The following is a 57,481-nucleotide window of genomic DNA, read 5'->3' as shown; positions in this document are numbered from 1 at the left end:
AAGCGGACGTAATCGGGGGATATTTCCGGACGCGTTGCCGCGCGTCGCGCCGGCCGGTCGTCATGGATGCTGCGCCGCACTGGCGTTTCGCGGACATTCCGGCTATGTTCTACGCGAACCCGTCGCCCCGTCAGCCCCATGGATAGCAGGTCTCATCGAAACCAGAGCAGGGCCGAGCGCAGCCTGCGTTCGTCGCTCGGCCTCGCGCGTCCGGCCGGACGCCAGGAGGACATTCCCGCCACCGTCCACGCGATCGCGGTCGCGCTGGACGAGTGCCGCGTGCGGCACATCGACAGCGCCGCGCTGCTCGAAGGCACGGGGCTCGGCGCGGACGAAGTCGCATCGCCGAACCTGCACGTGAATCGCGGCCAGGAACAGCGCTGTTTCAGCAACCTGCTGCGCTGCAGCGGCGTGCCGTCGATCGGGTTGTCGATCGGCGCGCGGCTGCATGTGTCGACGCTCGGCCTCGCCGGTTACGCGATGCTGATCAGCGGCTCCGTGATGCAGGCGTTCCGCTGCATGAGCCAGTTTCCGTTGTTCATGGGGCTGTATTTCGACGTGCGTATCGACGCGCACGCGGACGGCATGAGCGTGACGATCGGCCGCTACAACGGCGAGCCCGATCTCGAGGTGTTTCAGGTCGACATGTGCCTGTCGAGCCTGCGCCTGATCGTGTCCGATCTGGTCGGCAAGCCGGTCTGGCCCGAACAGCTGCAGCTCGCGCGCCGCACGTCGCGCAACGCGGCCGATTACGCGCGCCACTTCGGCTGCAAGGTCGCATTCAATGCAGGCGACAACCGTCTCATGTTCACGTCCGTGAACGGCACGGAAGCGCCGCGTCTCGCGAACGAAGTCAGCTTCAATGCACTGCACGGCCAGTGCGAGGCGCTCGAACGGCAGTGGGCCGCGTCGGTGGGCACGCGCTTCGCCGATCGCGCGAAGGAGTTGATGGCGCGCGACCTCGCGCGCTTCAAGTCGATGACGGCGCTCGCGGACGCACTGCACCTGACGGAGCGCACGCTGCGCAGGCGGCTCGACAAGGACGGCATCACGTTTCAGTCGCTGCTCGATGAAGTGCGTCACGACGAAGCGGTGCGGATGCTCGACGATCACACATTGACGGTTGCGGCGATTGCCGAACGTCTCGGCTACAGCGAGCCACGCAGCTTCCGTCATGCGTATCGGCGCTGGACGGGCAAGACGCCGCGTGCCGACGCGGACGTCGACGCGTGAGGCGAACCGGTTACGGCTGCATAACCGGCATCACGACTTCTTGCACACGTAATCCATCACGAGTTTCTGCATGGAATCGGGCACGACATTGTCGTAATCGTCCGGGTATTCCGGAGACACGCTCACCTCGCCGGGCGCTGTTCCAACCATCGTCGTCTCGCCCATGGCCCAGGTCTTGTCGAGGCAATTGAACGACCACAGGGACACCATGCTCTTCGTCGGAAACGGCGCCGAGTAGGGCTGGGGATCGCCGAAGACCACCCTGACCCGGGTCCGGGTCAGGTTCTTGTCGTGAACGATGGAAGACGTGTCGACATAGACGGCTGTGGCCGACCCTTCGATGAGCGTGGTCCAGTTCGCGGCACACGCCCCGTTGATCGTGAATGCAAGCACGGCACCCGCGAGCGCGCTTCTTTTCATTTGCGTTCCTTGAATCTTGCCGGGGAATTCCGATGGCGTGATTCTACGTTCTTCGCTCACGCGTCATGCAGGCGAATCGACTCGCGTAGAATGCGCGCATCAAATCAACCAGAACGGGGCCGCGGCCGCTTGCCGATTCCACCCGAGACGCGTCTGCCGATGCAGTCGATACGACTCGCAACGACGCAGCGCAATCATCGGTAACCGCGGCGGCGATCGACGTCGTCGCCTGCCCGGGCGAACGTCGCCGCGACGCTCGTCGACCGACGAAGCATCCATGAGCAAACCGATCCTGTACCTCCTCGCCGGCAACGGCAGCGCGGCCGACTGGTGGGACGATGCGCTGCCCCACTTCCGGCACTACCGGCCCGTGCCGCTGGAACTGCCGGGTTTCGGCGACCATCCCGCGCCGCCCTGCGAAGACCTCGCCGCCTACGCGCAAGCGCTGCTGGAGGCGACCGAGCCGGGCCACGCGATCATGGCGGTCGGCGTGAATGCGCTGCTGGTGCTGCACGCGTCGCAGCGGCGCCCCGGCCACTTCAGCCGCAGCGTGCTGCTCGCGCCCGTCGGTGCGTTTCTGTGGGAGCGACGCCTGCCGAAGCTGATGGCGCCGAAGCCGCTGCGCAAGACCATCCACTGGCTGCTCGCGCACTACCCGACGCTGTTCGCCCGCAAGTTCTCGAACCAGACGTGGACACCCGCGCAGTATCGCCGCATGGGCGCAGGCTATGCACGCTGCCGCGCGTTCCTGCCGCACTGGGATCTCGTGCGCTCCGATACCGCGCTGCCACTGCTCGAATGGGTCACCGATCGCATCGAACTCGTGTGGGGCGACCAGGACAACGTGCTCGGCGTGCGCCAGGCCGCCGCGTGGTCGGCCATCCTCGCGCGCGCCGACCTCACCGTCACGCTGCAGGCGGGCTGGGGACACTATCCGTGGATCGACGCGCCGGCGGCGTTCGCGCAGTGGCTCGAAGCAGGCGATGCCGGCTTCGTCGCGCACACGAAAGGCGGGCGCCTCGCGCTGGCCACGATGGCCGGGCTGCCCGTGCCGCCCGCGCTGTCGCTGACCCGCGCCGACGACCCGCGCCTGCCCGGCTTTCTCGCGAGCCAGCCCGACGCCGTGTGGGCGATCCGCTCGTCGAGTCATGGCGAAGACCAGGCCGATGCGGCCAATGCCGGCCTGCACACCACGTTCCTGCGCGAGCCGGCGTCGCAGGCGGCCGCGCGCGTGGCCGAACTGCTCGACGGCGGCCTCGAGGAAGCGGTCGTGCAGCGCTTCATCACGCCGGTGCTGTCCGGCATCGCGTTCGTGCGCCATCTCGCGGTCGAAGTGGAATGGGTGCAAGGCCACCTCGAAACGCTCGCCGACGGGCAGGCGAGCCCGCAGCGCGCGATCCTGTCGCGGCTCGGCGAGCCCTGGCAGAGCGGCACGTTCGCTACCGCGCACGGCCTCACCGCACAGCAGCTGTGGGCCTTCCTGCAACGCGTGCTGCGCGCGTTCCATTACGTGCCGGGCGATGTCGAATGGGCGTGGGACGGCACGCAACTGTGGCTGCTGCAGTACCGCCCGATCAGCAGCTACGGCTGGCACCGGCACCTGACCTCGGCCAACATCGCCGAGATCCTGCCGCCGCAGCCGAGCCGGCTGGTCGAGTATGCGCAACGGCGCGCGGCCGGCAGCATCCCGGCCATCATGGCGCGCTGGGATGCGCGCGTGCTGCGCGACAACGAACCGTTCACCGCGCTCTATGGCGGCGCGTCGTACATCAACAACGACCTGTTCCTCGCGCGCCTGGCCGACTGGGGCGTATCGGCCGGCAACTACAGCGGCGAGATCGGCGGCGCGACGCCGCCGCTACGCTGGCGCCCGCTGCGCCTGCTGCGTTCGCTGCCGGTGTTCTGGCGCATGCTGCGCGTCGCGCGCGGGCACCTGCCGACGCTCGAGCGCGGCTTGCAGCGCTTCGACCGGGAACTCGCGACGCTCGTCGAACAGCGCGCCGACGGCCAGCAGCTGGCCGACTGGTTCACACGCTTCTACGTATTCGTCGTGCAGGGCAACCTGTGCATCACGGCATCGCTGGCCAGCAGCGGCGGCGCCCTGTGGGGACGCCCGCCCACCGTCTACGGCCAGCTCGACGACAGCCCGCACCGGCTGCCGTGGGAAACCGATCCGGGCACCGCGCGGCCCGCGGCCACGGACCTGCCGCTGCAGGCGTTTCCCGACTGGCCGCTGCCGGTCCGCATGCTCCACACGCTCGGCGCGCCCGGCATGCGCGGCTGGTATCTGCAGGTGCGCGAGTGGTATCGCGACAACCTGATGCGCGTGTTCTTCCGCCTGCATCATGCGATGCCGGCCGCCGACCGCGATGCGTGGTTCGCCCCCCATCCCGAGCGCCGCGAACGCAACGGCAGCTTCTGGCAGGACGGTGGCGAAGGCACCGACGAGGCAACCGGCTTCATGATCTATCCGGGCCACACGCAGGGCGTGCTCGGCCACGACATCCTGCTGGAAGACACGCTCGACCCGGGCCGGCACGCGCAATACCAGGCCGCGCGCGCCGTGATCGCCCGCATGGGCGGCCGGCTGTCGCATGGCGCGACGCTGCTGCGCGAACTGCGCAAGCCGTCAGCGGTGCTGCCGCGCGTCGATGCGGCCTGGATCGGGCGCGAAGTGCGGCTCAGCGACGGCCGGCTGACGCTGGTCGAGTAAGCACCCGCCGTCGTGTTGAACGGCACGGCGGCGGTCGCTACACTGGTCCGGCGAATTCCGGAGACCCCACATGAAAGAAGCGCTCGCAAAACTGTCGGCGGACCTCGAACGGCTGCTCAAGCTGCGCAGCATCCCGTTCGGGATGAAGCTGTTCGAACGGCGCGAGGACATGGAAGCCGTGCCGCGCATTCGCCGCCCGAAAGCGATCCATTCGCTGGACCAGATCGTCGGGCAAACGGCGCGGCTCGGCTTCACGCTCGGCATCACCGCCGACGATCTGGTCGGCGCGCAATGCCGGTCGGTCATCGGGCTCGGTCACGCGAAGGATGCCGAGTGGACCTCCGGCCAGCAGATGGCAGGCGTCTGGTATGCGACGCAGGAGGATTCGCGCGCCCATCAGGCCGCGATGCACTGCGTGCCGGACGGCAAGTACGAAGCGCTCGTCGTGTCGCCGCTCGCGGCCGGCCGCATCGAGCCCGACATCGCGCTGTTCTATGCAACGCCCGGCGCGATGATGTATTTCATCAACGGGCTGCAATGGTCGGGGTACAAGCGTTTCGACTGGAGCGTGGTCGGCGAATCGGCCTGCGCGGATTCGTGGGGGCGCGCGCTGGCGACCGGGCAGCCGAGCCTGTCGATCCCGTGTTACGCGGAGCGCCGCTACGGCGGCGTGCTCGACGACGAGATGCTGATGGCCTTGGCGCCCGATGCACTGGAACAAGCGATTACCGGGATGGACGCGCTGGCGCGGAACGGGCTGCGCTACCCGTTCGCGCAGTACGGCATCCAGCAGGACGTTCGCGCGGGGATGGAAGTCAGCTACCCGAAAACGACATGACGCGTCGCGAATGACCGGAGCCGAAGTCGGATCTCAGCGCAGCGGCGTGCGGATCTTGCCATCCACCTTCAGCGTGCGCCTGTCGTGCGCGGCCTCGTATTCGACCGTCTGCGCGGGCGTGACCGCACCGTACGACCGGCCGTTCACATAGACGATACCGTCCCGCAGTTCGACCTTGTCGCCGTTGACCATCGCGGTGGCCCGCTCGCCCTGCAACACCGCGCCCGAACACCCGGCGGTCGAAAAGCTGCGGACCGACGTGCCCGGCATCGCGGCGTTGCCGCCCGGGTCCGCCGCGTTCGCCGCGCTGCAGGGCGGCGCATCCATGCTGCCGGCCGCGCGGAGCGTTCCCGCGCTGATGCCGCATCCGGCCAGCAACGCAATCGTCATCGGCAACAGCTTGTTCATGGTGATCTCCGTGGTCCGTGGCCGCGGATCGAGACCGCGGCATCACGTCGGCTGATGGCCCTTGCCTGCAGGTCGGCCAGATGCACCCAGTATGCGACCACTACACGGCGCTCGGCCATCCGCTTCACTACCATTCACCACCGATCCCTGCCAGCTGGTCCCGACCCCTGAATCCGCTTCAACGCTTCCGCCGGAAACAACCGGTTCACGTGAAAATCCGCCTTGATCAAGTTGCGACCCGCAACTATTATTGATTGCGATACGCAACCATTCCGGGCAAACCATGGATCTCATCGACGCTCCCGCCAAGCCTCGCGAGGCGACCATCCTCGAGCTTCGCGACTTCTCCCGCAAACTGGTCCGCGAGCTTGGCTTCATGCGCGCCACGCTGGCCGACAGCGACTGGGCGCCGTCGGCCGTCCACGCGATCCTCGAGATCGGGATGACGCCCGGCATCAACGCCAGGGATCTGGGCCATGTCCTGCGGCTGGACAAATCGAACACGAGCAGGCAACTCGCCCGGCTCGAGGCAGCCGGTGTCGTGGAGCGGCGCGTGTCGAGCGACGACGCACGTGCGACCGAGTTGACCCTGACTGCGGACGGGAAAAAGCTCCAGAAAAGAATCGACAAGTTCGCGACGGATCAGGTGTCGAATGCGTTGCGTCGCATGATTCCCGCCGACCAGCAGGCGCTGCTGCGTTCCCTCGCGCTGTATGCCGATGCGCTCGCGCAGGACAACGCGGCCAGGACGCCCGCCGCGACACCCGAGGCGCCGCCGATTCGCGAAGGCTATCAACCGGGCTGCATCGGCGACATCGCGAGCCTGCACGCACGCTTTTATTCGGAGCACTGGGGATTCGGCGCCTTTTTCGAAAAGCGGGTGGCGACCGAGCTTGCCGAGTTCGCGGGCACGTTGCCGGCCGACGGCAAGGCGCTTTGGCTCTGCCAGGAAGACGGACGCACGCTCGCGTCGCTCGCGATCGACGGAGACCCGGCAACCGGCGTCGCGCACCTGCGATGGTTCATCGTCAACGATGCGTTGCGCGGATCGGGCGTCGGGCGCCAGCTCATGACGCAAGCGATGCGCTTCGTCGACGCACAGCGGTTTCGCGAGACCTACCTGTGGACGTTCAAGGGCCTGGATTCAGCGCGCCATCTGTACGAGTCGTTCGGCTTTACGCTGACCAGCGAATCCGCGGGCACGCATTGGGGAACCGAGGTGGTCGAACAGCGCTTCAGCCGGCCGGGGCCGGGCCGCTGATGGTCAACGGGCAGCGTCCGTTCCGAATGCCGCTATAGTCTCTCGACGAACCATTTCCGACTCGCCGACACGAGGACGCAACGCATGTTCGAACGTCTCGCGGCCCTCGCGCTCTGCGCGGCGATCACCGCACCAGCCGCCGCAGCCGACATCGACCCGATCGATCAGCAGATGACGCAGTGCCTGAACGACCCCGAGCACGCATCGACGGGCGGCCAGGACGAATGCATCGGCGACGCGGGCCACGCATGGGACGCGCGGCTCAATGCCAGCTATCGCGCGCTGCAGGCATCGCTGCCGGCCGCGGACCGGCCGGCACTGCTGCACGCGCAGCGCGCCTGGCTCGCACGCCGCGATGCCGACCTGAAGCTGATCGATGCCGTCTACGCGACGACGCACGGCACCGTCTATGCGCCGATGAATGCAAACGATGTGATGAGGCTGACGCAGCAACGCGCGCAGACGCTGCAGCGTTTCGAATCGGATCGCGCCGCACACCGCTTCAGCATGACCGGGCGTCTGCCGCCGGCAACCGAAACAAAGCCCGAACGTGTCGCAACCGTCCCGCAACGCGGCGCACGCTTCGAACGCGCGCACTGCGCGGCGCTCGTCGATCTCGACGCAATGGGCTGCTGCGCGGCGCAGGCCACGCCGCTGTATCTGCAAGACATCGACGACGCGACGAAGGCGATCGAGCGTCGCCTGCCGCGCGCGTCGCGCGATGCCATGCGGATGTCGTCGCAGAAATGGCAGGCGTTTGTCGCCGCCCAGCCGCCGCTGATCAGTGCGCTCTACCCGGCTGCAAATTCCGCCGGCGTGAAGCCGCAGGTCGCGATCGAAATGCGCGACGAAGCCGCCGCGCGCCTGCAGCAGCTCGTGTACGCCGAAGACAAGATCGGCGCCGATTGATGCGGTGGCATGCTCACGACAACCTTCTCTCCATCTTCACGATTTCCAGTTGAATCGGGCTGTTCCCGTGGGAAAAGTGCCCTCGTCCGATCACGTCGAAACCATGCCGACCGTAGAACGGCACTGCGTTGGTCGTCGCCTCGAGATACACGCGGGCATACCCGGCTCGCACGATACCGGACACGGCGGTCTCCAGTAGCGCCTTCCCCGTGCCACGCCGCGCGCGATCGCCGCGAATGAACAGCTTGGTCAGCTCTTCGCCGGCCGTTTCCGCGAATCCGAGCAGGTCGCCGTCTTCGGCAACCCACAGCGCGTGACGCCGGATCGCATCGAGATACATCGCCGGCGTGCGTCCGTCCAGCCAGCTGGCGATCTGCTCGCGCGAGTAATCCCCGGCACACAATCGCGTGACGGAATCCAGATGGACATCGAAGATCCGCTGAATGTCGGCTTCGTTCGCGGATCGGATTTCAAAGGCGGACACGTTCGCTCCCGGTTAATCGCCGCACGGCGGCGCAAGCGTCAGACCGTCGAATATTCTCATCGCCTCCGACGCATCAAGACCCGGGAAAACCCTCGCCTACACGCCATTTCGCGGAGCGTGGTTTCTCGCACCGAACGCACTCATCGGTATTCGAATCACTAGGGAAAATCCGGAGACATCCTTACAGCGATTTACCTGATGATTCACAGGAGCGTCATGTTTCGGCGATTCCGCGGCATGCCAAGCTTTCAGTCTGCGTCACGAAGCCGATGCCACCGCGTGGCAATCGCAATGACTGAAGACCGAAGCGGCAGTCGTTGGCATATCGTCAGGTGTTCAATACTTTCAACAACCCGGTCGAGAGCAATCGTGAGAATCCGTGGCCCGCTGGTGCGGTGGAGACGAGGCGATGCGCGCAACCTGCGCGCCGCGATCGCGTCCGCCGACGACAGTGACGGCCGGCAAAGTCCTCGCCTGCCTCTGTCGATCTACACCATCCTGTCCCGCCGTTCCGTGCGCCGTCACAACGCCGTCGCCGCGCGCGCCTCCGTCGCGATCCATACCGACGACGTGGCGTCGCTGCTGCCGTAGCGCCCCGCCTCCTTTCCCGTGTTCCGTTCGACCTGACCGCCGTATCGCCTGACCGGTGAAGGGATCAACTCGCGCTTCTTTTTCTCGCGAGCCGGCGCAAGGTCGAATGGACTCCTGATCGTTGTGCCCAGCCAGCGCTCGCGCGAGCGGCGGTCGTGCACGCCCGCTCCATCCGAAGAACCGTCGCGCAACGACCCGCGAATCGCGGATCGACACGCGCACCGCCATGGAAAACCTTGTCATGCAAATCCGAACGCTTCGCCGCGCCATTGCAACTGCCGCCGTCATGTCGGTTGCCGCCTACGCCAGCACAAACGCCCATGCGGCCGGCGAACTGAACATCTACAACTGGTCCGACTACATCGCACCGGACACGATCCCGACCTTCCAGAAGCAGACGGGCCTGCACGTCCGCTACGACAACTACGACAGCGACGACACGCTGCAGGCGAAACTGCTGTCGGGAAATTCCGGCTACGACATCGTCGTGCCGACGTCGAACTACATGGCCAAGCAGATCCAGGCGAGCGTCTACCAGCCGCTCGACAAGTCGAAGCTGCCGAACCTGTCGAACCTCGATCCGCTGCTGATGAAGATGGTCGCCGACGCCGATCCCGGCAACCAGTACGGCGTGCCGTGGGCGTACGGCACCGACGGCATCGGCTACAACGTGCAGGCGGTGAAGAAGGCGCTCGGCGACAAGGCGCCCACCGACAGCTGGGCGCTGGTGTTCGATCCGGCCAACATGGCGAAGCTGAAGAGCTGCGGCGTATCGTTCCTCGACCAGGCCGTCGACGTGTTCGCCGCAACGCTGCAGTACATGGGCAAGGATCCGAACAGCACGAACCCGGCGGACTACCGCGCCGCGTACGAGGTGCTCAAGAAGGTGCGCCCGTACATCACGCAGTTCAACTCGTCGGGCTACATCAACGATCTCGCGAACAACGACCTGTGTGTCTCGCTCGGCTACTCGGGCGACGTCGGCATCGCGCACCGCCGCGCGGCCGAAGCGAAGCGTCCGTACGAGATCCGCTTCGCGAATCCGAAGGAAGGCGGCCTGCTGTGGTTCGACATGATGGTGATCCCGAAGGACGCGCCGAACTGGGATGCCGCGCTGAAGTGGATCAACTACCTGCAGGACCCGAAGGTCAACGCGGGCATCACCAACGCGGTGTTCTATCCGACCGCGAACAAGGCCGCGCGCCAGTACGTGAAGCCCGCGATCGCGCGCGACCCGTCGGTGTACCCGGCCGACGAAGTGTTGAGCAAGATGACGCTGCTCAAGCCGATGCCGCCCGAGATTCGCCGGCTGCAGAACCGGCTGTGGGCGCAGTTGAAGACCGGGCGCTGAGCAAGCCGCCGCGATACCGGACCGTGCCTGCGGCGGACAGCGCCGCAGGCACGCGTCGCAACGAACACGGCCGACGTCGATCGCGCGAACTATCGCAACGCCTGCGCCGGCTCCACCGCAAACGCGTCTTCCACGAACCGGATCACGTCATCGAGCGACGACGTGCACACCGCACCGGCGGCAAGCTCCCGAAACGCGCCGTCCGGGCCGAAGCAGACGAGCGGCTTGCGCCAGCGCTGCGCGAGCGAAATCTCCTCGGCCGTGCCGGGCCCGCCCGGCAGCGCGACGATCAGGTCGCTGCTCAGCACGTTCACGTAGTTGCGGTTGATCGTCTGCGGATCGGCGCCCGGTTCGCGGCGCGGCAGCGGCGTGAGGACCGGGATGTCGACGAACGGATGCGGGTAGCCGTCGAGCGGCACGAAGCCCGCGAGCGGATCGGCCTGCGTCGGCAGGATGCCGATCGATCGGCCCGCCCGCCCGGGCACACCGACGAACGCGCGCGCGACCGCCAGCATCACACCCTGCCCGCCGCCCGTCAGCAGGTTGAACCCGGCCTGCGCGAGCCACGCACCCAGCGGTTCCGAAAACGCGAGCCACGGTTCCTTGCCCGAGCCCATCACGCCGATCGTCTTGTTCTTCTGTTGCATCGTGTATTCCGGTGAAGTCGTTGCGGCGCGCCGCACTCATTCGAGCTCGATGCCCTTGAGCTCGGGAATCAGGAACAGCGTCGCGACCATGTCGAGCACGTAGAGGCCGGCGAGCAGCGCGATGGCCGTCTGGAACGAATAGTGCGCGGCGAGCGCGCCGACCGCGACCGGACCGAAGCCGCCGACCGCACGGCCGATGTTCCACAGCACGTTCTGCGCGGTCGCGCGCGCGGCCGTCGGATAACCTTCGGACATCAGCGTCCCGTAGCCGCCGACCATCCCGTTGACGAACATGCCCATCAGCGCGCCGGCCCACAGCATCGCCGTCGGGTCCGACAGCCGCGCATACGCGATGACCGTCACGACCGAGCCGAGCTGGTACAGCAGGAACGTCGGCTTGCGCCCGATGCGGTCGGCCAGTTGCCCGAACACCCACACGCCGATCATCATCCCGACGACCGTCGCCGCCGTCCACAGCCCCGACTTCGTCAGCGAGAAGCCCATCTGCTTCGACAGGAAGGTCGGCAGCCAGATCATGATCCCGTAGTAGCCGAAGTTCTGGACCGAACACAGGATCACGATGCCGAGGCTCGTGCGCGCGGTGCGGCCGTCCGCGACCAGCATGCGGAACGCGTTGGACTTCGGCTGCGTCGCGCGCTGCACGAACGCTTCCGGCTCGTGCAGCTTGTTGCGCATCGCCCACGCGAGCAGCGCGGGCAGCACGCCGACCAGGAACATGCCGCGCCAGCCGATGTGGAGCAGCAGGAACGGCGTCAGCAGCGCGGCCAGCAGCACGCCGGCCTGCCAGCCGAGCGCGACGTAGCACGACACGCGTGCGCGCTTGCTGGCCGGCCACGCTTCCGCCGCGAGCGCCATGCCGATCCCGAACTCGCCGCCCAGCCCGATGCCGGCGATGGTGCGGTAGACCAGCAGATCCCAGAAACCGCGCGCGAACGCGCACAGGCCAGTGAAGATCGCGAACAGCAGGATCGTCCAGGTCAGCACGCGCACGCGCCCGTAGCGGTCGCTCAGCGCGCCGAACACGATCCCGCCCACGACGGCGCCGATCAGCGTCCACGTGACCAGCGCGCCGCCCTGCCCGGGCGTCAGGTGCAGCGCCGCCGTGATCGCCGGCAGCATGAAGCCGAGGATCAGCAGGTCGAAGCCGTCCATCGCATAGCCGATCGCCGAACCGGCCAGCGCTTTCCACGCGTACGGCCCGACCTGCTCCACGCGCGGGGCCGACGGGCCGCCGAGCGACGAAGATTTCAAGTTTGCTGCCATGGTGTCCTGCCACGAATGTCCGGCGACATTCTAAGGCCTGTGCCCGCGCACGACGGGCCGGCGAACGCGCCGGCGGCCACCACCCGGGCGCGCGTCGGCGCCCGCTTGCGGGACGGCAAGCGGGAATCTGCGGGCAATGAACGGGAAAGCGGCGATCCGGTGTCGGCGGTGAAGCCGGCGATGTCGCGGTCAGGCCGGACACCGGATGAAAGACAGCGTGCCGGCGAGGTATTGCCGGCGGGCCCGCCTGCGCGGCCCGGACAACGCCGGGCGGCCTGGCGGCGCGGCCGGCTTCAGCCCTGATCGTCCCCGGGCCACCAGGCCTTGGCCTCGCGGTCGACGACGAGCATGTCGAGATCCTTGCCTTCGAGCCATTTCGGGCGCGGGCCGCGGCCCGACCACGAGCGGCCCGTCGTCGGATCGTAGTACTTGGCAGGCGCCTTGCGTTTTCGCTGGACGATGTAGCCGAGCGCGCTCAGCACTTCCTGCTGCGAAATTCCCAACAACTCGACCTGTTCCTTGAATGCCGCGAGCGCGGCCTGCTTCTCCTTCTGCTTCGCATCCGACAGCTTGATATTCAGGTCCCGAAGTTGTGCTTCGAGTTCCTGCAGGGCCTGGGTCATGTATTCATCCTCTCTGGGCATGTTTTTGCAAAAAGCTCCGATGGGCGAACCTACCACGAAGTTCCGCGGATCGGTGCTGTCATATGTGTGAATCGTTTGCCAGATCCGGCATGGTTTGCGCAACGCGCAAAAAACGACGTCGTGCGTCAATGACGGACAGGGCTGGGCCGGCAACGCGCGGCACGCCGCATGCGGATGCACGGCGAACCGCTGCGGCAAGTGTTGCGCCGCACCTGGCACGGGCGCGGCATGGCGCGAATGATAGCAGGCGTATTGCGGGAGTCGCGATCCGGAGTCGATGCGGGCCGGCGGTTTACCGGTCGACGCCGTGGGCATCCCACGCGATCCGGTCGAACAGCGCGCGCAGCTTTGCGCCGCGCGCCGCGTTCAGCGCGGCCGCATGCGCGACGCGTCCGGCGAGATGCGCGCGGAAATCCGGATGCGCGTCGCGATTCTGCGAAGCCGGGCCGCGCCGGATGCAATTGGTCAGGATGGCCTTCAGGAGATCGAACTCATCGCGCGCCAGGTTCGGATGACGATTGACCACCACGCCGGCCAGTTGCTGCCGCGTGCCGCGCCGCATCACGCGCGTCTTGCGCAATTGCAGCGTGAAGCCTTCCTCCAGCGCGATCGCGGCAACCCTGACCTGCAGCCGTTCGACTTCGCGCGCGAGCGCGCCGCCACCCGAAAACGCGAGATCGTCGGCATAACGCGTATAGGTCGCATCGAGCGAACGCGCGAGCGCGGCAAGCCGCATGTCGAACCGGAAAGCGCTCAGGTTCGCGAGCGCCGGCGACGTCGGCGCACCCTGCGGCAGGTGCCGTTCGCGATAGCGCTGCCGGCCGATCCAGTCGAACCGGTCGCGCAGGTCCCGCGCGAGCAGCCGCGCCGACGGCACGCGATTGGTGCACAACCGGGTGAGCGTGCGCGCGACTTCGGCCGGATACCCGAGCGTGACGAACAACGCATGGACGCGTGCGGCGCGCACCGACACGAAGAAATCCGCGAGATCGAAGCGGACCACGACATCGCGATCCGCGTGCGGCGCCGCGAACGACACGATCCCGTGCCCCTTGCGGAAACCGTGTACGGCGCCGTGCGGCGCAATGCGATCGAGCAGCCCATGCAGGATGCGGCGCTGCGCTTCGCGCAGCCGCCCCTTCGGGATCTCGACCAGGCGGCACCCGCCGCTGCGCTTGTCGACCGCAACGTACGTGTAGTGATGCAGCGGCGTGGCGCTGTCGCGCGCATCGACGCGCCAGTGGTCGGACAACCAGTCGAGTTCCGCCGCGCTCATGCCGAGCCAGCCCGCGAGATCGCCGGGCGTCGCCCATTGCGGCACGTCGCAGCCGGCAAGCGGCGCCGGCAACGGCCGCTGGACCAGCGGCCGCCGCATGACGCGGATCACGGTCGGCCGATGGTCGCCGTACCATGCGCTCACGAACCCGGGTGTATCGGCTACGACCGCGGCAACGGCGTCGACGTCGGCATCGGCCCAGTTCGCGTCGAAGCGCGCGAGCGCGTCATCCGCGGCTTCGTGCGCCCAGGCCGGCGCATCGCCGAGCACGGCCGCGATCCGCGCGACGACACCGCCGCGTTCGGACGAACCGGCCAGCATCGCTTCGGCAATCACGTGGACGGTATCGCGCAGGGATGAGTGCATGGGCAGAGAGGGGCGGGACGATGAGTCAACGTGACCGGTACTGCGAGAGCCGCCGTTGCGCGACGCGCAACTCGGGCTCTTGCGACGCATCGGGGTGTCGATCTCATCCACGGGGTAGCCCCGTAGTCCTGGAACATCGACTGCCTGTTCCGGGCGTGTGCTTGACCCACCGCCCCGCGACGCGACTTTAATGGCCGGGAAGGTGGCATGTCAAACGTGACGGCGATCCGGCGATGCCCCTGCGCGCCGGATCGCGTTGCGGTGCTTACCTGCTCCGGGCAAACAGTTCGCTGAACGCGATCGGCGCGACACCGACGCCCGCCATGTTGTTCAGCATCGCCGCCCAGGTCGCGTCCGCGACGCTCACCGGAAACGACCGCGCGCGATTGGCGAGCAGCCAGTAGGTGCGCGTCATGCCGTTGCTCATCGCGACTTCGTAGCCGCGTCCGTCCAGCCAGTAGCCGACCGGCGGCAGTTCGACCGGCTCGAGGCGGCCGGCCCGGAACGCGGCGGCGGCCGACGCGTACTTGCCGTCGAGCGGCATGATCCGGCGCGGCACGCAGTCCTGCGAATTCGGTTTCGGGAAGGCCGGGCTCGTGCCGAGCCACAGGCCGTAGAACGTCTCCGCGTCGAGATGCACGACGTAACGCTCCGCCTCGCCCGGCGTCGCCGCCAGATAGCAGTCGGCCTGGCCCGGAACGGCGACGCGCCACGTCGCGCGCTTCGCGTCCAGGTCGACCAGTTCGCTGGCCCGCGGGCGTGGCCGGATGGGAGATGGTCGTCCCGCGTCGCGCAGGTCGCGCGCGCGATCGAGTCCGATACGAAGACGTGTCAGCATGGGCCCTCTCTTTCTCTCGTGATTTGTTCGAATCGGTCAGGGCGCGGGCCGACACCGTGTGGCGCGTGTGCGGCTGGCCGGTGCGGGTCGCGCCGTCGCGATACGTGTGCCCGGCGCCCTGACGTTCCCGACGTGTTCGGGAACCCGCGCAGTGTATCGCCTTTCCATGCCGCATCCGCGACACGGTCTCAGGGTGCCGGCAGCCGGCGCCCCCGAAGTCTCGCGAGCAACGTGCGAGCAATCCTTGAACGCATGACGCAACGGACCGAGATGCTTCGCGCTCGGATCCGCGGTCCGTACACGCACGCCTCACGCCGGTGCCCAGAGCCTTGCCTGGCAAGGCTTGCCGGGTGCACTCCCGGTTCAGGGGCGTCGGACGTCGATGCCCATGACGACGGCTGCTCGCCGAATGTTCGTAAACGACAAATATGAACATTTTATGAAATTGTTTACATTTCATTTCGACGTTGGTAACGTTCGTAATCGAACATTTGGCGTTCACTTCTGTTCGTTCGAAGACCCGACGGACAACAAGACACGCGCTCGCCCCTTCACAACAGGGCTGCGTGCGCGGCGAGTTCCGCCCACATGCGCCCTCCCGTGCGACTGCACGAGCCGCACGCAATCATGGGCAAACACGAAACTCGCAGCTTAGTTTTCCTAAGTAAAACGTTTTCGTACGAAAAATACAAATCACTCGAAGGAGACACAAACGCATTCCTTGAGCAGGCCGACGTTCAAATTATCGAGCCGCACCATCCTGATGCAGACGGCTCAACGGAGGAGACACATGAAGTCGAATTTGTACAAACGCGCGGGGGTTGCACTCGCGCTCGCAGGCATTTCCACGTTCGCACACGCCGCGACCGAAATTCAATTCTGGCACGCGATGGAAGCCGCACTCGGCGAGCGCGTCAATGAAATCGCTGCCGATTTCAACAAGTCGCAGAGCGAATACAAAATTGTCCCGGTCTTCAAGGGAACCTACGACCAGACGCTCGCGGCCGGTATTGCCGCGTACCGCAGCGGCAACGCGCCGGCAATCCTGCAGGTCTATGAAGTCGGCACGGCGACGATGATGCAGGCGAAAAAGGCGGTTGTTCCCGTCTCCGACGTGTTCAGGCAAGCCGGTGTTTCGCTCGATGAAAAGGCGTTCGTACCGACCATTTCGAGCTACTACAGCGATGCGAAAACGGGGCACCTCGTCGCAATGCCGTTCAACAGTTCGACGCCTGTCCTGTACTACAACAAAGACGCCTTCAAAAAGGCAGGACTCGATCCGAACAAGCCGCCAAAGACGTGGGCCGAAGTCAAGACCGACGCGGAACGGCTACGCAAATCCGGCATGAACTGCGGCTTTACGACCGGCTGGCAAGGCTGGATACAGCTTGAAAATTACAGCGCCTGGAACGCCTTGCCGTTCGCAAGCCGCAACAACGGCTTCGACGGCACGGATGCAAGCCTGGAATTCAACAAGCCGCCGCAAGTCGCGCACATCGCGCTCCTGCAGCAAATGGCGAAGGATGGCACGTTCACTTACGCCGGTCGCAAGAGCGAAGCCGAATCGAAATTCAATAGCGGCGATTGCGGCATTATTTCCGCATCCTCGTCGGCGCTCGCGAACATCAAGAAATACGCGAAATTCGATCTCGGCACCGGGATGCTGCCTTATGACGCCAGCAACAAGGGCGCGCCTCAAAACGCGATCATCGGCGGCGCGGCACTTTGGGTACTCGGCGGCAAGGACGCAGCGACCTACAAGGGCACGGCCGAGTTTCTCAAGTATCTGGCATCGCCTGCCGTTGCCGCGAAATGGCATCAGGACACGGGGTATCTGCCGGTCACGACGGCCGCATACGATCTGACACGTAATCAGGGCTACTACGCGAAGAACCCGGGCACGGAAACGGGCATCAAGCAAATGATGAACAAGCCGCCCCTGCCTTTCACGAAGGGGATGCGACTCGGCAACATGCCACAAATCCGCACCGTGATCGATGAAGAGCTCGAGCAGGTCTGGACGGGTGGCAAGACGCCGAAAGACGCGCTCGATAGCGCCGTTGCACGCGGCAACGAATTGCTGCGCCGCTTCGAAAAATCCGCCGGCTGACCTGTCGTGGATCAAAACCGCACGCCGCTTCCGTGATGTCGCGGAAGCAGCGCGGATACAACGAAAATCTCTCGATGGAGACAAGCCTTGTATTCCCGTTCTTACTACGGCAGAAGCCTGTTGCCCTATCTCTTGATCGCGCCTCAGCTTGCGATTACCGGCGTGTTTTTCCTGTGGCCTGCCGGCGTTGCATTGTGGCAAGCGATGCAACGGCAGGATGCGTTCGGCACGTCGAGTGAATTCGTCGGCCTCGCGAATTTCGCACAACTATTCGCTGATCCGCTCTATCTCGACTCGTTCAAGACGACCATTCTTTTCAGCGCAATGGTGACGGTCAGCGGTCTGGTCGTGTCGCTGCTGCTCGCCGTGTGCGCGGATCGCGTTGTTCGCGGCGCCAAAATCTACCGCACGCTGCTGATCTGGCCGTACGCCGTCGCACCGACCATCGCGGCCGTGCTGTGGGCGTTCCTGTTCAACCCGAGTATCGGCATTGTCACCTACGTCCTGTCGAAATACGGAGTCGTCTGGAATCACGCACTCAATCCGGGCCAGGCGATGTTTCTCGTCGTGCTTGCGTCGGTGTGGAAACAGGTGAGCTACAACTTCCTGTTCTTTTACGCCGGGTTGCAGGCAATTCCCCGCTCGCTCATCGAAGCTGCCGCTATTGATGGCGCGGGCCCGGTGCGCCGTTTCTTCAACATCGTGCTTCCGTTGCTGTCGCCGACGAGTTTTTTCCTGCTGACGGTGAACCTGGTCTACGCATTCTTCGACACGTTCCCGGTGATTGATGCGGCGACAGGTGGCGGTCCCGCGCAGAGCACGAAGACGCTGATCTACAAGATCTTCACTGAAGGTTTCCAGGGATTGGATATCGGTAGCTCCGGGGCGCAATCGGTTGTGTTGATGGTGATCGTCGTCGGCCTGATGGTGATTCAGTTCAAATTTGTGGAACGGAAGGTGCAATATGCATAGGGTGATGGTCATGCGCGTACAGCGCACGAAAGTCCGTCGTGCGAAAGCATCCAGAATCGAATCGTCCATGATCGACAATCGGAAAGGTTTCGATCTGTTCTGTCACGCGATCCTGATCGCGGGCATCTTGTTGATCGTGTTTCCGCTTTACGTTGCGTTCTGTACGGCGACGATGAACTCGGAACAGGTTTTCACCATTCCGCTGTCGCTCACGCCAAGTACGCACCTTTTCGAAAATATCGCGCATATCTGGCAGCACGGCAGCGGCGGCACGTCGGCCCCGTTCGGCAGGTTGCTCGTCAACAGTTTTCTGACGGCGTTGGCCATCACGGTCGGCAAGATCACGGTGTCGATCCTGTCGGCGTATGCGATCGTTTATTTCCGCTTTCCTTTTCGCAACCTCGCGTTCTGGTTGATCTTCGTGACGCTGATGCTGCCGGTCGAAGTGCGGATTTTTCCGACCGTGCAAGTCGTGTCGACGCTCCACATGACGAACACGTATGCGGGTCTGACGTTGCCCTTGATTGCATCCGCAACCGCTACGTTCCTGTTCCGCCAGTTTTTCATGACGTTGCCTGCCGAACTGATGGAAGCAGCACGCATCGACGGCGCGGGGCCGCTGCGTTTCTTCTGGGATATCGTGCTGCCGCTTTCGAAAACCAGTATCGCGTCGCTGTTCGTGATCACCTTCATCTACGGCTGGAATCAGTATCTCTGGCCGATCCTGATCACGACGGATGCATCGTTGTCTACGGCAATCGTCGGCATCAAGACGATGATCGTGGCCGGTGACGCGTTGACCGAATGGCATTACGTCATGACCGCAACGCTGCTCGCGATGCTTCCGCCGCTGGCAATCGTGCTGATCATGCAGCGCTGGTTCGTGCGCGGCCTGGTCGATTCTGAAAAGTAAATGGGGAGATTGAAATGGCTACGCTGAGCCTGAGGAACGTCAAGAAATCCTACGACGAAAAGCATACCGTCCTGCACGGTATCAACGTGGATATTGCCGACGGTGAATTCGTCGTGCTCGTGGGTCCGTCCGGATGCGGGAAATCGACGCTGCTTCGCATGATCGCGGGGCTGGAAAACATCACGTCGGGCGACATCGCAATCGGCAAGCGCGTTGTGAACACGCTGGAACCGAAGGACCGCGATATCGCGATGGTATTTCAGAACTACGCGCTGTATCCGCACATGACGGTTGCGCAGAACATGAGTTACGGCCTCAAGATTCGCGGCGTCGACAAGAAGACGATCGATACGCGAGTGGCGGCCGCCGCGAAAATTCTCGACCTGGAGCAGCTGCTGGAACGCAAGCCGAGCGCGATGTCGGGCGGTCAACGCCAGCGCGTGGCAATGGGTCGAGCGATTGTGCGCGAGCCGTCCGTGTTCCTGTTCGATGAACCGCTGTCGAATCTGGATGCGAAGTTGCGCGTGCAAATGCGTCTTGAGATTCAGCGGCTGCACGCGCGTCTGAAAACGACCAGTGTCTACGTCACGCATGATCAGATCGAGGCGATGACGCTGGCTCAACGCGTGATCGTGATGAACAAGGGCTATGCGGAGCAGATCGGCACGCCGATCGACATTTACGAAAAGCCCGCAACGACGTTCGTCGCCAGTTTCATCGGTTCGCCAGCCATGAATCTGCTGCACGGCGAACTGAGTGAAGACGGCAAGACGTTCAACGTCGCCAACGGCCCGGCGCTTCCGGTCGCCGGTGCGCAGGGTATGCCCTTCGCGATCGCGCGCGGACGGGAAATCATTCTTGGCATCCGCCCTGAACACATGACGCCGCGTGCCGATACACCATCGGCGACGCTGTCTGTCGACTCGTGCGAATTGCTTGGCGCAGACAATCTGGTGCATGGCCGGTGGGGCACGCACGATCTTTCGGTTCGGCTGCCGCACGCTGATCGCCCTGCACGCGGCGCCAACCTGCAGGTGTCGCTACCTGCGGACAAGCTGCATTTCTTCGATCCGCAGACGAAACAGCGCGTGAACTAACCACGGGCACCCGGCTTCATCAGCGCAATTTCCCGGCAGGAGGAGACATATAGAAAACGTCCAATCATAAAAAAACGAATTCAAATTTTAGGAGACCTCAGTGAAAAACAAGTTCGGATGGGTATTGGTGGGCACTGCCGCACAAGCGCTGTTTGCACAAGCGACGTTCGCTCAAAGCAGCGTGACGCTGTACGGCCTCGTCGACAACGGCCTCGCTTACGTGAGCAACCAGTCGTCGGTCGGTTCCACGAGCGGCGGAAAATCGGCTGTCAAATTCAACACCGGCGCGTGGGCAGGCAGTCGATTCGGCCTCATGGGTTCCGAAGATTTGGGCGGCAATACGAAGGTGATCTTCAGGCTCGAATCCGGGTTCAACACCGCCAACGGCAATCAACAGTTCGCGAACGCCGAGTTCGGCCGTGAAGCGTCGCTCGGCGTGACGAACCCCGCGTTCGGTACGTTCAAGCTGGGGCGCATGAACACGGCCTATTACACGATGCTGTCGCCGTACAGCCCGACGAATTACCTCACCGGCTTTACCGGCGCGCATCCGGGCGATATCGATTCGCTCGACACCGGTTACCGTGCGAACAACACCTTTCTATACCAGACACCGACGTGGAACGGCCTGACGGCCGCAGCGTCCTACTCGATGGGTGGCGTTGCCGGCAGCTTCAACAGCGGTTCCACGATCGCCGCGGGCGTGCAGTACCTGAACGGGCCATTCGGTATCGCAGCCGGCTACACGAAAATCAACAATTCCACGTCGGGTGGTGGTGCGTGGGGCGCGAACTCCACCACGTCATCGGGCGGCCAGGCGGGAGTTTCAGCGCTCACGAACGGCTACCAGACAGCGCAATCCCAACAGCGTATTGCCGTGACGACGGGCTACCAGATTTCCGGTGCGTTTGATGTCTCTGCGTCGTATTCGAACGTGCAATACACGCCGGGGACGGGCTCGAGTTTCAGGAACAAGGCCGTATTCAACTCGGCCGGTGCCGTGCTGCACTGGAAACCGTCCGTCGTCTGGGACTTCGCGGCCGGCTACGCCTATACGCGCGCATCGCAATCGAACGGCATCGAGAAAGCTGCGCAATACCAGCAATTCAGCTTGTCGCAATACTACAGCCTGTCCAAACGCACGGGCCTCTACCTGGTTCAGGGCTACCAGCGCGCGACCGGCGAAACGCTCGGCACGAACGGCGGGATCATCCAGGCCACCGCGAACGTCGGTGACGGCATGAACGGTACGCCGTCGTCCGGCCGCTCGCAGTTCGTCGCGGCGGGCGGTCTGATCCATCGCTTCTAAATCAACCGGCGCTCGGCGTTTCCCGACGCCGAGCTTTTCGACGAGAAGATATATGACGACGACAAGCGCTCCGTGGGTCTACCCGACTTTTCTCGCGCATCGTATCGGCGGCACGCTGGCCCCGGAGAATACTGTTTCAGGTATCGACGTGTGCGTGAAACACGCCTACCGAATGGTCGAATTCGACGTGCGTCTGACCGCAAACAACGTGCCGTTCCTGATGCACGACGATACGCTGGAACGCACGACGAACGGGCACGGGATGTCGAACGAATGGCAATGGATCGATCTGTACAACCTCGATGCCGGTTCGTGGTTCGGTGAGCAATTCGCGGGCGAGAAGTTGCCGGCCCTCTACCAGATGGGGATTGTTTGTCAGCGTCACGACATCCTGGCCAACATCGAAATGAAGTCCTGTCCCGGAAACGAACGGCGCACGGCGACACACGTTGCGCGTGCATTGAATATGTTCTGGAAGGACAGGTGGCCGCTGGTGTCGTCGTTCTCCCAGGAAATGCTTGCCGTGTTCCGGGAATGCGCGCCGGACTTTCCGGTCGGGATGCTGTTCAAGGACATCCCCGCGGACTGGAAAGACATCGTCAAACGGCTCGATTGCTCATCGGTTCACGTCAAGCATACGTTCCTGAACGCGGAAATCGTCAAGGAAATGCACGCGCTGGGACTCAAGGTGATGGCGTATACCGTGAACGACGTCGATGCGGCGCAAGCGTTGCTTTCCATGGGCGTCGATCACATTTGCACGGATCGTCCTGATCTGCTTCGTTGCTGAATCAAATCAGAACTTAGGGGGAATAAGCGGGTCATGCTTATTTTGCTGAATCTTCTTTCGGCCGTCGCGCTGCTTGTGTGGGGTTCGCACATCGTGCGCACCGGTATCCTGCGCGTATTCGGCTCGGACCTGCGCACCATGATCAGCCGCAGCACCGACGGCAAGCTCAGAGCATTCGCGGCGGGCATCGGCGTGACGAGCCTCGTGCAAAGCAGCAACGCGACGGCGGTCATCGTCGCATCGTTTGCCGCGCAAAATCTGCTGCCGCTGACGAGCGGGCTCGCCATCCTGCTCGGCGCGGACGTAGGTACGGCCTTGATGGCCCGTGTGCTGACGCTTGATCTATCGTGGCTGTCTCCGCTTTTCATCCTCGTCGGCGTCTTTCTGTTCCTGTCGAGAAAACAACATCGCGTCGGGCAAATCGGCCGCACCGGGATCGGTCTGGGCATGATCCTGCTGGCCTTGCATTTGATCGTCGAAGCGGCGCAACCGATGATGGAAGGGAACGGAATTCGCGTGATGTTCGGCGCACTGACCGGCGATACGATGCTCGATGCGTTGGTCGGCGCCGCGTTCGCGATCGTGTCCTATTCGAGTCTCGCCGCGGTCTTGTTGACCGCCACGCTGGCTGCCTCCCACGTGATTTCATTGAAAGTGGCGTTGTGTCTCGTCGTGGGCGCAAACCTCGGTAGCGGCATGCTCGCGATGTTCGGCACACTCGCGCAGAACGCAGCCGCCCGTCGTTTGTCGGCCGGCAGTTTGCTGTTCAAGTTTGCAGGCGCCGTCCTGATTCTTCCGTTCGCCGCAATGCTCGCAGACGGATTGCCGCTGTTGACTGCCGATGCACGCGAAACCGTCGTGACTTTTCACCTGGTCTACAACGTGGCACGTTGCGTCGTGTGCCTTCTGTTCATCGGGCCGGTCGCGACTCTCTGCACCCGCTTCCTGCCGGACAAGCCCATGCCCACGGACGGCATTCGTCCGCTGCATCTGGACGAAACCGCGCTGACTACGCCGACCCTGGCGCTCGCGAATGCCGCTCGTGAAGTGCTGCGCGTTGGCGACATCATTCGCTCGATGCTCGGCAACGTCGGGGAATTGATCCGGAGCAATGACGCCACGAAAGCGACGGAAACGGTTCTGCTCGATAACGACGTGGATGAGCTTTACCGTGCGACCAAGCAATACCTGTCTCGCATTTCCCGTGAAGACCTCGACGACGCGGACAATCAACGCTGGACGGACATATTTGCGTTGACCATCAACCTTGAGCATGCCGGAGATATCATCGAGCGCATTGCGAACGACGTGAAGGAAAGGAAGATAGCGCAGCGTCTGGAGTTCTCGGAAGAAGGCGCCGCGGAACTCAACGACCTGTACACGAGGCTTCAGAGCAATCTTCAGCTCGGATTGTCGGTGTTTTTCAACAACGACCTGCGCTGCGCGGAACAACTGTTGATCGAAAAAGAATGCTTCAGGGATCTGGAACGGAAGTACGCGAACGCGCACGTCGATCGACTGGTGAACCAGACGTTACGCAGCATCGAAACAAGCGCACTGCATCTTGACATGCTGAGCGATATGAGACGATTGAACTCGCTGTTTTGCTCAACGTCTTACTCGGTGCTGGAAACGGCGAGCAAGCTGCACAGATCACGTCTGCGTGAACGCACGAACGGTTAAGTTATTGACCCTGCATTCGATCGAAAGAACGACCTTTTGATCGTCCTTCCCATTGACCCTTATGTCGTCTCTCCATCCAGGGTCAATTTTTCGGCGGGCATTCTGGAATCCGGACGCCCGCTATTTTTTCCCTGGACCGACGAGCGGCACGGCGTGGATGGCTTCGCCGGCCGCGACTGCGTTGACGGGTTCCCGTATGTTCATGAATGGACCTCGTGCGGCGAGTCAGACTCCCTCCTGCCGCACTGACCGACGCCGGGGCAAACCCGGACTGCCGTCGTCATGCGTCCAGTAGCGCCCGATCCTACAGCGCCTGCGGCGCACCGCCCAGCACGGTGCGCAACGCGGTATCAAACGACGTCGCGTAATCGATCCCGAGCTGGCGCACGCGCGAAGCATCCAGATGACAATCGTACGGGCGCGGCGTCGCGTCGGTCGGCTGGTCGATCCGCGTAAGCGATGCGTCAATGCCGAGCGCGGCCGCGATCCGCCGCGCGATGTCGTACTTCGTCATCGGCTCTTCACCCGACCAATGACGGATGCCCGTGACGGACGCGCCGGCGAGATGACGCAGCGTCAGATCGCGGATGACCTGCGCGACGTCCGGTGTGTAGGTCGGGTAGCGGATCGCCCATGCGTCCATGCCGACCGCGTCGGCACCCGGGCGCGCGGAAGCGACGATCGCCGGGACGAGGCTCGTGACGGCCGATTCGCTCCAGTCGGCGATCGGGCCGTACAGCAACGGCAGGCGCAGCACGCATGACAGCGGCGACGCGGCGAGGAGTGCCGCCTCGCCTTCCAGCTTCGTGCGGCCGTAAATGTTCAGCGGATTCGGGGTGGCGTCTTCACGGTACGGGGCGGCCTTGCCGTCGAATACGTAGTCTGTGGAGATGCCGAGCGTCCACGCGCCATATCGCGCGGCGAGCGCGCCGATGCGGGCCGGTGCGGTGACGTTGATCGCGCGGGCGGCGGCGGGGTTGTTTTCGCAGACGTCGGGGCGGCGTTCGGCGGCGCAAATGATGACGGCGGCGGGTTTGCGGGTTTCGAAGAGGTGTTCGAGGGCCGGCTGGTCGAGGGCGTCGAGTTCGGTGATGTTGTCCGGTGGCAGTGCCAGCAGTTTCGCGCCCGCACTCTGCGGGTTCCGGATGGTCGCGATGAGGGACAGCGACGGTTCGCTGACAAGGGCCGCGGCGACCGCGCGGCCGAGCAGGCCGGAGGCACCGATGAGGAGGATGGATGGAAGTTCGGTCGACGAGGTTGGGCTTGGCATGGGTGGCGATTCGGGTGACGTAGGGAGCGCGAGGTTGCGTTTGGCGTTCGAGCTGTGGTCGTGCGGAGGATAGCGGAAAAGACGAGCGGTCAGCAGCTATGCGCCACTCCGGATCACGCGAAACCATGCCACCACACCGCGATGCAATGCAAATATATTTCGCCGCTTATACAATTTCCGTAAAAAGGGTCTCGAATATATTGGCTGGTAAGCCGTCCATCTGTGTTTCGCAACCTGGCGCATGGATCTTGAAGAACTCGAAACCAACCTCACGGTAGCCGCTTTCCTGAAGGACTGCATCGCCACGAGCAATCACCTCCTGAACCCGAGGCGGCAATCTTCCCGTGTCAATCGGATGGTTAAGCTCCCGATCGCCCACGACAGTCAATTTTTTATCGAATACATATACAGCAAAGAGATTCGCCCTTGATGATATGTAATATCTAACGTCGAAAGAATAATTGGATTTTTCACCAACATCACTTGCACCACAAACGAACGAAACAAACTGTGCCGGCGAATAATCCATCCCCGCATCATGGGCGAAAGGAACTCCGAGCTCCTTCGAAAGCACACCCCGAAGAGACGAAACTCGCGCCGTAAAATCTGCCGAGTAATCGATAGGTTTGTGCAGTGCTTCTTCGATATAAGAAGGAAGAGGTTTCATTTTGGAAATTGCGTTACCACATCACCAGGATTGTACGTGTTGGGATTCACGGACGGATTCCCCTCGACGATCACTCGTCCACCTCGCGCCACCCCACCGGACTGTGTTGTACCCGTCTGTCTTCCCATGTCGCTCACTTCGTATTTCCATCTGCCACTGGATTGCTGCGTGGCGGTCACATCGGGGTGATCATAGACTTCCTGCGAAAATTTGCTACCGCCCTCTCCCATCGAGAACTTGCTCTTGCCCGTTTGGGCGGACCCATATGCATGGCCACCTGCATTAGCGTTCGGGTGATATCCGGCCTCATGCAAATACGATTCGTGCGTGAAGTTGGGCTCCGGAGGCGCTTTTGCGAATCGTCCTCTTTCGTCGATCCATTGCCCACGACTGTTCTTTCGTGTCGCCAAGCCGCACGCAAGCCCAAGCGGATCAATCCAAATCAACGGATTCGGTGCGTACTGATACTGATTCAACCCACCCGCCAACCCGATCGGATCCGGCGTGATGAACCGCCCGACGTCCGGGTCATAGTACCGGAACGTGTTGTAGCAGAACCCCGTCTCCAGGTCCTCATACTGCCCCTGGAATCTCAGCGTCTGGGGCAGCGGCTGCATGACATCGCCGACCGGGTTCGGCTGGAACTCCTGCGCATACTCCTGCAGCACCGTATTGCCCCACGCACGATACCGCGTCCGCCACACCACCTTGCCGTCGCGGTCGGTCAATTCCTCTGGCGCACCGCTCACGTTCGCATGGAAGTAATAGATCTTCGCGTCCGGCTTCGCATCCGCCGGCGGCTTGTTCCGTTCATCCTCGTGATACAGCCGCCACAGCCAGTGACTGTCTTCATGAAGCGCGTCGATTCGCGCGAGCGGCACATACCCGCCCCCCTCATACAGATACGTCACCGCCTGATGCCCGCGCTGCTCCTGCGCGAGACGCATCCCGTCCCACACGAAACGTGTCGTGCCGAATGCATCGCGCTTTTCGGTCCGGCGTCCAAGCGCGTCGTAGCGGAACCGTACCGTCTGCTCGACACCGCGTCGATTCGTGTTCACCTCGATCAACTGATGCTCGGCGTTGTACTTCAGACGCTGGATCGTATGACCGCCGATCAGTTTCTCGATGAGCCTGCCATGCACGTCATACCGGTAGCGCCGGTCGCCGCTCATCAGCAGCCGGTTGCCTTCGACGCGGCCCGGTTGCCCGGACGGCCGCAAATTCGACGCCGCGTCGTACGCGAACTGCTCCGTCAGCACACCCGCCGCATCCGTCCGACCGCCCGCGCCCGCAGCCGCGCTGCCCAGCAAGCGCCCGGCAGGGTCGTAGCTGTACGTCAGTTCGCCGCCGAGCGGATCGATTCGCGCGGTCAGTTCGCCCGCACGGTCATACGCAAACGCCTTGCGCAGCACGTCCTGCCCCTGCCGCGCGCCGAACGCGGTCCATGCGCCCGGTGCGTGTTGCGCGTCGCCGATCCATTGCGCCACTTTCCGCGACAGGCTGTCGTAGCCCGTCGCCAGTGTCAGCGCACCCTGCGTACGACTCACCTCGCGATGCAGCCGATCGCGCTCGAAGTCGCACACGACCTCGTCGTTCGATGCGATCTGATGCAAATGGCCGCTGCCGTAGTACAGCCAGTTCACGGTCCGGTTGCCCGGCAGCGTGGTTGCCGTTCGATTGCCGAGCGCATCGTATTCGTGCGCCAATCGCGTCGCCAGCACCTGGCCATCGTCGCCGACCGTCTCCGCCACTTCCTCGACCAGCCGGTCCAGCGCGTCGTACGCAAACGTCACCGTATCGATCGGCTGGTTGTCGCGATCGGTTCGCGCGACGCGTTCGAGCCGCCCCGCCTCGTCATAGCCGTACGTCGTCACGGTCTCGGGCGTACGCTTGCGGACCAGACGCCCGAGCGCGTCGCGCGTCAACCCGACCGTGATCTGCTGCGGCGTACCGGCACCTTGCCTGACCACGATCGGCGCACCGCGCGCGTCGTGCTCGTATTCGACGCGCATGCCGTCCGGACCGACCTGTTCGATCACCCGATCGGCAGCGTCGTACGCGAGCCGGTAGCTGTCGCGGACTTCGTTGTAGAGCGTGCACAGGTTCCCGGCCGCGTCGTATTCGAGGCTGACCCGATGCCCGTTCGCATCGGTTCTCGATGTCACGCGTCCGGCCGCATCGTAGTCGAACGAAGTGGCATGACCGTTGCCGTCGACGGCAGCCTCAAGGCCGTCGGCCGCGGACCAGCGGTACTGCTGGCCGCTGCCGTCCGGCAACTGAACCTCGATGGTCCGGTCACGGCCGTCATGACGATAGCGCGTCGCATGGCCGAGTGCGTCGACGAGCGCGGTGACGCGCCCCCGCGCGTCATACTCGAACCGCGTCGTGATCCCCGAACAATCGGTGCGGGCGATCAACCGGTGCTGCCGGTCCCAGCCGAACTGCGCGATCCCGCCGCGCGCGTCGACGATCGCTGCTGGCCTGCCCTGGCGGTTGAGCCGGAACTCGGTGCGCTGCCCGAGCGGATCGATCTCGCCCACGCAATTGCCGCGCATGTCGAACTCGTATTCCCACAGGCGCCCGTCCGCGAGCGTCTGGCGCTCGAGCGTCATCCACATCGGATGCCACTCGAACTGCGTCGTCTGCCCCAGCGCGTTCGTCAGCTCGGTCGGCAAACCGCGCTCGTCGTCATAACGAAGCTGCGTCGTCGCATTACCCGGCTCCACGATGCGCAGCAGCTCGCGAGACGGACTCCAGTCGAACCGCCAGGTCTGTCCCAGCGCATTGGTATGCGCGGTCACCAGGTAATCGGCATTCCATTCGCACAGCTGCTCGCGGCCCAGATGGTCGGTCACACGGGTGGCCTGTCGCGCGAAATCGTAGGTCAGTCGATAACGCTCGCCGTCATCCGTCCAGTGCTCGACGACACGCGCCTCGCGCCCCGTGAGGCCGTTCTCTTCCGCAAGCGCATCGCGCTCGAACTCCTCCCATGCGTAGAACGCCGATTGCCCGCTCGGCAGCCGATGCATCGTCATGCGCGCGGCCGGGTCATAGGCGAACCGGCGCCGCTCCGTGCCGTCGCCGTCGGCGACGCGCTCGAGCAACCCGTCGGCGGTATAGCCATAGTTCACCAGGCATTCCGTTCCGCCATCGGTATGCAGCATCACACGCGCCATTCGCTGCGCATGCACGGCGTCATAGTCGATCGTCACGCGATGGCCGGCCATCGTCGCGAGCTCGACCAGCCGCCCCTGCGCGTCGTAATGGAAATTGAGCCAGTTGGCGTTGCGATCCTCGATCACGCGCGGGCGCAGCGTCTGGACCGTTTCTCCCGGCACCGGCAAGCCGAAATCGAAACAGGTGCCGTCGTCCTGCTCGATCATCCAGTGGCCGCCCGGCGTGCACGCGAAGGTCAGCGCCTCGCTGCGGTTGAAGTATTTCTGCCCCGGCTGGAGATCGGGCACGGGCGTCCGCCGCCCCTGCGCGTCGATCCACAGATGCGGATTCTCGCCGCCAGCGCCGAGCCGCAGTTCGACCGCATACGGCACGTTCCAGCCGCGGCCGAGCGGCCGGTCCGTGCGCGGATCGAGACTGCTGTAGAAGCGTTGCCAGACGATCGGCACCGGCGCGTCGAGCACGAAATCCAGGTCCTCGTTTCCGTCGAGAATCTTCGCGCCGGTCGGCAGGTGAACCGGATGGCCGAGGCGGCCGGACATCGCGGTGCTGACGAGTTTGTCCGCGGCGACGTTGATCGCAAAGTTCATCGCGAAACACGCCAGCTTGCTGGCGAGCGATCCGTGACCGCGCAACGCCTGGCAGATCGCGATCGCAAGACCCGCGTACTTCGCGATCGTCGCGAGCCACGGCGGCATCTCGCTCGTGACTTCCCGCACGCGCAACCGCTCGCCGCCGATGCTGACGTTGGTGGAGCCGGTATTGATCTTGCCGTCGCAAGTCGTCGCATCCTTGATGCGCGATGCGGGCCGGCCATTGATGAAGACGCTCGACGAACCCTCGGCCAGATGCTCGCCTTTCGGATTCGGGTGATTTGTGCAACCGACCAGATCCTGGTCGACCGGCGTGAACAGGTCGGCGACCGACTGCGGTTCGACCCCGACCGGGAGCGGCGGCTTCGGCACGCCTGCCGCGCGCGCGGCGCCCTTGCTGTTGACGAATACATCGGCGGAGCCGGTCAGGATCGCGCCCTTCACTTCGCCGGGAATGAAGCTATCGATCAGTTCTCCTGCCTTTTCTGATAGATATCCCTCCAATGAATCGCTGCCGAGGAACTTCGACGTCGCGGCGTTAACGACTTGCGACAGCACCGCACCGACGATCGCACCCACAACGACCGCGCCAAGCCCGCCCGTCCCGACGATGAAGACCGCTGCGGCCCCGATCGCCGCGCCGACCAGCAACCCGGCCCCGATGGTCGACGCAACCTTGAGCATCTGCGCGAGCAGGGACGTATGGGTAAAAGTATCGCCCAGGCGGGCAGCGGCGAGCAGGGACATGACGGGATCGATCCTGATTCGTTACGGAATGGCCGCGCCGGGAACGCAAGCACGGGCACTCGGCGTTCGATGAAGTAGGTGTGTCCTATCCGTGAGGGTGATAACTATCCAGCAACTGCTTCCACGCGGTGCGATGCTCGTCCGACAACGGCGTCTGGCTCGACAGCGTGATGACGAGAAGGCGCGGCGCGTCGACGACGGTCATCGCCTGGATCTGGTGAAACGTCGAACCCGACTGCCGGAACGTGCTCTCGAGCTCCAGCGCCGGCACGTGTTGCGCACCGATCTCGACCTGCCGCCGCGCAATCTCCTTGAAACCCGTCACGTGCCGCGTCATCAGGCCGATCTGCCGCTGCATGCAGCGTTCGAGATCCTCTCCACCGACGAGCTGGTCGCGGCTGACGACGATCTGGTACGTGCCGCTCGTCTGCGGATGCGCGAGCGTCAGCACGTTGACGGTGCGATCGTCGGTCAGCGACGGCACATCGAAACTGCCTTCCTGAATGAGATATTTCATATGCGTTGTCGTCTTCGGAATAATCCGGCGCCCTCGCCGGTCAGGGGTTCAGATCGATCTTCTTGCCCTGCATCAGGAAGTAGTCCGACGCGTTCTCGACGATCTGCACGCCTTCGAGCCGGATGACGCCGTCCTTGGTCAGCGTGATGCGCGCCTTGCCGCACTGGATCACGATCTGTTCGGTGACGTTGAGCGTGTAGGTGCCGGCGTCGGGCGGCGGCGCGTTGTCGGGCGGCAGCGCACCGACCGTCATCGCAAAGCCGCTGCCCACGCCGACCGTCTGGTTGTTGCCGGTGTTCGACGCATGATCGACCTTGACGTTGAGCGTGTGATTGCGGCCGACGGCCCAGCGATGATCGTTGCCGACGACGCGCAACTCGTCGTGCTCGACCTCGGTGCGCATGTCGCGTTCGGCCTGCAGCCAAAGCTCTTCTTCGCCCTGCTTGTCCTCGAAACGAATCGCGTTCGCGGTACCCGAGTGGCCCTTGGTCGAGCGCGACAGGATGCCGCTCTGCGTCGCATTCTCCGGCAGCTTCCACGGCGGCATGTTCTGCGCGTTGTACACGCGCGAGATGATGATCGGCCGGTCGGGGTCGCCGTCGAGAAACGACACGACCACCTCGTCGCCGATACGCGGAATCTGCACGCCGCCGAAGCCGCCGCCGGCCCACGGCTGACCGACACGCACCCAGCACGAACTGCTCTGGTCGCGCTTGCCGAGGCGATCCCAGTGGAACTGCACCTTCACGCGGCCGAGCGAATCCGTATGGATCTCCTCGCCCTTCGGCCCGACGACGATCGCCGTCTGCGGACCGGCGATGACCGGCTTGACCACCGACAGCAACGGCCGCCACGGAATCTTCTTGCGGATGCACTGGAAGCTCGCCGAATACCGGCCCGAGCCTTCGTTCGACTGGTAGTTGTTCATGCCGTGGTGCCGCACGGCCGTCACCAGGAATTGCCGGTCGGTCTCGTTGGCGCTGCCGGGATCGTAGTGATCGGTCAGTTCGAAATAGCGATCGGGCGACAGCGTGCGGCAGTTGGTGGCGCCGGAGAATGCCTTGCCGTTGGCGGCCAGCGCCTCCAGCCGGAAGCGCGCCAGCTCTTCGCCATGATCCGTGGAATCGAAACCGTACCCGCCGAGATAGTCGTAGATCTCGTAGTGGTCGACGTCGCCCTGTTTGATCGGTGCGTCGCCGGACACATAGCGCCGCGCATTCGGCACCTTGTAGTCGAACGTCTTCATGCTGACGCTATCGGACGACAGGTGTCGCTGCGCGACCCATTGCGTGACCACGCTTTCGTCGTCGAATGCTTCGCCGGCCGCGGCATAGCGCAGTGCCGAAGTGCCGTCGATCGGCTTCGCATTGGTCGACGCGTCGGTCACGATCAGCTTGTGGCTGTCCTTCGCATGCTCGAAATAGAAGAACAACCCGTCCTGCTCCAGCAGGCGCAGCACGAAATTGAGATCGGTTTCCCGGTATTGCGTGCAATAGCTGTACGGCTTCAGCGTTCTCGATACACGAAACTCGTAGGACGCGAGTTTCGAGTAACGCGAAAAAACCTCTCCGAGAATATCCTGGACATTCTTGTCCTGGAAAATGCGCGAATCGACGCGACGCGACAGCATCCACAACCACGGCCGCACGGTTGCCGTATAACTGGCCAGCCCGCCGTCGGTTCCGGTATGCGCGAACTGCGTCACGTAACCATGGAAAACCCGTTCGTCGCTGCTCGCCAGCGCATTGCTCAACTGCAACGATACCGTCACGGGTTGCCCGATCATCTGCTTCAACTCGATGTTCGGGTTTCTCGACGCGAGTCCGAGTTGCATGTCGTACAGAACCGACAGCCCCTCATTGCATTGAAAGTCGCCCAGCACGAGTTCCGACGCCCCGGACAAGGGTGTTTTGATCGTCAGCAGACGGCTGTTCTGCAGGTTGAGAAAACCTGCCAGATCGGACAATTGCATAATGGCCCCCTCAGATTGCTTTTGCCCTTGTCTCGGGTATCAAGCCGGAAAATCATAATCCACGACCGGCCAAAAAGGGGACTCCGGAATCGTTATTTGACAGTTCAACGAACGAACCCCAATAATCGATATAGAAATAATTACCGACATAAAATCAACTTGAAATACAATCCGGGAATTATTACCTTTCTGATAACTTTCCCTTTATTGACAACGACTTCCTTTCGCCCAACCGGCTGGTTTTCGTCATGCAGCCGGATTATATTTGCGGCTGATCGCCGAAAGCGTCGGCACGCTCACTGGCCTCATCGATAATCAACTCAGCATTATTAATACGACGCCATGCCGAAATCACCCGCACTGTGGGAACCCTATTGCCACCGGGCCGACGCCGAGTTTCACCTGTCGAATTTCGCCGGACGGGTACTCGGCCCCAAGGCAGGCGTGATCTTCTTCGACGGCCTGGCCGCGGCGCGGCTCAAGCCCGCGCTTCCCGACGCCGACGGCCATGCGGTGGATCTGGTCGTATCCGCGTCGAGGTTTCCCCTTGCGGCGCCCGATCCGTTGAGCAATGCCAGCCCGCAGACCATCGCGCAGCTGTCGCACGCCTGGTCGCAACGCGTCGCGGCGGCATCGGGGCCGACGGCGCTCGACAGGGGGCTCGCGGCGACACGGCAGTTCATGGGCGAGCACAAGATTGCATTTGGCGCGGCAGCCGTCGCCGGCGATGCATTCGGGGTGCTGGCAGGCGTCGTGTCGCTCGGCCTGCTGTTCGCCGGGGGCGCCGTGCTTCTCCCGGCCCTCGGCGTGGTCGCCGGCGCCGCCTCTGCCGTGCTGCTGTTCGAGGACGGCAAGATGCTCTACTACGAGCTGAGCGGCGACGAAGTCCATCGGAAGGCGCTCGAAAACTCGTGGCATTACAAGCTGGTCGAAACGATCGGCCCGATCCTGCTTTTGCCCGATCTCGCGTTCAGCGGTGTACGAACACTGGCGTCACTGCCCAGGCTTTCACGGGAAGCCGGCGAAGCAGCGGAGGAAGCCGCTCAGGCGGTCAAGCGGCTGGCCAATCAACGCAAGGACATCGATACGTTTACCCGCAACAACCTCGATCACCCGAATCAGGCGCTGATGCGTGAACAGGCCAATCAGATGCGCGGACAGGCAAGCGGTTTCGCGAACGACGTGCGTGAGGCACAGAGAAAACTCGACAAGGCCCACCGCGAGCTGATGCTGGCGCGGACCATCGGCGCGCCGGCCTACTTGACGACGACCTACGGCACCGGTGTCTACGGCGTCAATTCGCCCAACAACTGGCCGGAAATCATCGCGTGGGTGAAAGAACATACGCATCAGTTCGCGGACCATGCAGCCGGTTTGCTCATGCCGCCGCGCGTGGCCAACGATACCGGAGCCGGCGACCCGACGACCGTGTTGCAGTTTCAGGTCGGTATCAGCCGCCATCCGGAGCACGCGCAATGACCGACCTCGATCGACCGTCGATCGCTTTCGACGACCCGCAGCCGGAGCGCCCCGGCGATCGTCCGCGCGGTGCGCCCGCACAAGCCGTCCTTGCAGGCGGTGCGTTCTTCGTGGCTGCGGGATTCACGTTCGTGGAACTCGTCTATGGCATCGCCTCGCTGATGCACGTCGGCGACGAAGTCGTGATGCTGCCGACATGGATCGTGCTGTCGATCGTCATGCTCACGGTCGGTATCGGCGTAGGCCGCGGCAAGCTCTGGGCCGTCCGCCTGTTTCGCTGGCTCTCGTTCGTCTCAATGGCGCTCTATCTTCCGTTGCTCGTCCTCGCGCTCTACCTGAACGCGGGCCCGATGCCCATCGATCGGGGGCTGGCCGTCGTCATGTTTGTCTCGGCCGTCGTCAAGCTCCTGCCGTTCGTCATCATCTACCGCGCGCTGCGCAAAGTCCGCTGGCTCGACCCCGATTCGCTGCCCCATGAATGGGAACCGCCCTACATCCAGCGCTGACCCGATCGAGGATGGACGAACTCCTGCCCCACTACGAGCGCGAGCTGGCGCTGCTGCGCCGCTCGACGCGCGAGTTCGCCGCGCGCTTTCCGAAGATCGCCGCGCGCCTCGGGATGACCGACGGCGAAAACGACGATCCGCATCTCGGCAGGCTGCTGCAGTCGTTCGCCCTGCTCGGCGCGCGCATCAGCAGGACACTCGACGACGACTATCCGGCGTTCGCGCAGGCCGTCATCGACACGCTCTATCCCGAGCAACTGCGCCCCATTCCGTCATGCTCGATCGCGCAGTTCGACGCAGGTGTCGCGCTCGGCCAGCTGACCGAACCCGTGACGGTGCCGCGCGGCACCGAACTCGAGGACCGGGCCGGCACCTGCCGGTTCCGGACCAGCTACGACGTCACGTTCGCACCGATCGCGATCGATCGGGTCGGCGTCGCGCCGGCCGCCGCATTGTCGCCGCGCAGCAAGCTGCCGCCGAATACGTCGATCGTCCTGTCGATTACGTTCGCATCGCTAACGGATGAAGCCGCGTTTCGCGCGGCAACGCCGGAACAGATCCGCATCCACTTCCACGGCATGCCGGCACTGTCGTCCACGCTGGCCGATGCGATGCTGCTGCATGCACCGATGGCGTTCGTCGAAAGCGATCGCAGTGGCCACTGGAAACGCCTGCCGCAATTTCCGCTAAAGCCGGCCGGGTACGACGAACGCGACGCACTCGTGCCGCACGCGGAAGCGGAACACGCGCCGTGGCGCCTGCTGCGCGAATACTTCGCGTTTCCCGACAAGTTCGCATTCGTCGACATCGACTTCGGGATGCTTGCGCGTGCGGCCGGCCCGTGCCGAAAGCTGACGCTGCACGTGCCGATCGTCGACGTGCCGGAATCGTCTGCCGCACGCGTGCAGCTCGACGCGATCACGACCGACCACCTGCGGCTGTGCTGCACGCCGATCGTGAACCTGTTCAGTCGCGACGCGATGCCGATCACGCTCGGGCCCGACGCCACGAGCTATGCCATCACGCCGCACGTGTTGAGCATGCGCGGCATCACCGTCCGCTCGATCGATTCGGTTCGGCTGGCCGCCGAGGGCGCACCGGAAACCGCGGGCGGCACACCGGTGCCGTGTTACCGCGGCTTCGTGCATGAACGGTCGTCGCGCGACGCACCGGCCTACTGGCTCGCATCCGGACGCGAACACGACGACGACGCGTCGCGACACCCGGAGATCATGCTCGTCGACCTGACCGGGCGTGCGATTGCACGATCGGGCGGCCAGCTGATGCTCGGCCTGACCTGCACGAACGGCAACCACCCTGCGACGCTGCCGTTCGGCGCCCCCGACGGCGACCTGTTCAACGAGAACGACAATCTCGCGGGCCGCGTGACGCTGTTGCGCGCCGCCTCTCGCTGCCGCACCGTGCCGCGTCGACAGCGTGCGCTCTGGCAGCTCGTCGCCGGCCTTGCGCCGCATGTGCTGACCCTGAACCCGGCCAGCGTCGAAACGCTGCGGGCATTGCTGCGCCTGCTGGCGGCCGACGCCGCGGGGCCGACGCCGATCATCGACGCGATCGTCGGCGTCTCGCACCGATCCGCCATGCAATGGACGGCCGTCAAACCCATGTCGACGTTCGTGCGCGGCATCGAGATCACGGTAAGCATCGAACCGTCCGCATTGAATACGGCAAGCCTGTATGCATGCAGCCGCATGCTCGACCCGTTCTTCGCCCATTTCGCGCCGGCCAACGGCTTCGTGCAGTGCGTGATCCGCGATGCGTCCGGCCGCGAGCGGGTGCGCTGCCCGCCGCGCTTCGGCACGACGGCGGTGCTGTAGGCGACGCCTGCGCGCAAGCCCATCCACCACCAACAAAAACAAGGCCCGGTGCACTTCCGCGCACCGAGCCCATCCTGCGTCAAGAAAATCCCGCGCTATCTCACTTGCGGTCGAGCGAATACCGTCCCGGCCCGCTCAGCGCGAGCAGCAACAGCCCGCCGATGATGCTCACGTTCTTGTAGAAGTTGATCATCGCCATGTACTGGTCCATCCCCTGCAGCGCCCAGTAGCGATGGCCGATCAGCGCGGTTGCGAGCGTATAGGCGGCGAACACCAGTGCAAGCGGACGCGTATAGAAGCCGATCGCGATCAGCAAGCCGCCGGCCAGCTCGACCGCCACCGCGATCGCGGCCGCCAGCTCGGGCGCCGGGTTACCCGTCGACGCCATGTACGCGACCGTGCCCGAGAAACCGGTCAGCTTCTGCCAGCCGAACAGCACGAACAGGATCATCAACAGCACGCGAGCCGCCAACAGCAGCTCGTCCTTCTTCGATTCCAGCGAAAAGTAACGCATGACAATCACCCTTGAATTGACGGTTTGATGCACCCGGTGCCGATGCGCGCCGAATCGGCGCGCCAGTCCGGCAACGGACCACTCCTCGCACAATCGGACAGCGGGCCGACCGGCCTGCCGCCGGGGAATCCGATCCGGAGAGCGCCGTTCCTGGCGCGCTCCGGATCGGTTCCGGCGAAGCACGAGTGCAGTCTACTGTCTCACCAAGAATCATCAATCTGTCAAAACATGATTCGCTGTCACGAAAAAGTGGACAATCGGAGACGACGAGGCCGTACATGGCAGCAGACCGGGCAGCGCCATGAACCTGTTCCCGTGTTTCAAGAACACGAAAATTGCCCGGCCTTTTACCGGTCACCGTCTCCAATAACTATTCCCGACTTCAATTGACGCGAACCGGCCGCAACAACGCGCCACAACCGTTATTAAGCAACGCGCTCAATGCGCGACTTGCTCACGATCACTTCAGCCTGACAACTCGACGGTCTTTGCAATTGCCGAAGCATCATGTTCCGCATCAGGACACATGGCCCGGGAATGCAAATCGGCAAGCGAAAGCGTTTCACGTGCATGTGGCCTGGTGTCGCACGTAACGAGATGACGTCCGGTGGGCAAGGCTCACAGCTCGATGCCCGCCGGGAAGCACGCGTTCTCCGCGCAGTCGATCCGCTCGATGTTTAGCGAAATACACGAAAACTTCTTCATCAAACATTCATGCTTTCAGCAAGATTTCAATGCCGACAGAAATCCTCGAATAAATACAATTAAAATCATGCGCTTACGCTAAAAAATCGCCAACCGCCCTCGCGCATCCACCCGCCCGCACCCCGTCTACAATTTTCTCAAGAAGCATTACAAAAAATTACCAATTAATACCGATTTAAATATAGGATAGCGCTCTGTCACGTTCTTACGTTTCCCCGACACCGCCCGTGGACCCGGAAGGCGTCGCGCGGGAAACGGCATGCAGGCGAATCGCGACGAGGCCGCCCGGATCACCGCACGCGGGCTCGGCGGCCGCTCGTCTGAGGATCGCCTTTCAACCGGAGCTCACCCATGCCAACGAACACGCCCGTGAATAGCGGCGCGAACGCAAACAGCCTGATGCAACAGGCGGCGCAATCGATCATCAGCGGCTCGACCGGCAATCCGTCGATGGACATCGGCGCGCTCGTCAAGTCGCTGGTGAACGCGAAGACGGCCGGCCATGCCGCGTCGCTTACCGCGTCGCAAACGTCCAGCAGCACGCGGATTTCCGCATTCGGCGCACTGTCGTCGGCACTGGGCGCGCTCCAGGCGGGCCTCACGTCGCTGACGAACGGCGGGCTGCAATCGACCTTCACCGCGGTCGCGAGCGGCAAGGGCCTGACCGCGACGTCGGGTGCGGGCGCGGTCGCCGGCACCTACACGGTCGGCGTCACGCAGATCGCCACCGCGCAGGCGCTGTCGTCGGCGGGTTTCACCGGGAACAAGGCGCTCGGCACCGGCACGCTGACGCTGTCGCTCGGCAGCCAGTCGTTCAAGGTCGAGGTCGGCAGCACGAACAACACGCTGTCGGGCATCGCGGCCGCGATCAACGCGGCATCGAACAACCCGGGGATCAGCGCGACGGTCATCAACGGCACGGACGGCGCGCACCTCGTGCTCGGGTCGTCGAAGACGGGCTCGGCGAACGCGATCAGCGTCGCGGTCGGCAACGTGGCCAACGACAACGGGCTGTCGAGCCTCGGCGTCACGTCGACGGCCGACACGTCCGGCGGCGCATCGAAGATCGACTCGGCGAACAGTGCGGCCGCGTGGCGGCAAAGCGCCGTCGCACAGGACGCGAAGTTCACGATCAACGGGATCGCATCGACCAGCGCGAGCAACGCGGTGTCGGGTGTGTTGACGGGCATCACGCTGAACCTGTCGGCGGCCGCGGTCAGCGCGACCGATACGCAGACGCTGACGGTCAGCACCGACACGAAGTCGCAAGCGGCGACGATCACGAATTTCGTGAACCTGTACAACACGGCCGTCAAGACGATGGGCGCGCTGACGAGCTACACGGAAGGCGCGAACACGCAGGGCGCGCTGATCGGCGATTCGACGCTGAACACGATCCGCAACTCGCTCGCGTCGATCGTCGCGCGCGGCGTCGACGGCGCCGCCACCGAGAACGGCCACGGGCGCATGAACCTGATGGCGATCGGCATCAAGCTCGAGAAGGACGGCACGCTGAACGTCGACAGCGCGAAGCTCGGCGACGCGCTGTCCGCCAACCCGACGGCGGCCGCGCGCCTGTTCGACCCGACGAACGGGATCGGCACGCGCCTGAACGATCAGATCACGCACTTCACGAAGAAGGACGGCATGATCGACGTGCGCACGAACGCACTGAACGCCGACCTGAAGCGCGTCACGCAGCAGCAGTCCGATCTGTCCGACTACGCCGCGCAACTGACCAAGCAGTATCAGGCGCAGTTCACGGCGCTCAATACGCTGATGGCCAGGATGAATTCGAACACGCAGTACCTGACGCGGCTGTTCGGCGGTGCCAACAGCAGCGGGACGCTGGCGAACAAGTGAGCGGCCAGGCAGCACGCTGAACGCGCCGGCGGCTCGCGCCGCCGCGCGCGGCGTATCGCCTGGCGGTATGGTTCATGCCCGGCGCTGCACCAGCCCCTGCCGGGTGCGCTTGCCCGATTCATGCGATCGCGGCAGGCGGCCTGCACTCGGTTCGTCGCCCGACATGGGTGTGCCGTCAGCCGAGACCTTCGACCCGATCCGCAAACAAATCGATCGCACGCGAAACCTGACGCCCGAAATAGCCTGGCCGCTCGCGCTCGTACGCGCGCAGCAGCGACGTGCATTCGCGTTCGGCCCAGCGCCACACCGGGCCCTGCTTCGCGAATGCCGGATGATCGCGCAGCTCGGCCGGCACCGTGTGCTCGTCGTCCCAGCCCCAGAAATAAGCCTGATACGCGCGGGCAAACGGCATCCCCAGATTGGTCGCGACGGTCTCGTCGTGGCGCAGCGTGAAGTCGACGATCTCCTTGCGCGCGCGGCCGCCGACGTCGTCGTGACGCGCCTCGATCCAGCAGTGATAGCGCGCGAGTTGCGACAGATGCCGTGCGGTCCGGCGCCGCTCGCGCGTCGTGCACAGCGCGTACAAGTTGCCGGCGCCGAAATCCATCACTTCGCCGCCCGCGAACGGCCGGTAAGGCTTACCGGTCAGCAGCGTCAGCACCTGCGCGCCGACGATCGCGTAGTCGGCACAGCGCATGTAGCCGCTGCGCGTCGTCGCCTCCGATACGCTCCGGTGGACGGCCTCGTCGATTACGGCGTGCAGCATGGCATCAACCGGCGCCGCCAGGATCGGTGGCTGGCTTGTCGTCGTCACTTGTTGCATGGAGGGTGAATACGGATTCAACGGTTCGTCGGTAAAAATCACACCGCGGCATAATATTACGAATTGTTACGGGAAACGACGGGAAGGTTTGGCTAAATTTGTGTGCTTTTGTCGTACGGCACGGAGGTATGTCGGACGGCCGATGGAAGCGGCCAACGCGGGACGCAGCGCGGCACGCCGGACGAGCGTCGACGGTGCGCCCGCGGATCGCGGGCGGCTGGCTGTGGTGATGTGGTGAATGAAGGCAGGACAGCGCGTCGGCCTCGTGTCGGCGATGCGCTGTCGTTCGTGGCGATGGGTATCGAGACGGACCGGCCGGCTAGTGTGGACTTGCGGGCGCGGCAGACGGCTGTGCCGTCATCGACGCGCTCGGGAATCCAGGCGGTTTCGTCGCGTGGCGCACGCGACGCGGTCGCAGCGCCGGGTTCTTGTCATCCGGGGCATTGCAGGCACACCGTTGACATCGCATGGCGCGACGCATCTCGAGGTGCCGATTCTTCTTGCAGCAAACGCACGCGCCGGCCGCGCGCTTCCTGACGATCAAACGCAAAGGCGGCCGCACGCGCGGCGCGCCCGGGTGTCGCGCGCCGCCCGATCCGCACGGCGCACGGCACGCATCACATGCTATTGCGCGGCGATCCGCCGGCGGAAATGCTCGGTGCCGGCCACGATCTTGTCGAGCACCGCGTCGAGCGCCCAGAATCGTTCGCGCACGTCGTAGTCGATCGCGCGGCATTTGATCGACCCGAAGGTGCCGATCCGCTGATGGTAGAGCTTCGCGAGCGCCGGGTAGCCGAGTGCCTCCGATACCGCCGAGACGACCAGGAACGTCGACAGCTCGTCGGCCAGCGCCGGATTCGTATGTCCTTGCGTGCGCAACCACCGGTAGAGATCCGGATGGAAGTTGGTGAACACGCCGTTGAAGCCCGCGGACCCCGCCTTCATCGCGTCCCACGCAATCGCCGCGTTCGCGTTCAGGATCTTCAGCGGCGATCCTGCAGCGAGCGCGACACGCCGCTTCACTGTCGCCAGGTCGCAGCTCACGTCCTTGAGCATCACGAACCGGCCCGTGTCGATGCATGCGCGCAATTCGTCGTCGGACAGCAGCCGCCGATAGGGCGCCGGACACTCATACAGGCCGAGCGGCAGATCGGACGGCAATCGCGCGAGCAGCTTGTGAAGATGGTCGAGCAACGCGGCGCTGCCCTTGCGCTGCGGATCGAGGCGGTTGGTCACGAGCACGACGCCCTGCGCGCCCGATTCGGCCGCCGCACGCAGCTCGGCCACCTGCGCATCGAGATCGTCGCTGATGTGCCCGGACGCGACGACGGGCACGCGCCCGGCCACCCGCTCGACCACGAAGCGCGCCAGTTCCGCGCGCTCGGCAAGCGTCAGGAACTGCATCTCGCTCGATTGCGCCACCGCGAACAACGCATCCGAGCCGTGCGCCAGATACCATTCGATGAGCCGTTCGAGCCCCGCGTAGTCGATCGCGCCCGCGTCATCGAACGGCGTCAGCATGACCGGCACGATCCCCTCGATGGTCACGCTCGATTGCTGCTGGTGTTGCATCTGTTTCTCCTTGCTTCAGTGAATACGTGGTGCGAACCGCGGGCTCAGGCCGGCAACGGGCCGGGCGCGGCGTTCGCGGCGTGCTCGGGAATCGGCTTGCGCACCAGCAACAGGTACGCCATCGCGCCGGCGAACGCGATCGCCGCGGCAGTCAGCAGTGCCGGCACGAACGACCACTTCTGCGCGATGACGCCCGTCAGGATCGGCGCGAGCGCGCCGCCGATAAAACCGCCAAAATTCTGGATCGCGCCGAGCGACGCGATACGGCTCGGCGGCGCGGCCGCCGTCGCGAGCGCCCACGAGCAGGCCGACGCCGCGTTGGCGAGAAAGATCACGACCGAAATGCACGCGAGCGCGACCACGTTGCTCTGCACCAGCGCGGCCGGGATCGTGAACGCGACCATCCCGAGCATCGCGACCACCACCGCATTGCGCCGGCTCACGACCGGCGAACGGCTGCGACGCGTGACCAGGTCCGACAGCCAGCCGGCGACCAGCGAGCCGATGAACCCGCACAGGAACGGCACCGACGCGGCGAATCCGGTACGGATCAGGCTCATGTGCCGCTCCATCGTCAGATAGCCGGGCAGCCAGGTCAGGTACACCCAGTTCAGGTACACGGACCCGAAAAAGCCGATCAGCATCCCCCAGGTCGTGCCGTGCGAGAACAGGCTGCGCCATTCGACGAAGGTCAGTTTAGGCGCCGCAACCACGCTTTGCGCATCGGCGTCGAGATAACCGCGCTCGGTCGCAGTCAGTTGCGCACGCACCGGATCGCGGTACAGCGCGAACCAGACCACGGCGACGACGAGACCGAGTGCGCCCGTCACAATGAACGCCCAGCGCCAGTCGAACGACACGACGAGGATCGACAGCAGCAACGGCGCGAGCGCGGTGCCGAGCGGCGACGCGGCGTTGAAGATCCCGGTCGGCGTGCCGCGCGCGCGCAGCGGAAACCAGTTGCTCACCACGCGCGCGGCCGACGGGAATTGCGGCGCCTCGCCGATGCCGAGCACGATGCGCGCGACGATGAACCAGCCGAAGGTGGACACGATGCCGCCGGCCGCCTGCGCGAACGACCAGACGATCAGCCCGATGCCGAGCAGCCGGCGCGGACCGATGCGGTCGACCAGCCCGCCGACCGGGAACTGGCACAGCGCATAGCTCCACGAGAACGCCGACAGCAGCAGCCCCATCTGCGCGAGCGACAACCCGAGATCGCCCCGGATCGCCGAGCTCGCGACGGCCAGCGTGCCGCGATCGAGATAGTTGACGATCCCGCTCGCCATCAACAGCGCGAGCGCGATGCGTTGCCCGCGCCGGATCCGCGGCGGCGCATGCGGAACAGATTGGTTTTCGCTCATTTCGATTGTCTCCATGTCATGGGTATCGGCCGGATCCGGCCGTTCCGTCGTGTGCGGAATTCAAGCGTCCATGCGTGCCACTTCTTCGCGTGTCGGGATCGACGTCTGCGCGCCGTAGCGCGTGACGCTGATCGCGGCCGCACGCTGGCCGAAGCCGATCGCGTCGTCCATCGACGCGCCGTCTGCCCGGGCCGCCGCGAACCCGCCGACGAACGTGTCGCCGGCCGCGGTCGTATCGACGGCGACCACCGTCATTGCCCGATGGCGGCCGTGCCCTGCGCTGCCGCGCCAGCACACGCCGCGCGCACCGAGCGTGACCAGCACGTTGCCGACGCCCTTCGCGCACAGCGCATCGGCGGCGCGCACGGCCGACGCATCGTCGCCGACGGCGATGCCGGTCAGCGACTCGGCTTCGGTTTCGTTGACGACGAGGTAGTCGACCCGCGCCAGCAACGCGTCGAACAGCGGCTGCGCGGGCGCGGGATTGAGCAGCACCGGCGTGTGGCGTGCGGCCGCACAGGCAATCGCGTGCGCCACGGTGGCGATCGGCACTTCGAGCTGGCACACGAGCAGCGCCGCCCCGGCGATCGTTTCGCGCGCTGCGTCGATCCGGTCGGTATCGACGCACGCATTCGCGCCGGGCACGACGACGATGCTGTTCGCGCCGCGCGCGTCGACCGTGATCGTCGCGACTCCGGTTGCCGTACCGACGACACGATGCAGGTACGTCACGTCGATGCGCTCCGCCGCCAGCGCGTCGTGCAGGCGCGCACCGAACGCGTCGTCGCCGACGCAGCCGATCATCGCGACCGACGCGCCCAGGCGCGCGGCGGCGACCGCCTGGTTCGCCCCCTTGCCGCCGTGAACGGTCTGGAAATCCGTGCCGAGCAGCGTTTCGCCCGGCACCGGCAGGCGCGGCGCGCGCGTGACGAGGTCGATGTTCACGCTGCCGACGACAGCGATACGCGGTGAATGGGTGTCGTTCATTTTCGAATGTAATCGCTTACATTTGCGACGGACAAAATGGCCGGGAAGGCCGTCGTCGATGAAAATTTCGCCATGCGGATGGAAGGGTCGTCTGACATAATAGGAATACAGCATCAAGATAGCGCTTACATTCTCACAGGGTCGAACGGGAATGCAAGCGGGACCATCATGAATCGAGGGTAAACAATGACGCTTTTGACAGCGCGCGGCGCGGGCCACCCCGCCACGCCGGGAGACGGCCGATGAGCACGACCCCGTCCCGCGGCGGTGCATCGCGTGCGCGCCGCGGCAGCGGCCGCTCGGTGCTCGGCGATGTCGCGAAGCTGGCCGGCGTGTCGACCGCGACCGTCTCGCGCGTGTACAACGATCCCGGCAAGGTGTCGGCCGACGTGCAGCAGCGCGTACGCGATGCGGCGCGCACACTGAACTGGATTCCGAACGCGGCCGGCCGCGCGCTCGCGTCCACGCGCACCCACATCACGGGCGCGATCATTCCGACGCTCGACGACCAGGTGTTCGCGTCGCAGGTCGCGGGCATGCAGACGGTCATGGCCGAACACGGCATCACGCTGTTTCTGGGCTGCTCGAACTACGATCCCGCACAGGCGCTGGCCCAGGTGCGCGCGATGCTGTCACGCGGCGTGGAAGCCGTGTCGCTGGTCGGCGAAGCGTATCCGCCGGAACTGTTCGAACTGCTCGCGCTGCACCGCGTGCCGTACGTCGTCACTTACGCGTATCGCGACGACAGCCCGCACTGCTGCATCGGCTTCGACAACCGCGCGGCGTTCGCGCGGCTCACCACCCACCTGCTCGAACTCGGCCACCGCGATTTCGCGATCATCATGCAGCCGTCGGCGGACAACGACCGCGTGCAGGCGCGCCTGCGCGGCATTCACGACACGCTGGCCGCGCACGGGCTTGCAGTGCGCCCGGTGCATCAGCATGAAGGCGCGGCCACGATCGCGTTCGGGCGGGCCAGCCTGCGCGCGATCGCCGACAGCGACGCGGCGACACGGCCGACGGCCGTGATCTGCGGCAACGACGCGCTCGCGCTCGGCGCGTTGCTCGAGGCGCAGGCGCTCGGCATCGACGTGCCCGCGCAATTGTCGATCACCGGGTTCGACGACATCGCGCTCGCGCGCGAGATCCAGCCGCCGCTGACGACGATGTGGGTCGACACCGATGCGATCGGGCGCCAGGCCGCGCATGCGTTGCTCGACGCGCTCGAAAACGGCGCGACGGGGCCCGGCCGGGCGGTGATGCCGGAGTTGCGAACGCGGGAATCGGTCGCGCCGCCGATGCAGGCACGCGCATCGCGCAAAAAATGAAGCGGCGCCGGCCGCTCCGCGCGCTTACTGCATCACGTCGATCGGCAACGTCTTGTCGAGATTGTCGTGCCACGCCTGGAGGGTCTTCGGCACGGTTTTCTTCCACGCCTGCACGTTCGAGTAGTAGCGCATCCTGACCTTGTCGTGCGCGTCGAACACGAGCAGCCCGATCCACAGATCGGTGCCGCGGCTCATCACGATCGCCGCGTTCGTCGTCGCGATGCCGCGCACCCAGTACGACATCACGCGCGCGTGCAGCCCGTCGAGATCCGTTTCGTCGGCACTGCTGTTGACCATGTCGACAAGCGTCGCGTAGTCGGCGCCGAGCAGCTTGTGCGCGATCGCGTTCTGCGTCGCGTCGGTCACGACCTTCAGGCTCAGCAGGTCGGCCTGCGGCCTGGCCTGCACCTGCGACGCGGTCACGTAGTCGCCCGCATAGACAACACCCGAGCCGGCGCCGCAATCGAAATCCGCACCCTGCTGCGTGACACGGATGCGTCCGCCCTTCCGTTCGAAATCGAGCCGGCATTTGTCCTTGCGGTAGGTGCCGCTGTCGCCATGCAGCACGACGTCGCCGTCGAGCCCGCCGGTATTCGCGCCGTTGTTGGCGCTCAGCTCGAAATGCAGGCGCGGCGCGGTGCCGGTCAACGTCAGCACGCCGCCGAACGACGGGTTGTCGCTCGTCATCGTCCAGGTCTGCTGCCAGCGATCGGCGGCAAGCGGCGTGCCGTTCAGGCTCGCGAGCCGTTCGCGATAGCGGTCGCCAAGGCATGGCGCATCGGCGCTGCACTGGTCGCGCTGCTTGAGCCACTTCAGCTGCGCGGCCTTCAACGCGGCCGTATCGCCGCCCTTCGCGAGTGCCTTCTTCCACGTCGCCGACAGGTCGCCGTCGAGCTTCGACAGTGTGGAGTCCGCGCAGATCGTCTTCTCGGTCGGCGAAGCGGCCTTCGCGCAGTCGAAGCCGGCCGCGTGCGCGGCGATCGGCAACAGCGACAGCAGTGCGGCCATCGCGACGGATCGCAGCGGCGTGTGCCGCGCATCGCATGGAGCAGTCGCGGCCGGGCCGCGCACGTTCGATCGGATCTGGAGGGTCATCGGCTTGGCTCGTCGCTGGTTTGCGCGCTTGCAGAAGCTACCTGCACGCGACATTCGAGGTAAAAACGCCCGGCCCGGCATGCGGCGCATGCCATCGCCCGCCGAAGCGTAACCCGAATGCACGACGCCGATCAATCGACGTTCGATGCCATCGCAACCGTCGCGGCTGCCACGCTGCATTGCACGATGCCGTCGCGCAACCCGGCTTCCGCAGCCGCATCAATGATCCCGATGAAGACCATTACACCGTCGGCCCCTGTGGCCAGGCGCAAGCCCGTCGAACCGGCCACGGCGAGCACGCCGAGGAGCGCAGACGTCAACAGAAACGTATCGCTAAGCAGTCCGATCTTCTCTGCATGGTGCCGGACTCAGGTTATGCGCGAGTGACCGACGGGGAACCACGATGGAGATCCGTCGCTGACCGGGCAAACCGGTGCCGGCGTCAGACGTCGAACGGCGCCAGTTCGTAACTCGTGCTCCGGCCGCCGGACGACGAGCGACGCAGCACACCGCGCTCGACGAGTTCCAGGATGTCGCGCAGCGCCGTATCCTGCGAGCACTTCGCCAGGGCCGCCCACTTGCTGGTCGTCAACTTCCCTTCGAAGCCGTCGAGCAGGCGATTCATGACCTTGACCTGGCGTGCGTTCATCGCGAAGCCCGCACATCGCTGCCAGAAGCGCGCCTTGACCAGGACCGCGTCGAGCGTCGTGTGCGCGTGATCGATGGCCCTGTCGAGTGCATTCAAAAACCATGCGAGCCATTCGGTGACGTCGAGCGAGCCGCGCTGCGTACGCTCCAGCACGTCGTAATACGCGTTACGCTCGCGCTGGATTTGTGCCGACAGGCTATAGAAGCGCTGCGGACTCCGATCGGCGCGCGCAAGGACCAGATCCCCGAGCGCTCGCGCGATACGGCCGTTGCCATCGTCGAACGGGTGAAGCGTGACGAACCACAAATGGGCCAGGCCGGCCCGGATCAGCAACGGCTCGGCCGGCGTGGCATTGAGCCACGCAAGAAAGCGCCCGACCTCGTTGGCCAGCCGCGCGGCGGGTGGCGCCTCGAAATGCACATGCTGTCGGCCGATCGGCCCGGACACCACCTGCATCGGCCCGCTTGCATCCGTACGCCATGCGCCGACCGTGATCCGCGACATCCCCGAATAGCCGGTCGGGAACAGTGCCGCATGCCACCCGAACAGACGGCTTTCGGTGACCGGCGCCGCCGAATGCGTCGTCGCATCCAGCACCATGTCGACCACGCCCTCGACGTGGCGATCGACCGGCGCGAGCGCACCGATATCGACCCCGAGCCGGCGCGCAATCGACGATCGGACCGATGCGACGTTCAGATTTTCGCCCTCGATGGCGCTGGTCTTGACGACGTCCTCCGTCAGCGCGACCAGGCTGGCCTCATCGCGCAGCGCCAGGCCGATATCCGCCAGTCGCCCGACCAGCGTGCCTTGCGCACGGCTGACGTCGGCGAGTGACGTGGCAAGTGCCGGGAGGTCGAAGCGCCATGCAGGCCAGTCGGCCGACTCCCAGATGAAGGTGTAATCTCCGCTCATGATGCGGAGATTATCCCACCGATTCACCGCACGCCTCAATATTCTCCGCAAATTCTGCGGAGAATAGCCGCCCTATTCACCGCAAACCGGCCCGCTACCGCGCGCGGCCCCCGCCCTTCGCCGCCGGTGTCGCCTGCCCCAGCCGCTCCGCGAGAAACCCGATGAACGTGCGCAGCGTGACGAACCCTTCCCGATGCTGCGGAAACACCGCATTGAGCGTGATCGGCGACGGCGCATACGCGTCGAGCACCGGCACGAGCGCGCCGCTGTCGAGCGCCGCGCCGACGATGAAGTGCGGCAGCAGCGCGATGCCGAGCCCCGCGATCGCCGCGTCGCGCACGACTTCGCCGTTGTTCGCGACGAGCGGCCCCTGCACGTCGAACGTGCGCGCCGCGCCGTCGACCCGGAATTCCCAGCCGACGCGCCGTTCGCGCCCGTACAACAGGCACGTGTGGCCGGCAAGATCGGCCGGTGTCGCGGGCGTGCCCTGCCGCTTCAGATAGGCCGGGCTCGCACACGCGATCATCTGCCACGCGCCGAGCGGCCGCGCGATCAGCGTCGAATCCTCGAGCGAGCCGATCCGCAGCACGAGATCGAAACCCTCGCCGATCAGGTCGACGCGCCGGTCGGTCAGGTCGAGGTTCAGCCGCACGGCCGGGTGCGCGGACAGGAATTCGGCGATCAGCGGCGACACGTGCGTGATCCCGAACGACAGCGGAGCACTGATCTTCAGCGACCCGTGCAGCTCGGTGCTGCGCACCGACATCGCCTGCTCGGCGTCGGCGATCTCCGCGAGGATCCGCTGCGCCCGCGCATAAAACTCCTGCCCCGATTCAGTCACCGCGAGATTGCGCGTGTTGCGATGCAGCAGCCGCACGCCGAGCGACGCCTCCAGCGCCATCGTGCGCCGGCTGACGAACTGCTTGGACAGCATCAGCTGGTCGGCCGCCGCCGTGAAGCTGCCCGCATCGACCGTCGCGACGAAGATCCTCAGATCGTTGAGTTCCATATTGTCCACTCCATAGCGACAGTCATTATCTCCATAGCCATTTATTTGTCAAATCGATTGACCTAAGATTCATCTCAACGAACGGCCGGTCCCACTTCCGAGGTCCGGCGACTTCAAGGACAGAAATCATGATCGAAATCCGTGCAGCAAACCAACGTGGCCGTGCGGAGCATGGCTGGCTCAGCTCCCGTCATACGTTTTCGTTCGCGAATTACTACGATCCGAAGCAAGTCGGCTTCTCCGACCTGCTCGTGATCAACGACGACCGCGTCGCGCCGGGTGGCGGCTTCGGCACGCACCCGCACCGCGACATGGAAATCCTGTCGTACGTGCTCGACGGCGCGCTCGAACACAAGGATTCGATGGGCACCGGCTCGGTGATCGTGCCGGGCGACGTACAGTTGATGAGTGCGGGTACGGGCGTGCGCCACAGCGAGTTCAACCACTCGCCGGAAACGCCGGTTCACTTCCTGCAGATCTGGGTCGGGCCGGCCGAAAAGGGTGCCGAGCCGCGTTATCAGCAGACGAATATCACGGCCGGCGACAAGCGCGGCAAGCTCACGCTCGTCGTGTCGCCGAACGGCGACGCCGGTTCGCTGAAGATCCGGCAGGACACGCGGATCTACGCAGGCCTGTTCGACGGCGCTGAACAAGCGACGCTGGAACTGGCGCCGAACCGCTTTGCCTACGTGCACGTTGCACGCGGCAGCGTGACGGTCAACGGCATGACGCTCGGCGAAGGCGACGGCCTGCGCGTCCGCAACGAGCAGGCGCTGACGTTCGCCGACGGCAACGATGCCGAAGTGCTGGTGTTCGACCTGCGTCCGGTCGAAGTGACGGCCGAGTGGGCATGACGCCCGTTCGGGAAACCGGGCCCCGCTGAACGCGGGGCTCTTTTAATCGGAGATTCGCAACATGGCCAAGGTACTCGTTCTTTACTACTCGTCCTACGGGCACGTCGAAACGATGGCGCAACACATCGCGGAAGGCGCGAAATCGGTGCCCGGCGTCGAGGTCGCACTCAAGCGCGTACCGGAAACGATCCCGGTCGACCAGGCCAGGGCCATCGGCGTGAAGGTCGATCAGGCCGCACCGGTCGCCACCGTGGACGAACTCGCCGATTACGACGCGATCATCTTCGGCACGCCGACCCGCTTCGGCAACATGGCCGGCCAGATGCGCACGTTCCTCGACCAGACCGGCGGCCTGTGGATGAAGGGCGCGCTCGTCGGCAAGATCGGCAGCGTGTTCGCGTCGACCGGCACGCAGCACGGCGGCCAGGAAACGACGATCACGTCGTTCCATACGACGCTGCTGCATCAAGGCATGGTGATCGTGGGCGTGCCGTACGCGTGCAGCGGGCTCGTCAACATGAACGAAATCACGGGCGGCACGCCGTACGGCGCGACCACGCTCGCGGGCGCGGACGGCAGCCGCCAGCCGAGCGCGAACGAACTCGAGATCGCCCGCTACCAGGGCAAGCACGTCGCGGAACTCGCGAACAAGCTCGCGTCGTAACGCCTGCGCGGGCCTCGCGGCCCCGCACACGAACAAACGGCGCCGGTCGACCCGGCGCCGTTTGCGCTGTGCACGCCTTCCGGCCGTTACTGCCCGGAAGCCGGCGCGGCGGGCGCCGCCTTCGTCGCGGGCGCCTTCTGCGCGGCGTTCTGCGGATAGTTGCTCTGGTCGTTGGTCAGCCGGTAACCGCTGCCGGTGCCGATCGACTTCAGGTCCGACGCGTGGCGCGCGCGGGCCGCCTTGCGCGCGGCCTTCTTCTGCGCCTTGTCGAGCTGCTTCTGCGTCGGCGCGGACGCCGGATCCTGCGCGTATGCCGCCGGCGCGGCGGTCAACAGCAGACCGAACGACGCCGTTACTGCTACTGCCACCGAAACCACGCGAGACTTCTTCATGGCCGGATCTCCTTGTCGATTGTTGGTTGTGGGTCGAACACCGGCGCGCACGCGAAGGCTTGCGGCAACGGCGCCGATGCAACGTTAGCCGATCACTGCACAAATGTCCCTGTGCGTTCCTGAATTCTCCCGATAACGGCAGCGATACGTGCGGGCCGCGCGCGCCGCCGTTTCGGCACGCCGTGCGCGCCATCAGGGAAACCGATACCCCCGGGTAACCGGCGCTCAGACCCAGCGCGACAGCATCGGCAGCAGGATCGGCACGACGAAGGCCGTCAGCACACCGTTCAGCCCCATCCCGAGCCCGGCGAACGCGCCGGCCTCCTCGCTGACCTGAAACGCGCGCGCGGTGCCGATCCCGTGCGACGCGACGCCGAGCGCGAAGCCCCGCACGGCCGCCTCCTCGACCCGCAGCACGTTGAGGATTCCGCGCGCGCACACGGCCCCGAAGATTCCCGTCGAGATCACGAGCACGGCGGTGAGCGACGGAATGCCGCCGATCTCCGCGGCGACGGCCATCGCGATCGGCGTCGTCGCCGATTTCGGCGCGAGCGATGCAATCGTCTGATGCGACGCACCAAACAGCGCCGCGATGCCGACCGCCGACACGATCGCGGTCAGCGAACCCGCGAGCAGGCCGACGAGCAGCGGCACCGCGGTGCGCCGCAGTTTCGACCACTGGCGATACAGCGGCAGCGCGAGCGCGACGGTTGCGGGGCCGAGCAGGAAGTGGACGAACTGCGCGCCTTCGAAATACGTCGGATACGGCGTATGGGTGATCGTCAGCAGCACGACGATCAGCGCGACCGCGATCAGCACCGGGTTCGCGAGCGGGTTGAAGCGCGCCCGCGCATAAACGGCCTGCGCGAACAGATACGCGATCAGCGTGATGGTCAGGCCCAGCAGCGGGCTCGCGGCGAGATAGACCCAGATCGCGCCGAGTTTCGGGAAGGCCGTCATTGCGCGCCTCCCGCGGTGCCGTCCGTGCGGCGCTGACGTCGCAGCAGCGCGCGCGTGACGAGCGCCGTCACGGCGATCGCGAGCGTGGTGCTGACGGCCAGCGCGACGACGACCGCGACAGCATCGCCGCGCACGCGGTCGGCCGACACCATGATGCCGACACCGGCCGGCACGAACAGCAGCGACAGGTGGCGCAGCAATTCGAGCGCGGTCGGCTCGATCGCATCGGCCACCTGCGGGCGCAGCATCACGAAGCCGAACAGCAGCAGCATGCCGATCACGGGGCCGGGCACCGGCAGGCCGAACAGATAGGACACGCCTTCCCCGAGACACTGGAAGGTGAGCAAGACCGCGAACGCCTGCAGCATGGAGCGCTTCTCCCGAACGTGGCCGAGCCGGCGGATCGCGGCGCCGGCTTGAACGATATGCGCGATCGTATCAACTTCGCGCGCCGGCGGACATCATGCCGCGACCCATTCGAGTCATCGGTTCTTCGCCACCACCACCGTCACTGCGGCCGCATCATCCGCTGGATGATCGTCCGCAACATCGCACGGTGCGCGCGCGGCTTGAATCCCGGTTCGAACACGACCCGGCAGACCGCGCCTTCCGCCAGCGCCAGCAGCCAGGTCGCAACCAGATCGGGCTTCAGGCTCCCGTCGATCCGCCCCTGCGCGACCCCGCGCTTGATCAGATCGACCATCCGCCCTTTCACCTGCGCCTCGTTCGCCGCGAACAGTGCGGCGACATCGGGATTGCGCGTGGCTTCCGCCGCAATCTCGATGCTGATGCGCGCATAGACGGGATCGCTCGACCACTCCATCAACGCCAGCGCGATCTCCTCGATCGCGGCCAGCGCATCGTCAGCGTCCGCATGCTGTGCGAACAACTCGGCCATCTCGCGCTGGTCGTCCCGCGCGATCGCCTCGATGATCGCCGCCTTCGTCGGGAAATAGTGAAACAGGTTGCCGGGGCTCATGCCGGCCGCCTTGCATATCGCGGCCGTGGACGTTGCATGGAAGCCGTCGCGCGCAAAACAGTCGATCGCGGCGTCCAGGATCTGGCGCCGCTTCGCTTCCACTCTTTCAGGATCGATCTTTCTCAACGGGAACTCCGGGCTCGACGGTGACTCGAATCTTTACTAGACTGATTAGTCGATCTATTATCATCGCGATGTCCCGCAGGCGTCAAGGCGTCGTGCTCATGCACGTGCCGCCGGCGGGTTCGCATTGTCCGTTTCGCACCATCGATCAGAGGGCCCCTTGAAACGAATCGTCATGATCGGCATCGCAATCGTCCTGCTCGTGCTCGCCGCGCTCACCGCGCTTGTGTTGCGCGGCCTGTCCGATTTCGAGCTGAAGGGCGCGGAGGTATCGACGCTCACGTTCCATGCCGGCGGCGCCGATCTCGTCGGCACGCTCGCGCTGCCGGCCCATGTGCCCGACGCGCCGATCGTGCTGCTCGTCCACGGCGACGGGCCGCGCACGCGCTTCGCGGACGACGCGATGCTGCCGCTCGTCAACAGCCTGCTCGACGCCGGTATCGGCGTGTTCGCATGGGACAAGCAGGGCACCGGCAGGAGCGGCGGCGACTGGCTCGCGCAATCGATGCAGGACCGCGCGAGCGAAACGATCGCGGCGCTGGCGCGCGTGCGTGCGGCCGCCGGTCCCGCGCACAAGGTCGGCCTGCTCGGCTTCTCGCAGGGCGGCTGGGTCGTGCCGCGCGTGGCCAACGCCGTGCGGCCCGCGTTCTCGGTGATCGTCGGCGGCGCCGTCAACTGGCGCCGGCAAGGCACCTACCTGACGCGACAGCAGCTCGAGGCAACCGGCCTGCAGCCGGATCGAATCGATGCGACACTGGCCGCCGAGCGACGCGACAACGACGCAATCTTCGGTCGGGCGGACGTGCTGGCCGATCCGGGCCGGCGCCCCGACATCGAGCCGCGCCGCTTCGGCTTCATCGCGCGCAACTACCTGGAAGACGCGTCGCAGGCGCTCGCGACGATGCACGGGCCCGTGCTGGCCGTGTGGGGTGCGCTGGACCGCAACGTCGATCCGGGCGACGAGGCGAACACCTATGCGCACGCGTTCGCGAACCGGCCCGACCGGCGCGTGGTGGTCGTGCCCGGTGCGACGCACGCGTTGCTGCGCGCCGGCTGGTTCGACTACCAGCTCGAGAGCGACTGGCCGAAGTGGAAGACGTGGCTGTACATGGCGCTCGGGCGCCATGCGTATGCGCCGGACACGCTCGGCCCGATCGAAGCGTGGATCCGGTTGCATTGAACACGCGTGACGCACGGCGGCGACGCGGATCGCGCCGCGCATGAAACAGGCAATCCCGGCTGCGTCGTTCGGCGCGGCCGCATCAAGGAGAAGTTCCAATGTACTCGTGGTTTGAACGGCGCCTGCCGACTTTCCCGCTCGAAGATCCCGTCACGCCGCCGAAGGGATTCTTCTCGTTCGTCTGGGCGTGCACGAAAGGCGCGCGCAGCTGGATTCTGCTGATCGCGCTGACGTCGGCCGCATTGGCCGCATACGAAGCCGCGCTGTTCGCGATGATGGGGCGCGTGGTCGACTGGCTGTCGTCGGCGACGCCGGCCGATTTTGGCGGCCGGCATTTCGGCACGCTCGCCGGTTTCGCGGCGATCCTCGCCGGCAGCACGGTGCTGATCGCGCTGCATACGATGGTCAAGCACCAGGTGCTCGCGATCAACTTCCCGATGCGGCTGCGCTGGCTGTTTCACCGGCTGATGCTCGACCAGAGCCTGTCGTTCTACGCGAACGAATTCGCGGGCCGCGTGACGACCAAGATCATGCAGACCGCGCTCGCCGTGCGGGACGCGCTGTTCATGTCGGTCGACGTCGTGATCGGCGTCGCCGCGTACCTGATCGGCATCCTCGCGCTCGCGGCCAGCTTCGACTGGCGGCTGATGATTCCGCTCGTGCTGTGGGCGCTCGGCTATGGCGTGGCATGCGCGTATTTCGTGCCGCGCCTGGGCAAGGTCGGCAGCCGGCAGGCCGATGCGCGCGCGCTGATGACCGGGCGCATCACCGACGCGTATTCGAACATCACGACCGTGAAGCTGTTCTCGCACACGCGGCGCGAAGCCGACCACGCGCGCCGCGCGATGGAAGCGTTCAAGGCGACCGGCGACGCGCAGATGCGGCTCGTCAGCGCGTTCGAGATCGTCAACCACCTGTTGTCGACGCTGCTGCTGGTCGGCTCCTCCGGCCTCGCGGTCTATCTGTGGATGCACGGCGAAGTGAGCGCGGGCGTCGTCGCGGCGGTGATCGCGATGGCGCTGCGCCTGTCGAGCTATTCGCACTGGATCATGTGGGAGATGACCGAGCTGTTCGAGAACGTCGGCACGATCCAGGACGGCATCAACACGCTGACGAAGGTGCACAGCGTGGTCGACGCGCCCGATGCGAAGCCGCTCGTGGTGCAACGCGGCGGGATCGTGTTCGACAACGTGCAGTTCGCGCACGAGGACAACGACCGTGCGGTGTTCAACGGGCTGAACCTGACGATCCGGCCGGGCGAGCGAATTGGCCTGATCGGCCGCTCGGGCGCCGGCAAGTCGACGCTCGTGAACCTGCTGCTGCGCTTCTACGACGTGGGCGGCGGCACGATCCGGATCGACGGGCAGGACATCGCGCACGTGACGCAGGACAGCCTGCGCAGCGCGATCGGGATGGTCACGCAGGATACGTCGCTGCTGCACCGGACGATGCGCGAGAACCTGCTGTACGGGCGCCCCGACGCGACCGAGCGCGAGATGCAAGACGCGGCCGTGCGCGCCGAGGCGTCCGAGTTCATCGACCGGCTGCGCGACCGCCACGGGCGCAGCGGTTACGACGTCGAGGTCGGCGAGCGCGGCGTGAAGCTGTCGGGCGGCCAGCGGCAGCGCGTCGCGATCGCGCGCGTGATGCTCAAGGACGCGCCGATCCTCGTGCTCGACGAAGCAACCAGTGCACTCGATTCCGAAGTCGAAGTCGCGATCCAGCGCAGCCTCGACGGCCTGATGCATGGCAAGACGGTGATTGCGATCGCACACCGGCTGTCGACGATCGCGGCGATGGACCGGCTGATCGTGCTCGACGAAGGGCGCATCGTCGAGGAAGGCACGCACCAGCAGCTGCTGCAGGCGGGTGGTATCTATGCGGCGCTGTGGGCACACCAGAGCGGCGGTTTCCTCGGCGAAACGGCGGATGCGGAGGGCGCGGCGCAGTAAGGGGCTCATCGGCATGCGTGCGACGCGCGGCCTCGTTGCCAGGGCCGCGCGTCGCGCCCGACACTACAGGCGCAAGATCGTCGATTTCAGCTCGGTGTATTTGTCGAGCGCGTGCAGCGACTTGTCGCGACCGTTGCCCGACTGCTTGTAGCCGCCGAACGGGAAATTCAGGTCGTCGCTGCCGTCGCCGTAGCAGTTGACCCACACGGTGCCCGCGCGCAGCCGCCGCGCGACCTGATGCGCCGTCGCGAGATCGGCCGACCAGACGGCCGCCGCCAGCCCGTACTCGGTGTCGTTGGCAATCCGCACGGCTTCGTCGACGTCGTCGAACTCGATCACCGACAGCACGGGTCCAAAAATCTCTTCTCGCGCGATCTTCGCATCGGCCTTCACCTCGAACACGGTCGGCTCGACGTAGAACCCACCCGTCTCCTCGCGCACGCGCGCACCGCCCGTCACGAGGCGGCCTTCGTCGCGCCCGTGACCGATATAGCCCATCACGCGATCGAGCTGCATGCGATCGACGATCGCGCCCATCGTCACCGACGGATCGAGCGGATGCCCGGGCGCGAAACGCCGCGACGCCGCGACCACCTTCGCGACGAAGGCGTCCTTGATGTCGCGATGCACGAGCAGCCGCGAGCCGGCCGTGC

Annotated in this window: 51 protein-coding genes (1 of these 51 only partly in view); 23 read left to right on the top strand and 28 right to left on the bottom strand. The window is 65.0% G+C overall.

The genetic code is table 11. The features are described 5' to 3' along the window. The first annotated feature begins 138 nt into the window (after positions 1 to 138). Positions 139 to 1,233, top strand: a complete 1,095-nt coding sequence (locus H3H55_RS32950; protein WP_193102431.1) for an AraC family transcriptional regulator — start codon at positions 139 to 141, stop codon at positions 1,231 to 1,233. A 30-nt stretch (positions 1,234 to 1,263) separates the two neighbouring features. Here H3H55_RS32950 and H3H55_RS32945 read toward each other — a convergent pair whose 3' ends face one another. Then, the gene (locus tag H3H55_RS32945; protein ID WP_193102430.1) at positions 1,264 to 1,653 is read right to left on the bottom strand and encodes a surface-adhesin E family protein; all 390 of its coding nucleotides are present in this window, start codon (positions 1,651 to 1,653) and stop codon (positions 1,264 to 1,266) included. A 277-nt stretch (positions 1,654 to 1,930) separates the two neighbouring features. Here H3H55_RS32945 and H3H55_RS32940 point away from each other — a divergent pair, with 277 nt between their 5' ends. Beyond that, positions 1,931 to 4,366 carry a PEP-utilizing enzyme gene (locus H3H55_RS32940; RefSeq protein WP_193102428.1) on the top strand — a complete coding sequence of 812 codons (2,436 nt, stop codon included), beginning with the start codon at positions 1,931 to 1,933 and terminating at the stop codon, positions 4,364 to 4,366. 70 nt (positions 4,367 to 4,436) lie between these two features. Beyond that, entirely contained in the window at positions 4,437 to 5,204 is a 768-nt protein-coding gene (locus H3H55_RS32935) for a DUF169 domain-containing protein (protein WP_193102426.1), read from the top strand. A 33-nt stretch (positions 5,205 to 5,237) separates the two neighbouring features. On the opposite strand, the gene H3H55_RS32930 is transcribed toward H3H55_RS32935, so the two are convergent. Beyond that, positions 5,238 to 5,612 carry a sugar ABC transporter ATPase gene (locus H3H55_RS32930; protein WP_193102424.1) on the bottom strand — a complete coding sequence of 125 codons (375 nt, stop codon included), beginning with the start codon at positions 5,610 to 5,612 and terminating at the stop codon, positions 5,238 to 5,240. A 283-nt stretch (positions 5,613 to 5,895) separates the two neighbouring features. Between H3H55_RS32930 and H3H55_RS32925 the strand changes: the two genes are divergently transcribed. Further along, complete coding sequence (locus H3H55_RS32925; protein ID WP_193102422.1) at positions 5,896 to 6,873, top strand: helix-turn-helix domain-containing GNAT family N-acetyltransferase; 978 nt, start codon at positions 5,896 to 5,898, stop codon at positions 6,871 to 6,873. Positions 6,874 to 6,957: 84 nt separating this feature from the next. After that, on the top strand, positions 6,958 to 7,782 hold the full coding sequence (locus H3H55_RS32920; protein WP_193102420.1) for a lysozyme inhibitor LprI family protein: 825 nt from the start codon (positions 6,958 to 6,960) through the stop codon (positions 7,780 to 7,782). Between the two features lie 13 nt (positions 7,783 to 7,795). Here the strand turns inward: H3H55_RS32920 and H3H55_RS32915 are convergent, their stop codons facing one another. Next, a complete protein-coding gene (locus H3H55_RS32915; RefSeq protein WP_193102418.1) occupies positions 7,796 to 8,266 on the bottom strand; it encodes a GNAT family N-acetyltransferase in 471 nt (156 codons plus the stop codon). Between the two features lie 369 nt (positions 8,267 to 8,635). Between H3H55_RS32915 and H3H55_RS37475 the strand changes: the two genes are divergently transcribed. Further along, on the top strand, positions 8,636 to 8,857 hold the full coding sequence (locus H3H55_RS37475; protein WP_080970893.1) for a hypothetical protein: 222 nt from the start codon (positions 8,636 to 8,638) through the stop codon (positions 8,855 to 8,857). On the opposite strand, the gene H3H55_RS32910 is transcribed toward H3H55_RS37475, so the two are convergent. Beyond that, positions 8,788 to 9,018: a hypothetical protein gene (locus H3H55_RS32910; protein ID WP_193102416.1), complete on the bottom strand. Its 231-nt coding sequence runs from the start codon at positions 9,016 to 9,018 to the stop codon at positions 8,788 to 8,790. The two genes, H3H55_RS37475 and H3H55_RS32910, sit on opposite strands and share 70 nt — an antisense overlap. A gap of 80 nt (positions 9,019 to 9,098) precedes the next feature. Between H3H55_RS32910 and H3H55_RS32905 the strand changes: the two genes are divergently transcribed. Beyond that, entirely contained in the window at positions 9,099 to 10,208 is a 1,110-nt protein-coding gene (locus tag H3H55_RS32905; protein ID WP_193102414.1) for a polyamine ABC transporter substrate-binding protein, read from the top strand. 89 nt (positions 10,209 to 10,297) lie between these two features. Here the strand turns inward: H3H55_RS32905 and H3H55_RS32900 are convergent, their stop codons facing one another. The 5 genes from H3H55_RS32900 to H3H55_RS32880 all read right to left on the bottom strand — a co-directional run bounded on the left by H3H55_RS32900 (position 10,298) and on the right by H3H55_RS32880 (position 15,263). Beyond that, positions 10,298 to 10,855 carry a DNA-binding protein gene (locus H3H55_RS32900; protein ID WP_193102412.1) on the bottom strand — a complete coding sequence of 186 codons (558 nt, stop codon included), beginning with the start codon at positions 10,853 to 10,855 and terminating at the stop codon, positions 10,298 to 10,300. A 36-nt stretch (positions 10,856 to 10,891) separates the two neighbouring features. After that, positions 10,892 to 12,139: an MFS transporter gene (locus H3H55_RS32895; RefSeq protein ID WP_193102410.1), complete on the bottom strand. Its 1,248-nt coding sequence runs from the start codon at positions 12,137 to 12,139 to the stop codon at positions 10,892 to 10,894. Between the two features lie 293 nt (positions 12,140 to 12,432). After that, positions 12,433 to 12,762, bottom strand: coding sequence for an H-NS family nucleoid-associated regulatory protein (locus tag H3H55_RS32890; protein WP_048248052.1), 330 nt, complete (start codon positions 12,760 to 12,762; stop codon positions 12,433 to 12,435). Between the two features lie 313 nt (positions 12,763 to 13,075). Then, the gene (locus H3H55_RS32885; RefSeq protein ID WP_226800662.1) at positions 13,076 to 14,425 is read right to left on the bottom strand and encodes a reverse transcriptase family protein; all 1,350 of its coding nucleotides are present in this window, start codon (positions 14,423 to 14,425) and stop codon (positions 13,076 to 13,078) included. A 265-nt stretch (positions 14,426 to 14,690) separates the two neighbouring features. After that, positions 14,691 to 15,263, bottom strand: coding sequence for a plasmid fertility inhibition factor family protein (locus H3H55_RS32880; protein WP_193102407.1), 573 nt, complete (start codon positions 15,261 to 15,263; stop codon positions 14,691 to 14,693). Positions 15,264 to 16,053: 790 nt separating this feature from the next. Between H3H55_RS32880 and ugpB the strand changes: the two genes are divergently transcribed. The 7 genes from ugpB to H3H55_RS32845 all read left to right on the top strand — a co-directional run bounded on the left by ugpB (position 16,054) and on the right by H3H55_RS32845 (position 24,137). After that, the gene (ugpB, locus tag H3H55_RS32875; protein ID WP_193102405.1) at positions 16,054 to 17,373 is read left to right on the top strand and encodes a sn-glycerol-3-phosphate ABC transporter substrate-binding protein UgpB; all 1,320 of its coding nucleotides are present in this window, start codon (positions 16,054 to 16,056) and stop codon (positions 17,371 to 17,373) included. A gap of 87 nt (positions 17,374 to 17,460) precedes the next feature. Beyond that, entirely contained in the window at positions 17,461 to 18,345 is an 885-nt protein-coding gene (gene ugpA / locus H3H55_RS32870; RefSeq protein WP_193102403.1) for a sn-glycerol-3-phosphate ABC transporter permease UgpA, read from the top strand. Positions 18,346 to 18,412: 67 nt separating this feature from the next. After that, the gene (gene ugpE / locus H3H55_RS32865; protein WP_193103086.1) at positions 18,413 to 19,258 is read left to right on the top strand and encodes a sn-glycerol-3-phosphate ABC transporter permease UgpE; all 846 of its coding nucleotides are present in this window, start codon (positions 18,413 to 18,415) and stop codon (positions 19,256 to 19,258) included. Positions 19,259 to 19,272: 14 nt separating this feature from the next. Beyond that, positions 19,273 to 20,355, top strand: coding sequence for a sn-glycerol-3-phosphate import ATP-binding protein UgpC (locus H3H55_RS32860; protein WP_129517646.1), 1,083 nt, complete (start codon positions 19,273 to 19,275; stop codon positions 20,353 to 20,355). A 100-nt stretch (positions 20,356 to 20,455) separates the two neighbouring features. Beyond that, positions 20,456 to 21,664, top strand: a complete 1,209-nt coding sequence (locus H3H55_RS32855) for a porin (RefSeq protein ID WP_413463997.1) — start codon at positions 20,456 to 20,458, stop codon at positions 21,662 to 21,664. Between the two features lie 52 nt (positions 21,665 to 21,716). After that, entirely contained in the window at positions 21,717 to 22,454 is a 738-nt protein-coding gene (ugpQ, locus tag H3H55_RS32850; RefSeq protein ID WP_193102401.1) for a glycerophosphodiester phosphodiesterase, read from the top strand. A gap of 33 nt (positions 22,455 to 22,487) precedes the next feature. After that, entirely contained in the window at positions 22,488 to 24,137 is a 1,650-nt protein-coding gene (locus H3H55_RS32845) for a Na/Pi cotransporter family protein (protein ID WP_129517644.1), read from the top strand. A gap of 304 nt (positions 24,138 to 24,441) precedes the next feature. Here the strand turns inward: H3H55_RS32845 and H3H55_RS32840 are convergent, their stop codons facing one another. The 5 genes from H3H55_RS32840 to H3H55_RS32820 all read right to left on the bottom strand — a co-directional run bounded on the left by H3H55_RS32840 (position 24,442) and on the right by H3H55_RS32820 (position 33,080). Further along, entirely contained in the window at positions 24,442 to 25,407 is a 966-nt protein-coding gene (locus H3H55_RS32840) for a dTDP-4-dehydrorhamnose reductase family protein (protein WP_193102400.1), read from the bottom strand. A gap of 166 nt (positions 25,408 to 25,573) precedes the next feature. Next, a complete protein-coding gene (locus tag H3H55_RS32835) occupies positions 25,574 to 26,074 on the bottom strand; it encodes a hypothetical protein (RefSeq protein ID WP_193102398.1) in 501 nt (166 codons plus the stop codon). Then, the gene (locus tag H3H55_RS32830; RefSeq protein WP_226800661.1) at positions 26,071 to 30,591 is read right to left on the bottom strand and encodes an RHS repeat-associated core domain-containing protein; all 4,521 of its coding nucleotides are present in this window, start codon (positions 30,589 to 30,591) and stop codon (positions 26,071 to 26,073) included. Before H3H55_RS32830 ends, H3H55_RS32835 begins: the two co-directional genes overlap by 4 nt. 85 nt (positions 30,592 to 30,676) lie before the next feature. Beyond that, complete coding sequence (locus H3H55_RS32825) at positions 30,677 to 31,108, bottom strand: DcrB-related protein (protein WP_193102396.1); 432 nt, start codon at positions 31,106 to 31,108, stop codon at positions 30,677 to 30,679. Between the two features lie 40 nt (positions 31,109 to 31,148). Next, positions 31,149 to 33,080, bottom strand: a complete 1,932-nt coding sequence (locus H3H55_RS32820; protein WP_193102394.1) for a type VI secretion system tip protein VgrG — start codon at positions 33,078 to 33,080, stop codon at positions 31,149 to 31,151. Positions 33,081 to 33,422: 342 nt separating this feature from the next. On the opposite strand from H3H55_RS32820, the gene H3H55_RS32815 reads away from it, so the two are divergent. From H3H55_RS32815 to tssF, 3 genes are read left to right on the top strand one after another with little or no spacing between them, the layout of a single operon-like run. Further along, positions 33,423 to 34,559 (top strand): hypothetical protein, encoded by a 1,137-nt coding sequence (locus H3H55_RS32815; RefSeq protein WP_193102392.1) that lies wholly within the window; start codon positions 33,423 to 33,425, stop codon positions 34,557 to 34,559. Beyond that, positions 34,556 to 35,065 carry a hypothetical protein gene (locus H3H55_RS37470; RefSeq protein ID WP_226800660.1) on the top strand — a complete coding sequence of 170 codons (510 nt, stop codon included), beginning with the start codon at positions 34,556 to 34,558 and terminating at the stop codon, positions 35,063 to 35,065. The genes H3H55_RS32815 and H3H55_RS37470 overlap by 4 nt, the downstream gene beginning before the upstream one ends. Before the next feature lie 11 nt (positions 35,066 to 35,076). Next, positions 35,077 to 36,900, top strand: coding sequence for a type VI secretion system baseplate subunit TssF (tssF, locus tag H3H55_RS32805; RefSeq protein WP_193102390.1), 1,824 nt, complete (start codon positions 35,077 to 35,079; stop codon positions 36,898 to 36,900). Positions 36,901 to 37,000: 100 nt separating this feature from the next. On the opposite strand, the gene H3H55_RS32800 is transcribed toward tssF, so the two are convergent. Beyond that, positions 37,001 to 37,414: a DoxX family protein gene (locus H3H55_RS32800; RefSeq protein ID WP_048248068.1), complete on the bottom strand. Its 414-nt coding sequence runs from the start codon at positions 37,412 to 37,414 to the stop codon at positions 37,001 to 37,003. A 1,056-nt stretch (positions 37,415 to 38,470) separates the two neighbouring features. Between H3H55_RS32800 and fliD the strand changes: the two genes are divergently transcribed. Further along, the gene (fliD, locus tag H3H55_RS32795) at positions 38,471 to 39,982 is read left to right on the top strand and encodes a flagellar filament capping protein FliD (protein ID WP_193102383.1); all 1,512 of its coding nucleotides are present in this window, start codon (positions 38,471 to 38,473) and stop codon (positions 39,980 to 39,982) included. Positions 39,983 to 40,157: 175 nt separating this feature from the next. Here the strand turns inward: fliD and H3H55_RS32790 are convergent, their stop codons facing one another. From H3H55_RS32790 to rbsK, 4 genes are all read right to left on the bottom strand, one after another. After that, complete coding sequence (locus H3H55_RS32790) at positions 40,158 to 40,805, bottom strand: hypothetical protein (RefSeq protein WP_193102381.1); 648 nt, start codon at positions 40,803 to 40,805, stop codon at positions 40,158 to 40,160. Between the two features lie 624 nt (positions 40,806 to 41,429). After that, positions 41,430 to 42,377 (bottom strand): dihydrodipicolinate synthase family protein, encoded by a 948-nt coding sequence (locus tag H3H55_RS32785; protein ID WP_193102379.1) that lies wholly within the window; start codon positions 42,375 to 42,377, stop codon positions 41,430 to 41,432. Between the two features lie 44 nt (positions 42,378 to 42,421). After that, on the bottom strand, positions 42,422 to 43,741 hold the full coding sequence (locus H3H55_RS32780) for an MFS transporter (protein WP_193102377.1): 1,320 nt from the start codon (positions 43,739 to 43,741) through the stop codon (positions 42,422 to 42,424). A gap of 60 nt (positions 43,742 to 43,801) precedes the next feature. Then, entirely contained in the window at positions 43,802 to 44,728 is a 927-nt protein-coding gene (gene rbsK, locus H3H55_RS32775; RefSeq protein ID WP_193102376.1) for a ribokinase, read from the bottom strand. Between the two features lie 242 nt (positions 44,729 to 44,970). Here rbsK and H3H55_RS32770 point away from each other — a divergent pair, with 242 nt between their 5' ends. After that, positions 44,971 to 46,056, top strand: a complete 1,086-nt coding sequence (locus H3H55_RS32770) for a LacI family DNA-binding transcriptional regulator (protein WP_193102374.1) — start codon at positions 44,971 to 44,973, stop codon at positions 46,054 to 46,056. A gap of 24 nt (positions 46,057 to 46,080) precedes the next feature. Here H3H55_RS32770 and H3H55_RS32765 read toward each other — a convergent pair whose 3' ends face one another. From H3H55_RS32765 to H3H55_RS32750, 4 genes are all read right to left on the bottom strand, one after another. Next, positions 46,081 to 47,151, bottom strand: coding sequence for a lysozyme inhibitor LprI family protein (locus tag H3H55_RS32765; RefSeq protein WP_193102372.1), 1,071 nt, complete (start codon positions 47,149 to 47,151; stop codon positions 46,081 to 46,083). Positions 47,152 to 47,282: 131 nt separating this feature from the next. After that, the gene (locus tag H3H55_RS32760) at positions 47,283 to 47,471 is read right to left on the bottom strand and encodes a hypothetical protein (protein ID WP_226800659.1); all 189 of its coding nucleotides are present in this window, start codon (positions 47,469 to 47,471) and stop codon (positions 47,283 to 47,285) included. Positions 47,472 to 47,593: 122 nt separating this feature from the next. After that, positions 47,594 to 48,715: a Fic family protein gene (locus H3H55_RS32755; protein WP_226800658.1), complete on the bottom strand. Its 1,122-nt coding sequence runs from the start codon at positions 48,713 to 48,715 to the stop codon at positions 47,594 to 47,596. Between the two features lie 94 nt (positions 48,716 to 48,809). Beyond that, the gene (locus H3H55_RS32750; protein WP_193102370.1) at positions 48,810 to 49,724 is read right to left on the bottom strand and encodes a LysR family transcriptional regulator; all 915 of its coding nucleotides are present in this window, start codon (positions 49,722 to 49,724) and stop codon (positions 48,810 to 48,812) included. A 128-nt stretch (positions 49,725 to 49,852) separates the two neighbouring features. Between H3H55_RS32750 and H3H55_RS32745 the strand changes: the two genes are divergently transcribed. Further along, positions 49,853 to 50,578 (top strand): pirin family protein, encoded by a 726-nt coding sequence (locus tag H3H55_RS32745; protein ID WP_129517622.1) that lies wholly within the window; start codon positions 49,853 to 49,855, stop codon positions 50,576 to 50,578. A gap of 61 nt (positions 50,579 to 50,639) precedes the next feature. Next, positions 50,640 to 51,242, top strand: coding sequence for an NAD(P)H:quinone oxidoreductase (gene wrbA / locus H3H55_RS32740; RefSeq protein WP_193102368.1), 603 nt, complete (start codon positions 50,640 to 50,642; stop codon positions 51,240 to 51,242). Positions 51,243 to 51,328: 86 nt separating this feature from the next. Here the strand turns inward: wrbA and H3H55_RS32735 are convergent, their stop codons facing one another. The 4 genes from H3H55_RS32735 to H3H55_RS32720 form a co-directional block, all read right to left on the bottom strand. Further along, positions 51,329 to 51,634 carry a hypothetical protein gene (locus H3H55_RS32735; protein ID WP_129517620.1) on the bottom strand — a complete coding sequence of 102 codons (306 nt, stop codon included), beginning with the start codon at positions 51,632 to 51,634 and terminating at the stop codon, positions 51,329 to 51,331. Between the two features lie 225 nt (positions 51,635 to 51,859). Further along, the gene (locus tag H3H55_RS32730; protein ID WP_193102366.1) at positions 51,860 to 52,594 is read right to left on the bottom strand and encodes an LrgB family protein; all 735 of its coding nucleotides are present in this window, start codon (positions 52,592 to 52,594) and stop codon (positions 51,860 to 51,862) included. Then, positions 52,591 to 52,962, bottom strand: coding sequence for a CidA/LrgA family protein (locus tag H3H55_RS32725; protein ID WP_193102364.1), 372 nt, complete (start codon positions 52,960 to 52,962; stop codon positions 52,591 to 52,593). The genes H3H55_RS32730 and H3H55_RS32725 overlap by 4 nt, the downstream gene beginning before the upstream one ends. Positions 52,963 to 53,102: 140 nt before the next feature. Continuing rightward, entirely contained in the window at positions 53,103 to 53,699 is a 597-nt protein-coding gene (locus tag H3H55_RS32720) for a TetR/AcrR family transcriptional regulator (protein ID WP_129517617.1), read from the bottom strand. Positions 53,700 to 53,856: 157 nt separating this feature from the next. Here H3H55_RS32720 and H3H55_RS32715 point away from each other — a divergent pair, with 157 nt between their 5' ends. Together H3H55_RS32715 and H3H55_RS32710 are read left to right on the top strand one after the other, a co-directional pair. Continuing rightward, positions 53,857 to 54,876, top strand: a complete 1,020-nt coding sequence (locus H3H55_RS32715; RefSeq protein ID WP_193102362.1) for an alpha/beta hydrolase family protein — start codon at positions 53,857 to 53,859, stop codon at positions 54,874 to 54,876. Positions 54,877 to 54,974: 98 nt separating this feature from the next. Continuing rightward, entirely contained in the window at positions 54,975 to 56,828 is a 1,854-nt protein-coding gene (locus H3H55_RS32710; protein ID WP_193102360.1) for an ABC transporter ATP-binding protein, read from the top strand. 63 nt (positions 56,829 to 56,891) lie between these two features. Here H3H55_RS32710 and H3H55_RS32705 read toward each other — a convergent pair whose 3' ends face one another. After that, positions 56,892 to 57,481, bottom strand: the final stretch of a protein-coding gene (locus H3H55_RS32705; protein WP_193102358.1) for an aldehyde dehydrogenase. 901 nt of this gene lie beyond the right edge of the window; 590 of the gene's 1,491 nt are visible here — the last part of the coding sequence; its start codon lies off the right edge, out of view — the gene reads right to left on this strand; its stop codon occupies positions 56,892 to 56,894.

Source organism: Burkholderia sp. Z1 (assembly GCF_014893795.1).
GTDB classification, from domain to species: domain Bacteria; phylum Pseudomonadota; class Gammaproteobacteria; order Burkholderiales; family Burkholderiaceae; genus Burkholderia; species Burkholderia theae.
The sequence above is the reverse complement of the archived record's forward strand: the minus strand, read 5'-3'. Positions and strand labels throughout refer to the sequence as shown.

What these genes read in the sequence shown, in the direction of transcription:
- fliD (WP_193102383.1), top strand. Translation starts at nt 38,471, where the DNA reads ATGCCAACGAACACGCCCGTGAATAGCGGCGCGAACGCAAACAGCCTG.
- H3H55_RS32745 (WP_129517622.1), top strand. Translation starts at nt 49,853, where the DNA reads ATGATCGAAATCCGTGCAGCAAACCAACGTGGCCGTGCGGAGCATGGC.
- ugpE (WP_193103086.1), top strand. Translation starts at nt 18,413, where the DNA reads ATGATCGACAATCGGAAAGGTTTCGATCTGTTCTGTCACGCGATCCTG.
- H3H55_RS32790 (WP_193102381.1), bottom strand. Translation starts at nt 40,805, where the DNA reads ATGCAACAAGTGACGACGACAAGCCAGCCACCGATCCTGGCGGCGCCG.
- H3H55_RS32950 (WP_193102431.1), top strand. Translation starts at nt 139, where the DNA reads ATGGATAGCAGGTCTCATCGAAACCAGAGCAGGGCCGAGCGCAGCCTG.
- H3H55_RS32930 (WP_193102424.1), bottom strand. Translation starts at nt 5,612, where the DNA reads ATGAACAAGCTGTTGCCGATGACGATTGCGTTGCTGGCCGGATGCGGC.
- H3H55_RS32710 (WP_193102360.1), top strand. Translation starts at nt 54,975, where the DNA reads ATGTACTCGTGGTTTGAACGGCGCCTGCCGACTTTCCCGCTCGAAGAT.
- H3H55_RS32800 (WP_048248068.1), bottom strand. Translation starts at nt 37,414, where the DNA reads ATGCGTTACTTTTCGCTGGAATCGAAGAAGGACGAGCTGCTGTTGGCG.
- tssF (WP_193102390.1), top strand. Translation starts at nt 35,077, where the DNA reads ATGGACGAACTCCTGCCCCACTACGAGCGCGAGCTGGCGCTGCTGCGC.
- H3H55_RS32895 (WP_193102410.1), bottom strand. Translation starts at nt 12,139, where the DNA reads ATGGCAGCAAACTTGAAATCTTCGTCGCTCGGCGGCCCGTCGGCCCCG.
- H3H55_RS32770 (WP_193102374.1), top strand. Translation starts at nt 44,971, where the DNA reads ATGAGCACGACCCCGTCCCGCGGCGGTGCATCGCGTGCGCGCCGCGGC.
- ugpB (WP_193102405.1), top strand. Translation starts at nt 16,054, where the DNA reads ATGAAGTCGAATTTGTACAAACGCGCGGGGGTTGCACTCGCGCTCGCA.
- H3H55_RS32730 (WP_193102366.1), bottom strand. Translation starts at nt 52,594, where the DNA reads ATGACGGCCTTCCCGAAACTCGGCGCGATCTGGGTCTATCTCGCCGCG.
- H3H55_RS32765 (WP_193102372.1), bottom strand. Translation starts at nt 47,151, where the DNA reads ATGACCCTCCAGATCCGATCGAACGTGCGCGGCCCGGCCGCGACTGCT.
- H3H55_RS32920 (WP_193102420.1), top strand. Translation starts at nt 6,958, where the DNA reads ATGTTCGAACGTCTCGCGGCCCTCGCGCTCTGCGCGGCGATCACCGCA.
- H3H55_RS32860 (WP_129517646.1), top strand. Translation starts at nt 19,273, where the DNA reads ATGGCTACGCTGAGCCTGAGGAACGTCAAGAAATCCTACGACGAAAAG.
- H3H55_RS32845 (WP_129517644.1), top strand. Translation starts at nt 22,488, where the DNA reads ATGCTTATTTTGCTGAATCTTCTTTCGGCCGTCGCGCTGCTTGTGTGG.
- H3H55_RS37470 (WP_226800660.1), top strand. Translation starts at nt 34,556, where the DNA reads ATGACCGACCTCGATCGACCGTCGATCGCTTTCGACGACCCGCAGCCG.
- H3H55_RS32820 (WP_193102394.1), bottom strand. Translation starts at nt 33,080, where the DNA reads ATGCAATTGTCCGATCTGGCAGGTTTTCTCAACCTGCAGAACAGCCGT.
- H3H55_RS32780 (WP_193102377.1), bottom strand. Translation starts at nt 43,741, where the DNA reads ATGAGCGAAAACCAATCTGTTCCGCATGCGCCGCCGCGGATCCGGCGC.
- H3H55_RS32825 (WP_193102396.1), bottom strand. Translation starts at nt 31,108, where the DNA reads ATGAAATATCTCATTCAGGAAGGCAGTTTCGATGTGCCGTCGCTGACC.
- H3H55_RS32940 (WP_193102428.1), top strand. Translation starts at nt 1,931, where the DNA reads ATGAGCAAACCGATCCTGTACCTCCTCGCCGGCAACGGCAGCGCGGCC.
- H3H55_RS32840 (WP_193102400.1), bottom strand. Translation starts at nt 25,407, where the DNA reads ATGCCAAGCCCAACCTCGTCGACCGAACTTCCATCCATCCTCCTCATC.
- H3H55_RS32750 (WP_193102370.1), bottom strand. Translation starts at nt 49,724, where the DNA reads ATGGAACTCAACGATCTGAGGATCTTCGTCGCGACGGTCGATGCGGGC.
- H3H55_RS32830 (WP_226800661.1), bottom strand. Translation starts at nt 30,591, where the DNA reads ATGTCCCTGCTCGCCGCTGCCCGCCTGGGCGATACTTTTACCCATACG.
- wrbA (WP_193102368.1), top strand. Translation starts at nt 50,640, where the DNA reads ATGGCCAAGGTACTCGTTCTTTACTACTCGTCCTACGGGCACGTCGAA.
- H3H55_RS32835 (WP_193102398.1), bottom strand. Translation starts at nt 26,074, where the DNA reads ATGAAACCTCTTCCTTCTTATATCGAAGAAGCACTGCACAAACCTATC.
- H3H55_RS32900 (WP_193102412.1), bottom strand. Translation starts at nt 10,855, where the DNA reads ATGCAACAGAAGAACAAGACGATCGGCGTGATGGGCTCGGGCAAGGAA.
- ugpQ (WP_193102401.1), top strand. Translation starts at nt 21,717, where the DNA reads ATGACGACGACAAGCGCTCCGTGGGTCTACCCGACTTTTCTCGCGCAT.
- H3H55_RS32890 (WP_048248052.1), bottom strand. Translation starts at nt 12,762, where the DNA reads ATGACCCAGGCCCTGCAGGAACTCGAAGCACAACTTCGGGACCTGAAT.
- H3H55_RS32755 (WP_226800658.1), bottom strand. Translation starts at nt 48,715, where the DNA reads ATGAGCGGAGATTACACCTTCATCTGGGAGTCGGCCGACTGGCCTGCA.
- rbsK (WP_193102376.1), bottom strand. Translation starts at nt 44,728, where the DNA reads ATGAACGACACCCATTCACCGCGTATCGCTGTCGTCGGCAGCGTGAAC.
- H3H55_RS32905 (WP_193102414.1), top strand. Translation starts at nt 9,099, where the DNA reads ATGCAAATCCGAACGCTTCGCCGCGCCATTGCAACTGCCGCCGTCATG.
- H3H55_RS32880 (WP_193102407.1), bottom strand. Translation starts at nt 15,263, where the DNA reads ATGCTGACACGTCTTCGTATCGGACTCGATCGCGCGCGCGACCTGCGC.
- H3H55_RS32725 (WP_193102364.1), bottom strand. Translation starts at nt 52,962, where the DNA reads ATGCTGCAGGCGTTCGCGGTCTTGCTCACCTTCCAGTGTCTCGGGGAA.
- H3H55_RS32945 (WP_193102430.1), bottom strand. Translation starts at nt 1,653, where the DNA reads ATGAAAAGAAGCGCGCTCGCGGGTGCCGTGCTTGCATTCACGATCAAC.
- H3H55_RS32815 (WP_193102392.1), top strand. Translation starts at nt 33,423, where the DNA reads ATGCCGAAATCACCCGCACTGTGGGAACCCTATTGCCACCGGGCCGAC.
- H3H55_RS32935 (WP_193102426.1), top strand. Translation starts at nt 4,437, where the DNA reads ATGAAAGAAGCGCTCGCAAAACTGTCGGCGGACCTCGAACGGCTGCTC.
- H3H55_RS32785 (WP_193102379.1), bottom strand. Translation starts at nt 42,377, where the DNA reads ATGCAACACCAGCAGCAATCGAGCGTGACCATCGAGGGGATCGTGCCG.
- H3H55_RS32925 (WP_193102422.1), top strand. Translation starts at nt 5,896, where the DNA reads ATGGATCTCATCGACGCTCCCGCCAAGCCTCGCGAGGCGACCATCCTC.
- H3H55_RS32735 (WP_129517620.1), bottom strand. Translation starts at nt 51,634, where the DNA reads ATGAAGAAGTCTCGCGTGGTTTCGGTGGCAGTAGCAGTAACGGCGTCG.
- H3H55_RS32885 (WP_226800662.1), bottom strand. Translation starts at nt 14,425, where the DNA reads ATGCACTCATCCCTGCGCGATACCGTCCACGTGATTGCCGAAGCGATG.